At 64.1% G+C, this 55,992-nt stretch carries 53 protein-coding genes and 1 pseudogene (2 of these 54 only partly in view); 33 read left to right on the forward strand and 21 right to left on the reverse strand.

The window, feature by feature from the left end; genetic code table 11:
• From ACVMIM_RS14870 to betI, 3 genes and pseudogenes are all read right to left on the reverse strand, one after another.
• Positions 1-489, reverse strand: a pseudogene (locus ACVMIM_RS14870) (threonine/serine dehydratase); it reaches 517 nt to the left of the window's first position.
• A complete protein-coding gene (gene betC, locus ACVMIM_RS14875) occupies positions 486-2,015 on the reverse strand; it encodes a choline-sulfatase (protein ID WP_476112817.1) in 1,530 nt (509 codons plus the stop codon). The pseudogene ACVMIM_RS14870 and the gene betC overlap by 4 nt, the downstream one beginning before the upstream one ends.
• Positions 2,012-2,602 carry a transcriptional regulator BetI gene (gene betI / locus ACVMIM_RS14880; protein ID WP_476112819.1) on the reverse strand — a complete coding sequence of 197 codons (591 nt, stop codon included), beginning with the start codon at positions 2,600-2,602 and terminating at the stop codon, positions 2,012-2,014. Before betI ends, betC begins: the two co-directional genes overlap by 4 nt.
• 189 nt (positions 2,603-2,791) lie before the next feature.
• On the opposite strand from betI, the gene ACVMIM_RS14885 reads away from it, so the two are divergent.
• Positions 2,792-3,958 (forward strand): acetyl-CoA acetyltransferase, encoded by a 1,167-nt coding sequence (locus tag ACVMIM_RS14885; RefSeq protein ID WP_476112821.1) that lies wholly within the window; start codon positions 2,792-2,794, stop codon positions 3,956-3,958.
• 52 nt (positions 3,959-4,010) lie between these two features.
• A complete protein-coding gene (locus tag ACVMIM_RS14890; RefSeq protein ID WP_476112823.1) occupies positions 4,011-5,015 on the forward strand; it encodes an asparaginase in 1,005 nt (334 codons plus the stop codon).
• On the opposite strand, the gene ACVMIM_RS14895 is transcribed toward ACVMIM_RS14890, so the two are convergent.
• The gene (locus tag ACVMIM_RS14895) at positions 5,012-6,388 is read right to left on the reverse strand and encodes a TIGR03808 family TAT-translocated repetitive protein (RefSeq protein ID WP_476112824.1); all 1,377 of its coding nucleotides are present in this window, start codon (positions 6,386-6,388) and stop codon (positions 5,012-5,014) included. The two genes, ACVMIM_RS14890 and ACVMIM_RS14895, sit on opposite strands and share 4 nt — an antisense overlap.
• 106 nt (positions 6,389-6,494) lie before the next feature.
• Between ACVMIM_RS14895 and greA the strand changes: the two genes are divergently transcribed.
• Entirely contained in the window at positions 6,495-6,977 is a 483-nt protein-coding gene (greA, locus tag ACVMIM_RS14900) for a transcription elongation factor GreA (RefSeq protein WP_041002259.1), read from the forward strand.
• An 8-nt stretch (positions 6,978-6,985) separates the two neighbouring features.
• On the opposite strand, the gene ACVMIM_RS14905 is transcribed toward greA, so the two are convergent.
• From ACVMIM_RS14905 to ACVMIM_RS14915, 3 genes are all read right to left on the reverse strand, one after another.
• Positions 6,986-7,171, reverse strand: coding sequence for an AbrB/MazE/SpoVT family DNA-binding domain-containing protein (locus tag ACVMIM_RS14905; protein ID WP_476112826.1), 186 nt, complete (start codon positions 7,169-7,171; stop codon positions 6,986-6,988).
• Between the two features lie 99 nt (positions 7,172-7,270).
• A complete protein-coding gene (gene scpA, locus ACVMIM_RS14910; RefSeq protein ID WP_476112828.1) occupies positions 7,271-9,394 on the reverse strand; it encodes a methylmalonyl-CoA mutase in 2,124 nt (707 codons plus the stop codon).
• The gene (locus ACVMIM_RS14915; RefSeq protein WP_476112830.1) at positions 9,391-10,833 is read right to left on the reverse strand and encodes a methylmalonyl-CoA mutase subunit beta; all 1,443 of its coding nucleotides are present in this window, start codon (positions 10,831-10,833) and stop codon (positions 9,391-9,393) included. The genes scpA and ACVMIM_RS14915 overlap by 4 nt, the downstream gene beginning before the upstream one ends.
• Before the next feature lie 251 nt (positions 10,834-11,084).
• On the opposite strand from ACVMIM_RS14915, the gene ACVMIM_RS14920 reads away from it, so the two are divergent.
• The 8 genes from ACVMIM_RS14920 to ACVMIM_RS14955 all read left to right on the forward strand — a co-directional run bounded on the left by ACVMIM_RS14920 (position 11,085) and on the right by ACVMIM_RS14955 (position 20,236).
• Positions 11,085-12,608 carry a helicase HerA-like C-terminal domain-containing protein gene (locus tag ACVMIM_RS14920; RefSeq protein WP_476112831.1) on the forward strand — a complete coding sequence of 508 codons (1,524 nt, stop codon included), beginning with the start codon at positions 11,085-11,087 and terminating at the stop codon, positions 12,606-12,608.
• A gap of 419 nt (positions 12,609-13,027) precedes the next feature.
• The gene (locus ACVMIM_RS14925) at positions 13,028-13,450 is read left to right on the forward strand and encodes a helix-turn-helix domain-containing protein (RefSeq protein ID WP_476112833.1); all 423 of its coding nucleotides are present in this window, start codon (positions 13,028-13,030) and stop codon (positions 13,448-13,450) included.
• A 206-nt stretch (positions 13,451-13,656) separates the two neighbouring features.
• Entirely contained in the window at positions 13,657-14,112 is a 456-nt protein-coding gene (locus tag ACVMIM_RS14930) for a hypothetical protein (protein WP_476112835.1), read from the forward strand.
• Positions 14,109-15,617, forward strand: coding sequence for a hypothetical protein (locus ACVMIM_RS14935; protein WP_476112837.1), 1,509 nt, complete (start codon positions 14,109-14,111; stop codon positions 15,615-15,617). The genes ACVMIM_RS14930 and ACVMIM_RS14935 overlap by 4 nt, the downstream gene beginning before the upstream one ends.
• Entirely contained in the window at positions 15,562-18,390 is a 2,829-nt protein-coding gene (locus ACVMIM_RS14940; protein WP_476112838.1) for a YadA-like family protein, read from the forward strand. Before ACVMIM_RS14935 ends, ACVMIM_RS14940 begins: the two co-directional genes overlap by 56 nt.
• 8 nt (positions 18,391-18,398) lie before the next feature.
• Positions 18,399-18,974, forward strand: coding sequence for an invasion associated locus B family protein (locus tag ACVMIM_RS14945; protein WP_476112840.1), 576 nt, complete (start codon positions 18,399-18,401; stop codon positions 18,972-18,974).
• 12 nt (positions 18,975-18,986) lie between these two features.
• On the forward strand, positions 18,987-19,712 hold the full coding sequence (locus tag ACVMIM_RS14950) for a hypothetical protein (RefSeq protein ID WP_476112841.1): 726 nt from the start codon (positions 18,987-18,989) through the stop codon (positions 19,710-19,712).
• A gap of 50 nt (positions 19,713-19,762) precedes the next feature.
• Positions 19,763-20,236, forward strand: coding sequence for a DUF4189 domain-containing protein (locus tag ACVMIM_RS14955; RefSeq protein WP_041002241.1), 474 nt, complete (start codon positions 19,763-19,765; stop codon positions 20,234-20,236).
• Positions 20,237-20,297: 61 nt separating this feature from the next.
• Here the strand turns inward: ACVMIM_RS14955 and ACVMIM_RS14960 are convergent, their stop codons facing one another.
• Positions 20,298-20,948, reverse strand: a complete 651-nt coding sequence (locus ACVMIM_RS14960) for a LysE family translocator (protein ID WP_476112843.1) — start codon at positions 20,946-20,948, stop codon at positions 20,298-20,300.
• 56 nt (positions 20,949-21,004) lie between these two features.
• A complete protein-coding gene (locus ACVMIM_RS14965; protein WP_476112845.1) occupies positions 21,005-21,628 on the reverse strand; it encodes an FMN-binding negative transcriptional regulator in 624 nt (207 codons plus the stop codon).
• A gap of 75 nt (positions 21,629-21,703) precedes the next feature.
• Between ACVMIM_RS14965 and pdxR the strand changes: the two genes are divergently transcribed.
• Positions 21,704-23,131: a MocR-like pyridoxine biosynthesis transcription factor PdxR gene (pdxR, locus tag ACVMIM_RS14970; protein WP_476112847.1), complete on the forward strand. Its 1,428-nt coding sequence runs from the start codon at positions 21,704-21,706 to the stop codon at positions 23,129-23,131.
• A 12-nt stretch (positions 23,132-23,143) separates the two neighbouring features.
• On the opposite strand, the gene ACVMIM_RS14975 is transcribed toward pdxR, so the two are convergent.
• Together ACVMIM_RS14975 and ACVMIM_RS14980 are read right to left on the reverse strand one after the other, a co-directional pair.
• Positions 23,144-23,965, reverse strand: coding sequence for a L,D-transpeptidase (locus ACVMIM_RS14975; RefSeq protein ID WP_278049605.1), 822 nt, complete (start codon positions 23,963-23,965; stop codon positions 23,144-23,146).
• A gap of 172 nt (positions 23,966-24,137) precedes the next feature.
• Positions 24,138-24,800: a haloacid dehalogenase type II gene (locus ACVMIM_RS14980; protein ID WP_476112849.1), complete on the reverse strand. Its 663-nt coding sequence runs from the start codon at positions 24,798-24,800 to the stop codon at positions 24,138-24,140.
• Between the two features lie 313 nt (positions 24,801-25,113).
• Between ACVMIM_RS14980 and ACVMIM_RS14985 the strand changes: the two genes are divergently transcribed.
• The 5 genes from ACVMIM_RS14985 to ACVMIM_RS15005 all read left to right on the forward strand — a co-directional run bounded on the left by ACVMIM_RS14985 (position 25,114) and on the right by ACVMIM_RS15005 (position 31,086).
• Positions 25,114-25,992 (forward strand): branched-chain amino acid aminotransferase, encoded by an 879-nt coding sequence (locus ACVMIM_RS14985; RefSeq protein ID WP_041002839.1) that lies wholly within the window; start codon positions 25,114-25,116, stop codon positions 25,990-25,992.
• Positions 25,993-26,198: 206 nt separating this feature from the next.
• Entirely contained in the window at positions 26,199-26,801 is a 603-nt protein-coding gene (locus ACVMIM_RS14990; protein ID WP_071035608.1) for a superoxide dismutase, read from the forward strand.
• Positions 26,802-26,964: 163 nt separating this feature from the next.
• Complete coding sequence (locus ACVMIM_RS14995; protein ID WP_476112852.1) at positions 26,965-27,402, forward strand: c-type cytochrome; 438 nt, start codon at positions 26,965-26,967, stop codon at positions 27,400-27,402.
• 10 nt (positions 27,403-27,412) lie between these two features.
• Positions 27,413-28,357 (forward strand): cytochrome c, encoded by a 945-nt coding sequence (locus tag ACVMIM_RS15000; protein ID WP_476112854.1) that lies wholly within the window; start codon positions 27,413-27,415, stop codon positions 28,355-28,357.
• Between the two features lie 131 nt (positions 28,358-28,488).
• Positions 28,489-31,086, forward strand: a complete 2,598-nt coding sequence (locus ACVMIM_RS15005; protein ID WP_476112856.1) for an AMP-binding protein — start codon at positions 28,489-28,491, stop codon at positions 31,084-31,086.
• Positions 31,087-31,110: 24 nt separating this feature from the next.
• Here ACVMIM_RS15005 and ACVMIM_RS15010 read toward each other — a convergent pair whose 3' ends face one another.
• Complete coding sequence (locus tag ACVMIM_RS15010) at positions 31,111-31,500, reverse strand: SET domain-containing protein (protein WP_476112857.1); 390 nt, start codon at positions 31,498-31,500, stop codon at positions 31,111-31,113.
• A gap of 112 nt (positions 31,501-31,612) precedes the next feature.
• The gene (locus ACVMIM_RS15015) at positions 31,613-33,724 is read right to left on the reverse strand and encodes a S9 family peptidase (RefSeq protein WP_476112859.1); all 2,112 of its coding nucleotides are present in this window, start codon (positions 33,722-33,724) and stop codon (positions 31,613-31,615) included.
• A 107-nt stretch (positions 33,725-33,831) separates the two neighbouring features.
• On the opposite strand from ACVMIM_RS15015, the gene ACVMIM_RS15020 reads away from it, so the two are divergent.
• Both ACVMIM_RS15020 and ACVMIM_RS15025 read left to right on the forward strand, forming a co-directional pair.
• On the forward strand, positions 33,832-34,200 hold the full coding sequence (locus tag ACVMIM_RS15020) for an SH3 domain-containing protein (protein WP_476117237.1): 369 nt from the start codon (positions 33,832-33,834) through the stop codon (positions 34,198-34,200).
• 418 nt (positions 34,201-34,618) lie between these two features.
• A complete protein-coding gene (locus tag ACVMIM_RS15025; RefSeq protein WP_027164827.1) occupies positions 34,619-35,044 on the forward strand; it encodes a Ros/MucR family transcriptional regulator in 426 nt (141 codons plus the stop codon).
• 75 nt (positions 35,045-35,119) lie between these two features.
• Here the strand turns inward: ACVMIM_RS15025 and ACVMIM_RS15030 are convergent, their stop codons facing one another.
• Both ACVMIM_RS15030 and ACVMIM_RS15035 read right to left on the reverse strand, forming a co-directional pair.
• Positions 35,120-35,548, reverse strand: coding sequence for a SufE family protein (locus ACVMIM_RS15030; RefSeq protein WP_041002215.1), 429 nt, complete (start codon positions 35,546-35,548; stop codon positions 35,120-35,122).
• A gap of 259 nt (positions 35,549-35,807) precedes the next feature.
• Positions 35,808-36,200, reverse strand: coding sequence for a DUF5330 domain-containing protein (locus ACVMIM_RS15035; RefSeq protein ID WP_476112862.1), 393 nt, complete (start codon positions 36,198-36,200; stop codon positions 35,808-35,810).
• Between the two features lie 556 nt (positions 36,201-36,756).
• Here ACVMIM_RS15035 and ACVMIM_RS15040 point away from each other — a divergent pair.
• The 3 genes from ACVMIM_RS15040 (at position 36,757) to ACVMIM_RS15050 (ending at position 39,675) form a co-directional block, all read left to right on the forward strand.
• The gene (locus tag ACVMIM_RS15040) at positions 36,757-38,493 is read left to right on the forward strand and encodes a sensor histidine kinase (RefSeq protein WP_476112864.1); all 1,737 of its coding nucleotides are present in this window, start codon (positions 36,757-36,759) and stop codon (positions 38,491-38,493) included.
• Complete coding sequence (locus ACVMIM_RS15045) at positions 38,468-39,256, forward strand: peptidoglycan-binding domain-containing protein (protein WP_476112866.1); 789 nt, start codon at positions 38,468-38,470, stop codon at positions 39,254-39,256. Before ACVMIM_RS15040 ends, ACVMIM_RS15045 begins: the two co-directional genes overlap by 26 nt.
• A gap of 71 nt (positions 39,257-39,327) precedes the next feature.
• Positions 39,328-39,675, forward strand: a complete 348-nt coding sequence (locus tag ACVMIM_RS15050) for a DUF1491 family protein (protein ID WP_476112868.1) — start codon at positions 39,328-39,330, stop codon at positions 39,673-39,675.
• 6 nt (positions 39,676-39,681) lie between these two features.
• On the opposite strand, the gene ACVMIM_RS15055 is transcribed toward ACVMIM_RS15050, so the two are convergent.
• The 5 genes from ACVMIM_RS15055 to ACVMIM_RS15075 form a co-directional block, all read right to left on the reverse strand.
• Positions 39,682-40,683 (reverse strand): DUF2336 domain-containing protein, encoded by a 1,002-nt coding sequence (locus tag ACVMIM_RS15055; RefSeq protein WP_476112870.1) that lies wholly within the window; start codon positions 40,681-40,683, stop codon positions 39,682-39,684.
• 393 nt (positions 40,684-41,076) lie between these two features.
• Positions 41,077-41,625 carry a DUF1254 domain-containing protein gene (locus ACVMIM_RS15060; protein ID WP_476112872.1) on the reverse strand — a complete coding sequence of 183 codons (549 nt, stop codon included), beginning with the start codon at positions 41,623-41,625 and terminating at the stop codon, positions 41,077-41,079.
• The gene (locus ACVMIM_RS15065; protein WP_476112874.1) at positions 41,618-42,202 is read right to left on the reverse strand and encodes a DUF1214 domain-containing protein; all 585 of its coding nucleotides are present in this window, start codon (positions 42,200-42,202) and stop codon (positions 41,618-41,620) included. Before ACVMIM_RS15065 ends, ACVMIM_RS15060 begins: the two co-directional genes overlap by 8 nt.
• 80 nt (positions 42,203-42,282) lie before the next feature.
• Positions 42,283-44,439 carry a transglycosylase domain-containing protein gene (locus ACVMIM_RS15070; RefSeq protein WP_476112876.1) on the reverse strand — a complete coding sequence of 719 codons (2,157 nt, stop codon included), beginning with the start codon at positions 44,437-44,439 and terminating at the stop codon, positions 42,283-42,285.
• 170 nt (positions 44,440-44,609) lie between these two features.
• Positions 44,610-45,242, reverse strand: coding sequence for a TetR/AcrR family transcriptional regulator (locus tag ACVMIM_RS15075; protein WP_278049586.1), 633 nt, complete (start codon positions 45,240-45,242; stop codon positions 44,610-44,612).
• A gap of 111 nt (positions 45,243-45,353) precedes the next feature.
• On the opposite strand from ACVMIM_RS15075, the gene ACVMIM_RS15080 reads away from it, so the two are divergent.
• The 3 genes from ACVMIM_RS15080 (at position 45,354) to ACVMIM_RS15090 (ending at position 49,987) form a co-directional block, all read left to right on the forward strand.
• The gene (locus ACVMIM_RS15080; protein ID WP_476112878.1) at positions 45,354-47,765 is read left to right on the forward strand and encodes a GcvT family protein; all 2,412 of its coding nucleotides are present in this window, start codon (positions 45,354-45,356) and stop codon (positions 47,763-47,765) included.
• A 118-nt stretch (positions 47,766-47,883) separates the two neighbouring features.
• Positions 47,884-49,437, forward strand: coding sequence for a trimethylamine methyltransferase family protein (locus ACVMIM_RS15085; RefSeq protein WP_476112880.1), 1,554 nt, complete (start codon positions 47,884-47,886; stop codon positions 49,435-49,437).
• A 163-nt stretch (positions 49,438-49,600) separates the two neighbouring features.
• Positions 49,601-49,987, forward strand: coding sequence for a DUF3168 domain-containing protein (locus tag ACVMIM_RS15090; protein WP_476112882.1), 387 nt, complete (start codon positions 49,601-49,603; stop codon positions 49,985-49,987).
• Between the two features lie 13 nt (positions 49,988-50,000).
• Here ACVMIM_RS15090 and ACVMIM_RS15095 read toward each other — a convergent pair whose 3' ends face one another.
• Positions 50,001-50,387: an ester cyclase gene (locus ACVMIM_RS15095; RefSeq protein WP_476112884.1), complete on the reverse strand. Its 387-nt coding sequence runs from the start codon at positions 50,385-50,387 to the stop codon at positions 50,001-50,003.
• 218 nt (positions 50,388-50,605) lie between these two features.
• On the opposite strand from ACVMIM_RS15095, the gene ACVMIM_RS15100 reads away from it, so the two are divergent.
• From ACVMIM_RS15100 to ACVMIM_RS15135, 8 genes are all read left to right on the forward strand, one after another.
• Complete coding sequence (locus ACVMIM_RS15100; protein WP_041002190.1) at positions 50,606-50,905, forward strand: hypothetical protein; 300 nt, start codon at positions 50,606-50,608, stop codon at positions 50,903-50,905.
• 63 nt (positions 50,906-50,968) lie between these two features.
• The gene (locus ACVMIM_RS15105; protein WP_041002188.1) at positions 50,969-51,634 is read left to right on the forward strand and encodes a response regulator transcription factor; all 666 of its coding nucleotides are present in this window, start codon (positions 50,969-50,971) and stop codon (positions 51,632-51,634) included.
• Positions 51,635-51,656: 22 nt separating this feature from the next.
• Entirely contained in the window at positions 51,657-53,045 is a 1,389-nt protein-coding gene (locus ACVMIM_RS15110; protein WP_476112885.1) for an ATP-binding protein, read from the forward strand.
• Positions 53,045-53,185, forward strand: a complete 141-nt coding sequence (locus ACVMIM_RS15115; RefSeq protein ID WP_476112886.1) for a hypothetical protein — start codon at positions 53,045-53,047, stop codon at positions 53,183-53,185. Before ACVMIM_RS15110 ends, ACVMIM_RS15115 begins: the two co-directional genes overlap by 1 nt.
• Positions 53,182-53,619, forward strand: a complete 438-nt coding sequence (locus tag ACVMIM_RS15120; RefSeq protein ID WP_476112888.1) for a hypothetical protein — start codon at positions 53,182-53,184, stop codon at positions 53,617-53,619. Before ACVMIM_RS15115 ends, ACVMIM_RS15120 begins: the two co-directional genes overlap by 4 nt.
• A 130-nt stretch (positions 53,620-53,749) precedes the next feature.
• On the forward strand, positions 53,750-54,886 hold the full coding sequence (ccmI, locus tag ACVMIM_RS15125) for a c-type cytochrome biogenesis protein CcmI (RefSeq protein ID WP_476112890.1): 1,137 nt from the start codon (positions 53,750-53,752) through the stop codon (positions 54,884-54,886).
• A gap of 4 nt (positions 54,887-54,890) precedes the next feature.
• A complete protein-coding gene (gene ccmE, locus ACVMIM_RS15130; RefSeq protein ID WP_476112891.1) occupies positions 54,891-55,334 on the forward strand; it encodes a cytochrome c maturation protein CcmE in 444 nt (147 codons plus the stop codon).
• A protein-coding gene (locus ACVMIM_RS15135) for a heme lyase CcmF/NrfE family subunit (protein ID WP_476112893.1) crosses the window boundary here: on the forward strand, positions 55,334-55,992 show its start. 1,327 nt of this gene lie beyond the right edge of the window; only the first 659 of its 1,986 coding nucleotides appear in the window; its start codon is at positions 55,334-55,336; its stop codon lies off the right edge, out of view. Before ccmE ends, ACVMIM_RS15135 begins: the two co-directional genes overlap by 1 nt.

Raw genomic sequence — 55,992 nt, forward strand, 5'->3', positions numbered from 1 at the left:
ACGATCTCCGGATCGTCGAAGGGGTGGAGAAGGGTGAGGTGCTCGGTCTCGGCGATCTCGCGCGCCTTGGCGGCGGCGACCTCCTCGCGGGCGCCGGTCGCCATGATCAGTCAGCACCACCCGCGCGCCATAGCCGGCCGTCGCGTCACGCTTGGCGGCGGGCGCATCGATCGGCATGACGATGGTGACAGGAATGCCGAGCGCCTGGCCGGCGGCCGCCAGTCCTTGCGCAAAATTGCCGGAAGAATAGGCCACCACGCCCTTTTTCGCCTCATCCGGCGACAGCCGGTTCAGCCGCCAATAGGCGCCGCGCACCTTGAAGGAACCGGCCCATTGCAGCGACTCCGGCTTGACGAAGACGCGCGCGGCGCCGGTCTCCTTGGCCAAAGCCGCCGACTCCAGGAGCGGCGTCACCTGCGTCGCCGTCGAGGTGACGGCATAGGCCCGCTTCAGATGATCAAGCGTAGGGACGAGAATGTCTGCCATCATTCGCCCCTCGGATACCTTTTGCTCTCTTCGAGATTGTCGAGGTTCATGTGGTTGCGCATGTAGCGTTCCGACGCCTTCTGCAGCGGTTGGAACTCCCATGGGTAGTAGGCGCCGTTGCGCAACGCCGGATAGACGACCCAGCGGCGCGCCTGGCTTTCGCGCACGGCGGCGTCGAAGCTCGCCATATTCCAGCGCGCGCGGACCTTTTCCATGAAGGCCGAGACCAGATCGGCGTTAGCCGGGTCGGCGGCGAGATTGTCGAGCTCGCGCGGATCGGCATCGAGGTCGAAAAGCTGCGGCGGGTCGAGCTCGCAATGGACGAATTTGTATTTGCCCTCGCGGATCGCCACCATCGGCGCGTAGGAGCCTTCGGCCGCATATTCCATCAGCACCGGCGCCGAGCGCTCCATGCCGCCGGCGAGCGGCAGCAGCGATTGGCCGTCCGTCCATGGCGAAATCCCGCTCATATCGATGCCGGCGAGGTCGCAGAGCGTCGGCGCCACGTCGAGATTGGAGACGGGCACGCCGATCAGGCCTGCCTCGATGCCCTTGCCGGCCATCATCAAAGGCACGCGTGCCGCGCCTTCATAAAAGCACATCTTGAACCACAGGCCGCGCTCGCCCAGCATGTCGCCATGGTCGGAGCAGAACAGCACGATCGTGTCGTTAGCCATGCGCGTGCGCTCCAGCACCGACAGCAATTCGCCGACCTTGTCGTCGAGATAGGAGATGTTGGCGAAGTAGCCGCGCCGTGAGCGGCGCACCTGCTCCGGCGTGATATCGAAACTGTCGTAGTCGGATGCCTTGTAGAGCCGCTTCGAATGCGGATCCTGGCTGTCATACGGGATGAAGCCGACCTCCGGCTCCAGCGCCGGGCAGTCCTCGTAAAGGTCCCAATATTTGCGCCGCGCGACATAGGGGTCATGCGGATGGGTGAAGGAGACGGTGAGGCACCAAGGGCGCCGGTCTGCGTCATCTGATACGCGCGCAAACTCATAAAGCTTTTGCGTCGCGTGGAAGGCGACCTCGTCGTCATATTCCATCTGGTTGGTGATTTCTGCGACGCCGGCGCCGGTGACCGAACCCAGATTGTGGTACCACCAGTCGATGCGCTCGCCCGGCTTCCGGTAGTCCGGCGTCCAGCCGAAATCGGCGGGGTAGATGTCGGTGGTGAGCCGCTCCTCGAAGCCGTGCAACTGGTCGGGACCGACGAAATGCATCTTGCCGGAAAGCACCGTGTGGTAGCCGGCGCTGCGCAGATGATGGGCGTAGGTCGGGATCGAGGAGGCGAACTCGGCGGCGTTGTCATAGACTTGGGTGCGCGAGGGCAGTTGTCCGCTCATGAACGAGGCGCGGCCCGGCGCGCAGAGCGGCGAGGCGGTGTAGTTGTTGGCGAAGCGCGCCGAGCGCGCTGCAAGCGCCTTAAGATGCGGCGCATGCAGGAATTCGGCCGGCCCGTCCGGGAAGAGCGTGCCGTTGAGCTGATCGACCATGACGATCAGGAAATTGGGTCGCCGGGTGGTCAAGGCAGGCTCCGTCTGTTGAGCTTGGTTTCGAGATAGTCTTCGATGAGCGCGATGGCGCTCTGCGCGTTGGGGGTGCCGTCCTTCAGCGCGCGGCGGATATAGAGCCCGTCGATCAGCGCCGCGGTCGCTTCGGCCACGCGGTCGGCCTCGGTCCGAGGCAGAATGCCGGTCAGCCCGCTCATCAGGTTCGAATGCAGCCGCCGCGCATAGACGCGCAGCAGCCGCCGCAGCTCGGTCGATTTCTGTGCCTCGACATAGAAGGCGAGCCAGGCAGCGATGATCTGGGGCTGGAACTGCTCGTCGGAAAAGCTGACGGCGACGACGGCCGAGACGCGCTGGCGCGGTGTGGCGGCAAGGGCGAACGCACGCCTTGTATCGGTGTTGAGCTCGGCCAGGATGTGCCGCATCGTCGCGAACAGCAGCTCGTCCTTGGCGCCGAAATAATGATGCGCCAGCGCCGACGACACGCCGGCGCGCCCGGCGATCTCCGACATGGTCACGTCCAGCGATCCGCGCTCGCCGATCGCCGAGATCGTCGCGTCGATCAGCGCCTTGCGGCGTAGGGGCTCCATTCCGATTTTCGGCATCCTGGGGGTCCGGTTCGGGCCAAGACTATTTTTTATTGACGCGTCAATCAATAAAAAATCGACACCGGGATCAACCGATCGTGTCGTTCTGGCCCATGGCGTGGGTCTGGAAAACGGTTCATCATTGAACAATATTGAATCACGTGCCGCCAAGGATCGTGCTAGGCTGCGGCGCAAATGGAGGTTGCCATGACCGCATGCATCGTCGGCTGGGCGCATTCGCGCTTCGGCAAGCTCGAAGGCGAAACGCTGGAAGGCCTGATCACCAAGGTTGCGGCCGAAGCGCTCGACCATGCCGGCATCGGTCCGGACGATGTCGACGAGATCGTGCTTGGCCACTTCAACGCCGGCTTTTCGCCGCAGGATTTCACCGCGAGCCTCGTGCTGCAGACCGATGACCGGCTGCGCTTCAAGCCGGCGACGCGCGTCGAGAATGCCTGCGCCACCGGTTCGGCCGCCGTCCGTCAGGGCATCCGCGCCATCGACGCCAATGCCGCCCGCATCGTGCTGGTGGTCGGGGCGGAGCAGATGACGACCACGCCCGGGCCGGAGATCGGTAAGAACCTGCTCAAGGCTTCCTATTTGCCGGAAGACGGCGACACGCCGGCAGGCTTTGCCGGCGTCTTCGGCAAGATCGCGCAGGCCTATTTCCAGCGCTATGGCGACCAGTCCGATGCGCTGGCCATGATCGCGGCCAAGAACCACCGGAATGGCGTCGACAATCCTTATGCGCAGATGCGCAAGGATTTCGGCTATGAGTTCTGCCGCCAGGAAAGCGAGAAGAACCCGTTCGTGGCTGGCCCGCTGAAGCGCACCGACTGCTCGCTGGTCTCGGACGGCGCCGCGGCGCTTGTGCTGACCGACACCGCGACAGCATTGAAGATGCGCCGTGCCGTGACCTTCCGCGCCAATGAGCATGTCCAGGATTTCCTGCCGATGTCGAAGCGCGACATCCTTTCTTTCGAAGGCTGCGAGCGCGCCTGGGAGCAGGCGCTGAAGAAGGCCGGCGTGACGCTGGACGACCTTTCCTTCGTCGAGACGCATGACTGCTTCACTATCGCCGAACTCATCGAGTATGAGGCAATGGGTCTCGCGAAGCCCGGCGAGGGCGCCAAGCTGGCGCTGGATGGCACGACGGCGAAGGACGGCCGCCTGCCGGTCAATCCCTCCGGGGGTCTGAAGGCCAAGGGCCACCCGATCGGCGCCACCGGTGTGTCGATGCATGTGCTGACCGCCATGCAACTGACCGGCGAGGCCGGCGGTATCCAGGTGCCGGGCGCCAAGCTCGGCGGCATCTTCAACATGGGCGGCGCGGCGGTGGCCAATTACGTTTCCATTCTCGACAGGATTCGCTAGAAGCGGCCCGCATTGAAGCGGCGCGCCCCTGGGCGCGCGTGCGGGAGGCGACATGACGAATCCGGTTCTGGTCGAAGTCACGCGCGGCGCGGTGGTCGAAAGCAGGCACCGCGGCGCGGTTTCGGTCTTCGACGCCGACGGCAAGCCCGTTTGGGAGATCGGCGACACGGACCGTCCGGTTTTCCCACGCTCCGCGGTGAAGGCGATCCAGGCATTGCCGTTGGTCGAGTCCGGCGCTGCCGACGCCTATGGCTTCGGCAACCGCGAACTGGCGCTGGCCTGCGCCTCGCATTCGGGCGAGCCGGCCCATGTCGAACTGGCTGCCGCAATGCTCGCCAAGGCGGGCCTCGACAAGACGGCGCTGGAGTGCGGCGCGCATTGGCCTTCGAGCCATGATGCCAGCATTGCGCTCGCTCGCGCCGGCGGCGTACCCAACGCTTTGCACAACAACTGTTCCGGCAAGCACTCCGGCTTCCTCTGCACCTGCGTGCATGCCGGCATCGCGCATGCCGGTTACGTCAAGGCCGGTCATGCGCAGCAGGAGATCGTGCGCGACGCCATGCAAGCCGTGACCGGCGCGGTGCACCGTGTGGACAACAGCGGCATCGACGGCTGCTCGATCCCGACCTATGCCGTGCCGTTGAAGAGTTATGCGCTAGGCTTTGCCCGCATGGCGACGGGCAGGGGCTTTTCGCCCGAGCGCGCCAAGGCTGCAAAGCGGCTGCTCTCGGCCTGCATGGCGGAGCCGTTCCTGGTCGCCGGCACAGGCAAGGCGGACGTCGCGCTGATGCAGGCCGCGCCCGGCCGCATCTTCGTCAAGACCGGCGCCGAAGGCGTCTATTGCGCGGCATTGCCAGAGCTCGGCCTCGGCATCGCCTTGAAATGCGATGACGGCGCCGGCAGGGGAGCGGAGGTGATGATCGCCGCGGTGCTGGCGAAGCTGCTGCGCCCCGATGAAGCGCTAGCGGCAAAGCTCACGGAGCTTGCCCATCCTGCGGTCGAAAGCCGCGTCGGCGCCAAGGTCGGCTTGCTGCGGCCGACGGCGGCTCTGAGCTAGCTCACCTTGTTGCGCTCGACGGTGAGATGCGCGTAGCCGGTATCGGTCGTTTGGGATAGGTCCCCGGTCACCGGATCGGCCCAGCGCTGGCCGATGATGGCGCCGTTCTGCGCGCCGTCGATGACATTCTCAGAGATGACGGCGCTGCCGGAGCCTTCGACGACCGAAACGACGATACCGGTGCCCGCCTTGCGGATGATGTTGCCGGTCGCCGCGACATTGCGCAGATAGGGGCCCCAGCCAAGCTGCATACCGTAGAGCGGCGCATTCTCGACGACATTGCCGGAAACCGTGGTGTCGGCCTCAGCGCTGATGCCGACGCCGAAACCGGGCGGATCGGCAGTGTAGGGACCGGTGGTCGAGAGATTGCGCACGATGTTGTTCGAGCACACCGCCATGCGGCCGCCTTCGTTGAAATTGACGATCGAGATGCCGTTGGCGGCGCCGTCGACAAGGTTGTTGCTGAGGATCGCGCCTTCGAAGGAGAATTCCGAGTAGATCCCGGTCTCGCCGGAGCGCGAGCAGGTGTTGCCGGTGATCTGCAGATTGCTCGCGCTGTTGGCGCGGATCGCGGTAAAGGCGCAGTCGGAGACGACATTGCCCGAAATGATGACGTTGCCGGCGCGGAAGGCGTTGATGCCGTTGCCGTTCTGGCCGGTGCCGCCGCTGCGTGCGCCGATCCTCTGGACGCGGTTGCCGCTGACGATGGTGCCGTCCTCCGCCGCCTGCCAGCGATGCACCAGGATGCCGCCATTGGCGCAATCGGAAACGGTGTTGCCGGAAATCTCCAGCCCGCCGGCCTCGACCGAATAGATGCCGGCATCCGCCGCACCCGAAATATCGGACCGGCCGATGCGGCCGACGGCGTGCTCGAGCGCCAACCCGTTCTTGCCGCTGCCGGTCACCTGGCAGTTGTCGATTGTCAAATGGCCGACGCGGCGCACATCGAGCAGCCCCTGCGTGTAGTCGGCCAGCCAGCGGTTGGCGCCGTCGAGCACCAGCCCGCTGAGCTCGATATGCTCGGCCTGTTCGGCCATCATCAGATGACCGTTGCCGCCATAGACGATGCGCGTCGCGCCGGGTACGCCCGAGAGGCGCACGCGGGCGGGCAGCTTGAGGTTCGAGACGAGATAGGTGCCGGGCGGCAGGAACACCGGCGCATCGCGGTCGCTGGCTTCGGCCAGCATCCTGGCGAAAGCCTTGCTCTGGTCGTCAACCGCGCCCGGCTGCACGCCGATCTCCGTGGCGTTGATCGAGCCTCGCATGGCCGCCATCTCGATGCCAGGCAGCGACTTCGCCGATGCCTTGCCGGCAAAGATGCCGGCGACGGCAAGGCCCGCGGTCCGGGCAAGCAGCGTTCGTCTGTTCAACATCGGCACAGGTCCTGGCGTTTCGCCTTGTGCGTCGCAGGAATCGTGCCAGGGCGGGCTAACCGGCAAACCGCTTGTGCAGTCGCCTCGCCAAGCCTAAGTTCATTTTATGAGCAGAGCTTTCACCCGCGAAGAAGACAGCGAAAACGCCATTGCCGGCGTCGGCGAGCGGCCGATCAGCACGCACCGCAATCTGGTGACGGAGCGCGGCCTGGCGATGATCGAGGACAACCTCGCCGACCTGCGCGACATGTTGGCCAAGGCCGAAAGGAAGGGCGACCGGGAGCGCATCGCAGTCGTGTCGCGCGACCTGCGCTATTGGACTGCCCGGCGCGAGAGCGCGGAGCTTTCCGTGCCGGAGCCGGGCAGCGAAGTCGTGCGCTTCGGCATGGGCGTGACGTTGGAGGGCGACGACGGCAAGAAGGTGCATTGGCGGATCGTCGGCGAAGACGAGGCCGACCCGTCCAAGGGCAGCATTTCCCACGTGTCACCGATGGCCGTGGCCCTGTTCGGCAAGAAGGTCGGCGAGGTCGTGACCGTCAACGGCAGGGAATGGGAAATCGTCAAGCTTTCGGACAGGGCCGAGAATTAGCCGCCGGCTTACTTTGCAAGCTTCCGCAGTGCAGCCTCGTATCCGCCCATGACATCGCGAGCGGCGTTCATTTGCCGTTCGGGGTTGTCGTCGCGGGGGCGGCTTAGAATGAGGCCGCCGTCGGTTTCGATGATCTGGAACTCATCGCCGGCTTGAAGGTCCAAGCTGTCAAGCATTTCGCGTGGCAGCAGCAAGGCTCCTGATCCGTGTGTATGGATGATCGTCTTAAAAATTATCGCGCCTTAGTTGTGTCTCGGAATGTAGAACAATCTTTCAGCCGGTTCAGCAAGCCTTTACTGAGCCGCCAGCAACCGATCCATCAGCCGGTTTGCCGCCTCTGGAATGACTGTTCCCGGGGGGAAGATCTCCGCCGCGCCCGCCGCCAGCACCGCGTCATAGTCCTGCGGCGGGATAACGCCGCCGGCGACGATGAGCATGTCCCCATGGCCGAGCTTCCTCAGCGCGTCCTTGAGCTCGGGGATCAACGTCAGGTGCCCGGCTGCGAGCGATGACGCGCCGATGATGTCGACGTCGTGCTGCACCGCAAGCTTCGCGATCTCGTCCGGCGTCTGGAACATCGGCCCGACGGTCACGTCGAAGCCCAGATCGGCAAAGGCGCTGGCGATCACCTTCTGGCCGCGGTCGTGTCCGTCCTGGCCCATCTTGGCGACCAGGATACGCGGCTTGCCGCCGGATTTGTTCTCGAACGCCTCGATCTTCTCCTGCAACCGCTCAAGCGCCGGGTTGTCGCCGAGCGCGTCGCGATAGACGCCGGAGATCGTCTGCACCGCCGCCGTGTGGCGGCCGAACACTTTTTCCAGCGCCAGCGAGATCTCGCCCACGGTGGCGTTGGCGCGCGCGGCGCGGATCGCGAATTCGAGCAGATTCTCGTCGCCCTCGGCCGCGCGGGAAAGGGCCGCCAGCGCGTTTTCCAGTGCTGCGACGTCGCGGGTGCCTTTGAGCCGCTGCAGCTTCGCCAACTGCCTGGCCTTCACCTCGGCATTGTCGATCTTCAGCACATCGACTTCGATATCCGTTTGCGGCCGGTGCGCGTTGACGCCGACCAGCACCTGTTCGCCGGAATCGATGCGCGCCTGCGTGCGCGCCGCCGCTTCCTCGATGCGCAGCTTCGGAATGCCTTTCTCGATCGCCGCCGCCATGCCGCCGAGGCTTTCGACCTCCTCGATATGGGCGAGCGCGCGCGCCGCCAGATCATGCGTCAGCCGCTCGACATAGGCCGAGCCGCCCCACGGATCGATCATGCGGGTGGTGCCGGATTCCTTTTGCAGAATGAGCTGCGTGTTGCGGGCGATGCGGGCCGAATGGTCGGTCGGCAGCGCCATCGCCTCGTCGAAGGAATTGGTGTGCAGCGATTGCGTATGCCCCTGCGTCGCCGCCATCGCCTCGAGCATCGTGCGCGTGATGTTGTTGTAGGGATCCTGCGCCGTCAGCGACCAGCCAGACGTCTGGCAGTGGGTGCGCAGCGACAGCGAGCGCTCGTCCTTCGGCGCGAAATTCTTCTGCATCAGGTTCGACCAGAGCAGCCTTGCGGCCCTGAGCTTGGCGACCTCCATGAAGAAGTTCATGCCGATCGCCCAGAAGAAGGACAGGCGCGGCGCGAAGCGGTCGATGTCGAGGCCTGCGGCAACGCCGGCGCGCGCATATTCGATGCCGTCGGCAATGGTGTAGGCGAGCTCGAGGTCGGCCGTCGCGCCCGCTTCCTGCATGTGGTAGCCGGAGATCGAGATCGAGTTGAACTTCGGCATGTGCTTGGAGGTGTAGGCAAAAATGTCCGACACGATCCGCATCGAAGGCTTCGGCGGATAGATGTAGGTGTTGCGGACCATGAACTCCTTCAGAATGTCGTTCTGAATGGTTCCGGCGAGATCCTTCTCGGCAACGCCCTGTTCCTCCGCCGCCACGATGTAGAGCGCCATGATCGGCAGCACGGCGCCGTTCATGGTCATCGACACGGTCATCTCGTTCAGCGGAATGCCGTCGAAGAGCTGCCGCATGTCGAGAATGGAATCGATCGCCACGCCCGCCATGCCGACATCGCCGGCGACGCGGGGATGGTCACTGTCATAGCCGCGATGAGTGGCGAGATCGAAGGCGACCGAGAGGCCCTTCTGGCCGGCGGCGAGGTTGCGCCGGTAGAAGGCGTTGGATTCCTCCGCCGTCGAGAACCCGGCATATTGCCGGATTGTCCAGGGCTGCTGGACATACATGGTCGGGTAGGGGCCGCGCACGAAGGGTGGCATACCCGGATAAGTGTCGAGATTGGCAAGTCCTTTGAGGTCGCCTTGCGTGTAGAGGTGTTTGACGGCAATGCCTTCCGGCGTCATCCGCTGGCCTTTGAGCTCGACCGGCGCGTGCCGCGGCGCCGACCAGCCGATCTGGCTGAAATCCGGGATCATGATCCGGCTCCGATCGACTGGTCGATGCGCACCGGAAACAGCGGCTCGCAGGTCGCAACGCCTTCGGTCAGGGCCGGACGCCGCTCCTGCGGCAGGGTCTCGACCGGGCGCTCGCGGCCGACGCGGTAAAGCGTCGTGCCGACAATGCCGCGTTCGCCGGCCCGGTAGGCGCCATTGCGCCTGGCGGCGGCAGTCTGGACGCGATTCTGGATGTAGCCCTGCTGCAGGCTGGCGAGCACGCCGCCCTCGGCCTCGATGCGCTGGAATTCTTCCCAGGCCGCGGTGCAGAGATCGTCGGTCAGCGCTTCGACCGCGCCCGAGCCGTTGGCGGGGTCGGCGACATGGTAGAGATGGCTCTCCTTGGCCATGATGAGCTGGGCGTTGCGGGAGATGCGGCGGGCAAAGCCGGCCGGCAGGCCATGCGCGATCGTATGCGGCAGAATCGAGATCGAATCGGCGCCGCCGGTTGCCGCCGCGAAGGCCGCGATCGCAGTGCGCAGGATGTTGGTCTCCGGGTCGGCCATCGTCATCATGCGGTAGGAGGTCTCGGCATGGATGCTGGCGGTCGAGGCCGGGATCGAGCAAGCTTCCTGGATGCGCGCCCAGAGCTTGCGCAACGCCCGCACCTTGGCCATCGACAGGAACTGGTCCTGATCGACGCTGAGCGCGAAGCCGATATAAGGTGCCGCATAGACCAGCGGCTGGCGCGCCTTCTCGAACATCCTGAGATAGGACACGACGGAGGCCATCATCGTGCCGAGCTCCTGCGCCTCGGTGGCGCCGGCATTATGGAAGACCCGGCCGTCGGCCTCGAGCAGCACACCCGGCACGCCCATCGAGAAGAAATGCGCCAGCGACTGAGGCATCGATTCCTGCAGCGCCTCGATCGAAGTGCGCAACCGCCCGGTTCCGGCGAAGATCGCCGCCGGGTCGATGCCGAAGGAGAGGTTGAGCTTGGCCGGATCGGAGCGGCGTTTGCTCAAGAAAGCGAGCAGCCAGTCGGCGACCGCGCGGCTCCAGGGATGCGCGTCGATGCGCACCTGCACGCGGTTGAGCGGCACGCCGTCGAGCACTCTTTCCAAGGCTTCCGCGGTGCGCGGCAGGCCGTAGCCGAAGGCATTCGGCGCCCCCTCGAAGACAAGCGACAGGCCGGTGGCGCCTTGGGCGATGTCTTCCAGCGCTTGCGCGCTGGCCCGGGCGATGTCCGGATCGTCAACGCGCTGGCTGACGATCCACGGCGCAGTCGGATTTGTGCGGAGCAATGGCTCGGCGGACGTCGAGCGGTGGCTGAGCGGCTCGATGCGGATGCCGTCATCGGTATGGGAGACGAGCTTTTCCTCGAAGGAACCGCCGGCAAGCGCCTTTTCCGCCAAGGCCTGCCAACGCTTGGCGTCCGGGTTCGGAAGGTCGACATCCCTGGTCAAGGCGCCGGCGCCCATCGCTCTCCTCGCTTCTCGGCCGCATCAGCCGGTCCAGCCAATCTAGGGCCGCGAACCAGATATCACAATGCGTCATCCGGCCGGGTTTTTTCCGCGGCCGGCCAATCGATTGCCAAACATGCGCGGAATCCGCAAGCGCCAAAGGCCAAATTCGATGCGCCCTAAATCGACACTGGGCATTGCCGCATGCGATGAGCGTTACTATACCTCGGGTGAGGCCCTTTGAGCGGAACAGATTGCGGAGACCGGATATGGTTGACGAGACCAGCATCTTCATCGGCGCCAGCCGCAAGCCCGACGATTCCTACCAGCGCGCCGAAGCGCTTTTGCTGCGCTACGGCAACCGCCACGGCCTCGTCACCGGGGCCACCGGCACCGGCAAGACGGTCAGCCTGCAGATCCTGGCCGAGGGCTTTTCGAACGCCGGCGTGCCTGTTTTCTGCGCCGACATCAAAGGCGACCTTTCCGGCATATCCATGATGGGCGAAGCCAAGGATTTTTTGGTCAAGCGCGCCGGAGAGGTGAAGCTCGATCCCTATCAGTTCCAGGAATTCCCTGTCATTTTCTGGGACCTGTTCGGCGAGCAGGGCCATCCAATCCGCGCCACGATTTCCGAGATGGGACCGCTGCTTTTGTCGCGGCTGATGAACCTCACGGAAGCTCAGGAAGGCGTCATGAATATCGCCTTCCGCATCGCCGATGAGGAAGGCCTGCTGCTGCTCGATTTGAAGGACTTGCAGGCGCTGCTCGCCAACATTGCAGAGCGAGCCGACGAACTCAGCGCACGGTATGGCAATGTGACCAAGCCCTCCGTCGGCGCCATCCAGCGCACGCTCCTGGTGCTCGATCAGCAGGGTGCCGCGAATTTCTTCGGCGAGCCGGCGTTGCGCGTCGCCGATCTGATGCGCACGACGCGCGACGGCCGCGGCGCGATCAGCGTCCTGGCCGCCGACAAATTGATGATGAATCCCAGGCTCTACGCCACCTTCCTGCTCTGGCTGATGTCGGAACTGTTCGAGGAACTGCCCGAGGTCGGCGATCTCGACCGGCCGAAGCTGGTGTTCTTCTTCGACGAGGCGCATCTCTTGTTCGAGGATGCGCCGAAGGTTCTGATCGACCGCGTCGAGCAGGTGGTGCGGCTAATCCGTTCCAAGGGCGTCGGCGTCTATTTCGTCACCCAGAACCCGCTCGATATCCCGGAAAAGGTGCTGGCCCAACTCGGCAACCGCGTCCAGCACGCGCTGCGCGCCTATACGCCGCGCGAACAGCAGGCGGTGCGCACCGCGGCCGAGACCTTCCGGCCCAATCCCGATTTCGATTGCGCCACCGCCATCACCCAGCTCGCCACCGGCGAGGCGCTGGTTTCGATGTTGGAGGACAAGGGCGTGCCGGCCATGGTCCAGCGCACGCTGATCCGGCCGCCGTCATCCAGGCTTGGGCCGATCACGCCGGACGAGCGCCGCAAGATCATCGCCGAGAGCCCTGTCGCCGGCCAGTACGACGATACCGTCGATCGGGAATCGGCTTTCGAAATCCTGCAGAAGAAGACGAAGGAGGCGCAGGACGCCGAGGCGCAGGCAAAGCAGCAGAACAGCGGCGGCTCGCGCTGGACCATTCCCGGTTTCGACGATGTTTTGGGAACAGGCAATCGCCGGTCTTCCAACCGCCAGACCGTCGCTGAAGCCGCCATCAAGTCGGTGGTGCGCTCGGTCGGCTCCTCCGTCGGCCGTGCCATTGTCCGCGGCATCCTTGGGAGCCTGGCCCGGGGGCGGTAGCGCGCGGGCTAAGCCGTCCGCTTTCCTGGCCCGCCGGATCAAACGGGCGTCTGTCCCGTCGCAGCAAGTGGTTCCGCCTCTAGGGTGTTGGATCTGTCGCTCGCCGCGCCAAGCGAAACTTGCATGGCAGCTGACGCGTCAGAGGCCGCCCTTGTTACCTTGCGACGAAAAAATCTTACTTGAGAACAAGCGGATAGCAGCAGCGGCATCTAAAATTTTCGTGAAAGAAGTTTTTCCCCGCCGAACCGCAATTTCGTGAAATACCGAATGCCTCAAATCATGGCCTTTGCGGGCTGTTGCCGGGGGGCATATTCGATAACGGCGACCACGTGCGATCACGAATTATTGTGGCTAGGAAACCGAAAGCGCCCGCTAAGGTTGGGCCAAGGCTGCGGAGGGCTGAGCATCAGGAGTCGGAGTTGCGGCGCGATGACGATCTGTCGACCTGGCTTTCGGAAATCCCTGCTGAGAGACGATTACCGATTAACGCAAAAGGCGGGCTGACGCCCAGTTGCGCCGGGCTGGTGCAGCAATTCCTGAACGACAACTTTTCCCGCAAGCTTTCTCTCGCTGAGATGGCAGCGGTATGCGAATTGTCTCCCTATCACTTCGCCCGGGGCTTTTCCAAGACGTTCGGAGTGTCGCCGCATCAATACGTCCTTACGCTTCGTCTGGACCTTGCTGAAAAGTTGCTTGCCGACAGCCGCATGTCGATCACGGACATCGCCGATCTGAGCGGGTTCTCGAGTCAGAGCCACCTGACCACCATGATGAAAAAATATCGCAACGCCACCCCACAGCAGGTGCGGGCGAGGCAGGTTCGATCGCGGGCTAGTGAGTAAGGCGACAGCAAATTGCCCAAATTATGGGCAGATTTATTTTTTGGCTCGGCTTATAAAAGAAATTTCTAAAGTAATTCTGTGTTAACCTCCAGAATATGTGCTGTATTTTTTCCGATAAACAGCAATTTGTTGAAATACGGGATTCTGAAAACATGTCCTTCTGGAGCAGGTTCAGCTACGCCGGATTCTGACTAGGCTGAGGGGACATGAGCGACGATACGGCCATCGGCCGCAGCCTTTCCGAGGAGATCGGCTACTGGCTGGAGTCGGCGTCCAGGACGCTTGAGAAACGCTATGGAGATGGCGTGCCCCTGGCCAAGCAGGACATGCTGCTTGCCCATTATCTCTACGGCCTCATCGCCGTGGTTCACGCGGGCGACGCGCCTGCTGCCCATCTGGCGGCCATGCGGTCCTATCTCGGCCGGCTCATTCCGGGCGAACGGGTCACACGAGCCTTGCAGGCCGTGCCGGAGGAGGGGGACTCCTGGCTTGAAAGCACGCTCGATCGCGTCGAGGCGATCGGTGAAAAGCAGGGCCATGCGCTTCTGGCGCGCGGCGCCGATATTGTCATCCCATTTTCGAGCAGACACGCTTCGGCGGCAGGGTCGGCGGAACCTGTCGTGATCGAGCGCGACCGACCAAAGGAGGCACTCTCACAATGAACCTCGGGCAAGCACGAAACACCCGGCGCGCATCGGCGCGTTTCGCAGGGAACTGGGTACTCGGCGCTGCCGACAGCCGCTCGCTGCGCCGCCGCTTGATGGCCGCGCTGCGCAACGCGCATCGCGTGCTCGGCCTGAAGCGCGACCGGTTGGGGCATGGAATGCTCAGCACCGGCGGGGCGACCGGCGCCCTGCTCGCCGTCGCCGGGATCATGATACCGCAAGCGGCGTTCGCGCAGGTTGCCATGGGCAATGGGGTTGTCAGCAATCCCGCAAACTGCACCAATCCCAGTGCTGCGACTGCAGGCAGCACCGCTATCGGCTGCGGCAGTAGCGCCGGCGCCAGCTCAACCGCAATCGGCTCTGGCACCGTTGCCAATGGCCAGAACGCCTTGGCGATAGGCGACGCAAACAGCACAACCGGCGATGGCTCGATCATCATCGGCTATGCTAATTCTGCCAATGGTCTCAATGCGATAGGCATGGGTGTCTTTGCGAACGCCACCGGCACCAATGCCCTTGCGGTCGGCGGAAATGCCCATGCCAATGGGGATGGCTCATCGGCTTTTGGCGTCAATACGGTTGCAAACGGCGCAGGTGCCACCGCTATCGGCAATGGGACGAGCGCTGCGCTGAATGCTTCGGCCCTCGGCCTCGCTGCCGCGGCAAGCGGGCTGCGCGCCACCGCGCTCGGGTATGGGGCGAAAGCGTCGGGAGTGGATTCGTTTGCCCAGGGCAACAACGCCACCGCAAGCAACCAGAACGCCATCGCGATCGGGTTCCAATCGGTCGCTTCACAGATCAACTCCATCAATATCGGCGGGCGCACCGTCGCGGGAACGGGTGCCCTTGCACAGGGCGCCATCGCCCTCGGCACGGATGTGACAGCAAATCAGCAAAACACCGTTGCCATCGGCATTCTGACCAAAGCAACTGGAACGAGCGCCACGGCGATGGGCAACACAGCAAGCGCTTGGGGCAACCAGTCCATCGCCTTGGGTTTGGGCGCGCAGGCAGGCGTTCAGGCCAACACGGCCCTGCCCAATAGCATCGCGATCGGCACCAACTCGCTCTCTTCCGGCGCTTTCGCCGTCGCCATGGGCCCTGCCTCAATTGCAAGCGGCGCTGCAGCCACGGCGATTGGCAACACGGCCGTGGCCAGCGGCCAAAACGCCTCCTCGTTCGGATCTGGCGCAAATGCTACCGGAGACAATTCCCTTGCCGCCGGCGTTAGCGCCAACGCCGGCGGAATCGCCAGTACCGCGCTCGGCATCGGCGCCAATGCATCGGCGGCGAGCGCCATCGCCGTGGGCAACAACGCCAAGGCCGATTCCGTCAATGCGGTCGCCATGGGCACCAACGCGGTGGCGACCGGCGGCCAGGCGGTTTCCATCGGCGCGAACAACACCGCCTATGGCGACGGCGCGGTCTCCATCGGCGATCCGAGTTATGCCAGCGGCACCGGCGCCTTCACCGGCGGCGCCCAACAACATCGCCAATGCTGACGGTACCGCGAGCGCTACCGCCGCCAACCAGGCCGCCGGCGCGGTTGCGATCGGCAACAACAACAAGGCGATCGGGCAGGGTTCCGTGGCGCTGGGTAACGGGTCCACCGCGGGTGCGGCCGGCTTCGTCGGGAATGTCGCGCTGGGCAATGGCGCGACCGCCACGGCAAGCTCCGGTGATGTGGCCCTCGGCTCGGGCTCGGTCACCCAGGCGGCCGTCGGCACCGGTAGCGCCACGATCGGCGGTACGACCTATACCTTCGCCGGAACGACGCCGACCTCGACGGTCAGCATCGGCGCGCCGGGCGCTGAGCGGACCTTGACCAACCTCGCGGCAGGCCGGCTCAGCAACGCCTCGACCGACGCCGTCAACGGCTCGCAGCTGTTCGCGACCAACCAGCAGGTGACGCAGAACACAACCGACATCGCTAGTCTCGGCAATACGGTCACGAACATCAACAGCGGCGCCGGCATCAAGTATTTCCATGCCAACTCGACGCTGCCCGATTCCCAGGCGTTGGGCGCGGACTCCGTCGCGGTCGGCCCGAATGCCGTGGCCAACAATGCCGGCGACGTGGCGATCGGCCTCAATTCCGCATCCAGCACCACGACGGCGGTTGGCGGCACAACGATCGGCGGCGTCAACTACACCTTCGCCGGCACCACGCCGGCCGGCGCATTCTCGGTTGGCTCGGTTGGCGCGGAGCGCCAGATCCAGAACGTCGCGGCAGGCCGGCTGAGCAACTCGTCGACCGATGCCGTCAACGGTTCGCAGCTCTTCGCGACGAACCAGCAGGTGACGCAGAACACAACCGACATCGCCGCCAATACCGCAGACATCACTACCCTCGGCAACACAATCAACAACATCAACGCTGGCGGCGGCATCAAGTACTTCCACGCCAATTCGACGCTCGCCGATTCCCAGGCGCTGGGAACGGATTCCGTCGCGATCGGCCCGAATGCCGTGGCCAACAACGCCGGCGATGTGGCGATCGGCCTCAACTCCGTGTCCGGCACCACGACCGCGGTTGGCGGCGCGACGATCGGCGGTGTGAATTACACTTTTGCCGGAGCCACTCCGGCCGGCGCCTTCTCGGTCGGCTCGGCGGGTGCCGAGCGCCAGATCCAGAATGTCGCGGCCGGGCAGTTGAGCGGCTCCTCTACCGATGCGGTCAACGGCTCGCAGCTCTTCGCCACTAACCAGCAGGTGACGCAGAACACGACGGATATCGCCGCCAACACCGCCGACATCACCACGCTCGGCAACACGATCAATAATTTTGCCGGCGACACATCGACCGCTTACACCGACGCCAATGGCGTAGGCATTCGCTATGTCCGCACCAATGACAGCACGCTCCCGGTCACCGATGCCTTCGCGCAAGGGGTAGGCTCTTCCGCGCTCGGTTACCAGGCCACCGCGTCCGCCGGCGACTCGCTGGCCCTCGGCCGCGGCACCCAGGCAACTGTCACCGGCGGCGTAGCGCTCGGCTCCGGCTCGGTTTCAGATCGTGCGGTGGCGCCGACATCGGGATCGATCCTCTCCGGCACTGGCCTCATCCCCTACAACACTGCGGACATGAGTCTGCTCGGCGCCGTCTCGGTGGGCACCTCCACATCCTATCGTCAGATCATCAACGTTGCCGACGCCACGGAGGACCAGGACGCGGTGACGCTGCGCCAGTTGAAGGGCGCGCTGAGCTCTTTCGCGGTGACGGGTTCCATGTACTTCCATGCCAATTCGACGGCGTCGGACTCGCTTGCGGCCGGCGTCGATTCGGTCGCGATCGGTCCGCGCACCACCGTAAACGGCAACAACGGCATAGGCATGGGCAACGGCGCCATCGTGCAGTCGACTGCGCCGGGCGGCATCGCGATCGGCCAGACCTCGACGGTCAATGCGGCAGACAGCATCGCGCTAGGGACGAACTCGACCGCCAACGGTGCGCAGTCGATGGCGCTCGGCGCCGGCGCCACGGCCAATGAGCCGGGCAGCGTCGCGCTCGGCGCGGGCTCGACGACGGCGGCGGCGGTCGCCACGACGGGCACGACGATCAACGGTGTCGCCTACACCTTCGCCGGAACCGCTCCGACGAGCACGGTCAGCGTCGGCAGCGTCGGCAACGAGCGCACCGTCACCAACGTGGCGGCGGGCCGGATCAGTTCCACCTCCACGGACGCCATCAACGGCAGTCAGCTCTACGCGACCAATCAGGCCGTCGAAGCGGTGCAGGGGAGCGTCGGCAATCTCAACGAGTTCGCAGTCCAGTATGACAAGAACCCGGATGGCACCAAGTCGAACTCGCTGACGCTCGCCGGCGGCGACGCGAATGCGCCTGTCGTCATCCACAATGTCGGCGCCGGCACCGCCGACACCGATGCAGTCAACGTGCAGCAACTCAATCTTGGGCTGGCGACCACGCTCGACAACTCCAAGACCTACACCAATCAGGTGGCGGCCACCACGCTGCAGCAGGCCAATGCCTACACCGACTCCAAGCTCAGCCAGCTCAACATGGATATGGGCGAAGCGCGCGGCGAGGCACGCCAGGCGGCCGCGATCGGCCTGGCCGCCGCTTCGCTGCGCTATGACGACCGTCCGGGCAAGGTCAGCGTGGCGGCTGGCGGCGGCTATTGGCGCGGCGAGGGAGCGGTCGCGTTCGGCGCCGGCTACACCAGCGAGGATGGGCGCGCGAGAGCGAACCTCTCGGGCACGACGGCCGGCGGGCACTGGGGTGTCGGCGCGGGCGTCAGCTTCACGTTGAACTGAGCCTCTCCATGCCCCGGCACGCGGTCGCTGCTGTCGCATTCTCCATAGCTTGCCTGCTCCTGTCCGGCCCGCGCGCGGTCGGACAGGAGGTGGCGCCGTCCGCCTATCGGATAAAGCCTTCGGATGTCGCGGTGCCTCCGGACGTCAAGCTCGGCCAGTATCAGCGAACCACGCGTCCTTTCGAGAACTGGACGCTGATCTGCGACGAGAATCTCCAGGCCAGGAAGAGGGTTTGCAACATCAGCCAGTCCTTCATCGATCAGAGCCAGGCACCGGTCTTCAGCTGGTCGCTGGCAGCCGACGAGAAGGGCAAGCCTTTCATGATACTGCGGGCCCCCAGCCAGGCCGGCACGGGAAGCAAGCTTTCGCTCAAATTTGCCGGCCGCAAGCAGCCGGTGGATGTTGAGCTGCAGGCCTGTGACGCGTCGGTTTGCGTTGGCTATCTCCCCGTGGGTCCGGTGCTTCGCGAACAGATCGGCAAAGAAACCACCGTCCAGGTTTCCTATTCCCTGCCGTCAGGAGCGACCGTCAGCCTCGACGCCCCCTTCAAGGGGCTCAAGGCCGCGCTGTCGGCCATCAACTAGAAAGAGCTTGAGATGACACGCCAATCCATAGAGGACAGAATTCTGACGCGCTCCGAGTCCGTTGCGCTGCCGGAGCCGCCGGCCGGCTCGCCGCCGGCGCGTTTGTCGGCCTGGCGGCTGTTGCGGAACACCGCGCTGCTCGGCGCGTTCGCCGTCCTGGTCGCGGCGGCGGTCATCCTGTCGTTTCGTTTCTTCCCCACGCTTGGGACACTTGTCGCCGGCACCGCTTCCGCGCAAGCACAGGCGCCCGTGCAGGCAGAGTCGACGCAAGCCGCCCCGGCGCCGGCAGACAGCTCGGCGAACAAGAATCCGTTTCAGGCGCATGTCGCTCAGGCGGGCGTTCGCACCTGCGCCAATCTCTTTGCCACGCTCGGGCAGGCTCTGACTGCGGGATCGACCTATGCCGTCCAGACACAATGGGACAAAACCTCGCCCGACACGCACGCCGTGCAGGCGCTCGCCGGGATGAGCTACAATCTGCCGGACTATAAGACCGAGGCCGCCGGTATCGTCTATGCCTCGCCTCTCGGGCAGACCTGCGAGGGCGGCTTCGTGCGCGTGGCGCCGTTCCAGCGCTCTTGTCAGGAGGTCGCCGGCACGCTGCCGAAGGGCAGCCTTTTGGCGGACAACCTTTCGAACACGATGCTTTTCAACCTGGCCAACAATGGCGGCCAGGCGCTGCTGGTCCCAACCGGAAACACCTGCATCGTCGTCTCGGTCGCACGCATGGGCGGATAGCGGCCGGGCACAATCACCGATCTTGAACAGCTGCATTGGGAGCTACGAACATGCTGATCGACCGTCGCCTCTCATTCCCGCTGCTGGCGGCGCTGGCCGGGCTTACGATAGCCAGCCATGCAGCCGACCTGGTGTCTCCGCCGCCGGCTGAGACGGGCGAGGAAAAGGGCATCTGGGGCGCGATCGCCTATTCGCCCGGCGACGGCCGTCACGGCTTCTTCTGGGGCGCCGACAAGCGTCAGGAAGCGGAAGACATCGCGCTCAAGCACTGTGAGAATGCGGACGGCAAGGGCTGCCGGGTGGTCGAAGTGTTCCGCAACCATCGCCATTGGGACGATGATGACGGCACCGGCTTTCCCTATGAGCACTGCGCGGCTCTTTCGGTTGGCAAGAGCCGTGGCGCGGCGACGCCGTTCTGGGGCGCAGCATCGGCCACGACCCGCCGTGAAGCCGAGGACAAGGCGACGGCCCAGTGCGGAGGCGAGGGGAAGGAGTGCAAGATCCGCGAGTGGGTTTGCACCTGACGGGAGCAGCCGCTGGATATTCGTCGCGTCCCGATGTCGGCGAGCCGAGCGTGGCCGGCAATCAGAGAGGAGGGCGCTTGGCTATGGCGAGACCAATGCCAAGCGCGATCATGGCGCCGCCGGATGCCTCCCGCAGCCGGCGGATCACACCAATACGCCCAGCGGCGCCTTGCCGGATGCGGCTTGCCGCAAAGGCGACCACGACATCGGCAAGGGTGTTGAGCGCCACCGATATGAAGCCGAGGCCCATGAACTGCAGGGCGATGTGGCCGGCGCCCAGATTCACGAATTGCGGAATGAAGGCCAGGAAGAAGGCCGCCGTCTTCGGGTTCAAGGCCTCGACCAGCACGCCTTCGCGAAACGCCCGGCCGGCGCCGACGGCAGGCGTCGGCGTCCCGCCGTCCAGCATCGTCTTTGCCTCGCGGCGAGCGGACTGGAAGGTGCGGAAGCCAAGCCAGACGAGGTAGACGGCGCCGATCAGCTTCAGCGCCGTGAACAGCTCCGCGCTGGCGAGCACGATGGCCGAAACGCCCAGGCTGCCGGCCGCCACGTGGACCATGCCGCCCAGCCCCGTCCCGAAACTTGAGGCGATACCTTCGGCGCGGCCGCCGGCCAGCGTGCGCGCGGCGACATAGAAGATGCCGGGCCCCGGCGTGATGGCGAGCAGGAAAGCCGCGGCGAAATACAGCGCGAACTGGGTCAGGACCGGCATGACGGGCTCGTTAACGGATAGTGTCTCACAGCGGCCAGTCTTCACACCGGCCAGTCTTACACTGGGATAAGCGGTGCGACCTCGCGGTCGGACGGACGGTCGCTCGATGACAGGCCGGACGCCACGCCGGCGCGGTCGGCCGCGTTGCGGTTCTGGCTCATCTTGCGCTTGCCTTCGAGCTTCATGATGGGCATGCGCAAACCCACGATACCCTTCAATTGCGACTGGATGAAATCCGCCGGTGCGTCCGACACGGCCCACGGCGCTGAGCGTCCGCCCTCATGCAGGTTGGTCAGGCGGGTCACCACCTCGAGCAGCCTGTCGGCGTCCTCGAAGAATTCGATCGGCCCATGGGCATGGACGGCGATATAGTTCCAGGTCGGCACGACCTTCCCGGTCTCCTGCTTGGTCTGATACCAGGCCGGTGTCACATAGGCGTCCGGCCCCATGAACATCGCAAGGGCGTCACCCACCGCCGGCACGCGCCATTGCGGGTTTGCCTTCGCGACATGGCCGTAGATCACGCCATGCTCGCCCTCGTTCTCATCCAGCAGAAGCGGCAACGGCGTCGCCAGCGGGCCCTCGGCCGTGGCGGTAACCAGGACTGCCAGTCGCGCCGCGCGGATCGTGGCCTTGAGGCTTTCATGATCGTCGTCGCGAAAGGCGGGCGGGATGTACATGACAAACTCCTTGCGTTGCAAGAAAGGATGCCGGATGTCTGGCTTGCTTGGAACATCCAGTTTTGAAGGTTTTGTGTGGTCCAGTTCGAGCAGGATGGCGTCGCGCGCCGGATCATCGCGGCGATCAAGGAGCAGATCCACAGCGGCGCCTATCGGCCGGGCGATCGCCTGCCGTCGACGCGGGCCTTTGCCGCCGAATGGGGCGCTTCGCGAACCACGGTGACGGCTGCCTACAATCAGCTCGACGCCGAAGGCTATCTGATCATCCGGCAGGGGGCGCGTGCGATCGTGGCCGCGGGACTGGAGAGGGCGTCAGGAGAGGCGCCCCTCGCAACCGCCTCGCCACCGCACCTGTCGGCATTCGCGGGGCGGTTGCTGGCTCTGCCTCCGCCGGCATTGGCGGAGCCGGCCAACATTGCGGATTTCCGCTATGGCGACCTATCCGGCGCGGACTTCCCGGTGCTGGCCTGGCGGCGGGCGTCGAACAAGGCGATCCTGCGGCGCCCCGCGCGGCTGCGCTACGGCCATCCCCAGGGATGTTCCGTCCTGCGCAACGCGCTCCAGGCCTATCTCTGGCGCGCTCGCGGCATCACTTGCGCACGGGACCAGATCGTCATCGTCAACGGCTCGCAGCAGGGGCTCGACCTCTGCGCGCGGCTGCTGCTCGATCCCGGCGATCCATTCGTGATCGAGAACCCCGGATATGCGCTGGCTCGCCACGCCTTCGTGGCGGCGGGAGGCATAGCCATGCCCGTTCCTGTCGACGCGGATGGGCTAAGGACGGACACGCTGCCGCCGGCCCGTCTCGCTTATGTGACGCCGTCGCATCAGTTTCCGCTCGGCGGCGTGCTTTCGGCGGCACGCCGGCGTTCGCTGCTGGCCTGGGCCGCCGGCGCGGGGGCCTATGTGGTGGAGGACGATTATGACGGTGAATACCGTCACGACATCAGCCCCATTCCGCCGCTCCAAGCGCTCGACGCGGACACCGTCATCTATGTCGGCACGCTGTCCAAGACGCTCTCGCCCACCCTGAGGCTCGGCTACCTCGTCGTCCCCGTCAGCCTGCGCCGGGCGTTCAGCGAGGCGAAGCGCCTGACCGATCGGCATGCGCCGATGCTGGAGCAGGATGTGCTGGCCGAGTTGCTGGCGAGCGGCGCTTACGAGCGCCATGTGCGCAGCATCCGGAGAAAAAACGCCGAGCGCCGGGATATCCTGCTCAAGGCGTTGATCGATCGACTGGGGTCAAGGGTCACCATCGCCGGGGCGGAGACGGGCCTGCATATCATCGCCTGGATGAACGGCATCGATGCCGAGCGCGAACCGGGGATCATCGCGGCCGCGCGAGACGCCGGGATCGGCCTCTATCCTGTGTCGCCGCTTTATGATCCGAGCGGCCCCAGGCCGGAAACGGCCGGGTTTATCCTGGGTTACGCCGGGCTCGAGGCGGAAGCATTGCGCCGCGGCGTCGCGGTGCTGGCCACTATCTTGGCCGAACACCGCTGACTTATCGACGCTTTAGAAGATCTCGTTGGTGAGCTGCTTCACCGGACCGAGCAGGATCGAACCCGTCGGCACGCCATTGTCGATCGGGATCGCCTTGCGCTCCGGCATGTCCTCTTCGGGCGCACCGATATTGGCCGTCACGATGACCGGGGTCTTGGTCGGCACGCGGTCGTAGAGGTCGATGATGTCCTGGTTGATCAGGCGCACGCAGCCCGACGATACCGACTTGCCGATCGACCACCATTCGGGCGAGCCGTGCAGGCGGTAGAGCGTGTCCTGGTTGCCCTGGAAGAGATAGAGCGCACGCGCCCCCAGCGGGTTCTTCAGGCCACCGGGCATGCCGCCATTCTTGGCGCTGTACTGCGTCAGCTCCGGCTGGCGCGCGACCATCTCGTCCGGCGGCGTCCATTTCGGCCATTTCTGCTTCCACTGCACGACCGCGTCGCCCGACCATTCGAAGCCGGCGCGGCCAAGGCCGACGCCGTATCGGATCGCCTGGCCGCCCTCGCGCACCAGATAGAGGAAGTGGCCGGTGGTATCGACGACGATGGTGCCCGGGCGCTGTCCGGTCGGATCGGGAACGATCTGGCGCAAGAATCTGTGATCGATCTTGTTGACCGGAATGGCCGGCAGGTCGAAGCCATTGTCCGACATCGGGCCATACATCGTCTCGTAATCGCCGAGCGGCGGCTCGACATAGGTGGGCGGTGGCGGCTGGATGGGAGCAGGGGCCGGACCGGTGGTGGTGCAGGCGGAAACGGCCGCCGAAGCAGCGCCAAGGGCTGTGAAATTGAGGAAGCCGCGGCGGCTGATGCGGAAGGAAGCGTCTGACATGGTTGCCTTTTCTAGGTCTTAATTCGCAAGAAAGCATGAATGTGCGGGCACGTCACAGGCGGCATTCATAACAGTCGGCGGCGATAGGCGGTTCCAATTCTGGCTTGAGGGTGGACAGAAAAAGGCGAAGCTGTGACCGTGCCGCCGCTGTTGCGCTGCAGCAACAGAGACATCAGATACCCGCCAGCAGGCCATCGAGCGAGGGTAGAATGAGCCCCGGCGGCAAGTCGCGATATTCGTCCGGTTGATTGGTCCGGTTGATCCAGACCGTGCGGAAACCGAATTTCGTCGCGCCGGCGACGTCCCAGCGGTTCGACGACTGGAAAGACACCGCGCCCGGATAGAGCCGCCAGTTGGTGATCACCATGTCGTAGACCGACGGGTCGGTCTTGAAGCGTTTGACCTGGTCGACCGAAAACACGTCCTCGAGGATCTGGTCGAGCGCCGCCGATTTGACCGCCGCGCCGAGCATTTCCGGCGAGCCGTTGGAGAGGATCGCGAGCTTCGCGCCCGACGCCTTGAGCGCCTTCAGCACGGCGGGCACTTCCGGGTAGCAATCGAGCCGCCAATAGGCTTCGAGCAGTTTCGGCCGCAGCGCCGGATCGGCAGAGGGGACCTTGCGCAAAGCGAAATCCAGCGCCTGCTCGGTCAATTCCCAGAAATCGGCATATGAGCCCATCAGCGTCCTGACCCAGGAATATTCCAGCTGCTTGGCGCGCCAGATTTCCGACAGCAACTGGCCGTCCGGGCCGATCTCGCCGGCATGGCGGCGCACGGCCGCGTGCACGTCGAACAACGTGCCATAGGCGTCGAAGACATAGGCCGCATGATGCATGACAAGAGTTTTGAGACGAGGACGCGCCCCATGCAAGCGCTGATTGCGCTTAAACGCATGTCGCCCAAAAGTGTGCCGCGGTTTTGGGAAGACCGACATGCATCAAACAAAACGCATGTCGCCCAAAAGTGCGGCGCGGTTTTGGGAAGACCGACATGCATCAAAAAAAGGACTTGCAGAGCGTTGCCCGTTCCATATCGGGCAACGCTCCGTAAGTGCTGCTGGCCTCAACGATTTTCGGCCATGTCGGTTGACGCCGGCCCTCAAAGCATCGTCCTATGCCGACCCGAAACCGCTCATTTGGACGGCAAACATGACACTGGCGGCAGCGGCGCAAACCGCGACATGGACCTATGTGGACGGCGACTGGTACGAGGGCAATGTCGCGGTGCTGGGGCCGCGCAGCCATGCCATGTGGCTCGGCACCAGCGTCTTCGACGGCGGCCGCTGGTTCGAAGGCGTCGCGCCCGACCTCGAGCTTCACTCCGCTCGCGTCAACGCTTCGGCGACCGCGCTTGGCTTGAAGCCTTCGATGGCGACGGAAGAGATCGTCGGCCTGACCTGGGACGGCTTGAAGAAATTCGACGGCAAGACGGCGGTCTATATCAGGCCGATGTATTGGGCCGAGCATGGCGGCTATATGGGCGTGCCGGCCGACCCGGACTCGACCCGCTTCTGCCTGTGCCTCTACGAAGCACCGATGATCCCGCCTTCCGGCTTTTCGATCGGCGTCTCGCCGTTCCGGCGCCCGACCATCGAGACCATGCCCACCAACGCCAAGGCGGGTTGCCTCTACCCGAACAATGGCCGCGCCATCCTGGAAGCCAAGAATCGCGGCTTCGACAACGCACTGGTGCTCGACATGCTGGGCAATGTCGCCGAGACCGGAACCTCCAACATCTTCCTGGTCAAGGACGGCCATGTGATGACGCCGGCGCCGAACGGCACGTTCCTGTCTGGCATTACCCGCTCGCGCACCATCAACCTGCTCGGCGACTACGGCTTCAGGACCACCGAGAAGACACTGTCGGTTCGCGATTTCCTCGAAGCCGACGAGATCTTCTCGACCGGTAACCACTCCAAGGTCGTGCCGATCACTCGCATCGAGAACCGCGACCTGCAGCCCGGACCCGTGGCCAAGAAAGCGCGCGAGCTCTATTGGGAATGGGCGCATTCGGCGTCCGCCGCCTGAGCCGCCGGAGCGTTTCTCCGTTTCGCCGAACGGCGAACCGCTCCCTCTCTTTTTTGCGCAATTCCGAGCGGAAACCGTTTCACACTTTTCCCGGAATTGCTCTAAAAAGTCGCTCGGCGCCCCATTCCGGAGTTGCCGCGACCCATTCCAGACCTATCTTAGCTCGGTAATACCACCGGACTTTTTTCCTTGAGGGAGTACCATCCATGGCTTTTGAGTTGCCCGCTTTGCCTTATGACTATGAGGCCTTGCAGCCTTACATGTCGAAGGAGACGCTGGAGTATCATCACGACAAGCACCACAAGGCCTATGTCGATAACGGCAACAAGCTGGCCGCCGAGGCCGGAATGGGCGACCTGTCGGTCGAAGAGGTTGTGAAGCAGTCCTTCGGCAAGAATGCCGGGCTCTTCAACAACGCCGCCCAGCACTACAACCACATCCACTTCTGGAAGTGGATGAAGAAGGGCGGCGGCGGCAACAAGCTGCCGGGCGCGCTGCAGAAGGCTTTCGACAGCGATCTCGGCGGCTACGACAAATTCAAGGCGGATTTCATCGCCGCCGGCACCACCCAGTTCGGCTCCGGCTGGGCCTGGGTCTCGGTCAAGAATGGCAAGCTCGAGATCTCCAAGACCCCGAACGGCGAGAACCCGCTGGTCCATGGCGGCTCGCCGATCCTCGGCGTCGACGTGTGGGAGCACTCCTATTACATCGACTACCGCAACGCGCGGCCGAAATATCTCGAGGCCTTCGTCGACAGCCTGATCAACTGGGACTACGTCCTGGAGCTGTATGAAAAGGCTAAAGGCTAACGATTTCTAGCGAAAAGCCCCGGCATGCCGGGGCTTTTCTTTTTCGGGCAGTGGAAACGGCAAGCCGGCCGGCAAAATCGTCACGGCGAAGGGGAATAATCCCGTTGTGACGTCCGTTAACGTTCAGTCGCGTACCCTCTTTCCTCATCACGGAGCCAATTGAATGAGAAAGCTTGTTCTCGCCATCTCTATGCTCGCTTTTGCCGGTTCGGTCGCCTTTGCCGATCCGATAAAGGATCGCCAGGCCTTGATGAAGGAGCGCGGCAAGCTGGCCGGTCAATTGTCTAAAGTCGTCAAGGGGGAGGAGGATTTCGACGCCGCCGCTGTGCTGACGACGCTGAAGGCCCTGCAGGCAAATGCCGAGAAGTTCGATGCCGAGAAGCTTTTCCCGGCCGGCAGCGACAAGGGCGACACCACGGCGGCGCCGAAGATCTGGGAAGACAAGGCCGGCTTCAACGCGGCAGAAGACAAGCTGCTGGCCGATGTCAAGGCCGCGGTGGCTTCGCCTCCGGCCGACGTCGACGCGCTGAAGGCGCAACTCAACACGATCGGCGGCGATTGCGGCACCTGCCACCAGACCTACCGGATCAAGAAGAGCTGATTGCCCGGCGATGGCCTGGCTGAGGAAGCTTGTCGGCGCCGCCGTCCTGCTTGGCGGCGCCGCGGCCGCTGCCGGCTGGGTCCTCTCGGCGCCCGCCAGGCTGGACGCCGGCACCGTCGCGCAACTCGGCCCCGGTGACGCCGCCAAAGGCAAGCGCATCTTCTATGCGGGGGGCTGCACCTCCTGCCACGCCAAACCGGGCGCGCAGGGCGACGCCCGGCTGCAATTGGTCGGCGGTTTGGAACTCAAGACGCCGTTCGGCACATTCGTTCCGCCCAACATCTCGCAGGACCGGAAGGACGGCATCGGCGGCTGGAGCGAGGAGGACTTCGCCAACGCCATGCTCAAGGGCGTTTCGCCTTCAGGCGAGCATTTCTACCCGGCCTTTCCCTATGCCTCCTATGCGCGCATGAAGCCGGCCGACATCGCCGACCTCTACGCTTTCATGAAGACGCTGCCGGCGGTTGCCGGCAAGGCGCCGGACCACAAGCTGTCCTTCCCCTTCACCATCCGCCGCGGCATCGGCCTGTGGAAGCTTCTCTATCTCAGCTCAGAGCCGGTGATTGCACTGCCCGACGGCACGCCGGACAAGGTTCTCGCCGGCCGATATCTGGTCGAGGGGCCCGGCCATTGCGGCGAATGCCACACGCCGCGCGATTTCGCCGGCGGCGTCAAAAAGGGCCAGTGGCTGGCGGGCGCCGTGGCTGCCGAAGGCTCGGGCGTCGTGCCCAACATCACCCCGCAGGGCGCCACCAAGGATTGGTCCGAGGCCGACATCGCCAATTACCTCGAAACCGGCTTCACGCCGGATTTCGATTCCGTCGGCGGCGCCATGGTCGACGTGCAGCGCAACATGGCGCAACTGACCGCCGACGACCGCGCCGCGATTGCTGCCTATCTCAAGGCGATCCCGCCGCATCCGAATGGCTACCCGGCGCGCAAGCCGGCGAGCTGAACCGTCATCATGTCTTCTTTGCGTGACACCAGCGATGCGATGAGCTTGTGGTGTCTCAGCCATATTAGTTGACTTTAAAACTCATGTATCATAGGCGCTTCGGCCAGTTTTCTGGCTAACCGAAGCTTGCCATGCCCTCGATCGATCTTTTGTCCGGAGCCGCCCATCGCGGACAGCGTGCGGCGCTCCTCTTCGCCGGCAGCCGGACGCTTTCCTGCGCGGAGCTCGACGGGCTTGTGCAGCAGTTCGCCGCGAGGCTGGGGCAAGGAGAAAAGCAGCTGGTAGCCATCTCGGCGGACGCTTCCGAGCAGGCGGTCGTCGCGTATCTTGCAGCCCTGCGGGCGGGCCATGCGGTGGCCATGCTGCCGCCTTGCGACAGCCGGCTCTGGGAAGATTTCCTGGCGGCCTTCCAGCCGGATTTCACCTACCGGCCACTCGATGGCCGTTGGCGTCTCGTCAAGGAGGCCCGGCGCGTAGGAGACGCTGAGCCGCTGCACCCTGATCTCGCGCTGCTGCTGATGACATCCGGCAGTTCGGGCACCGCCAAGGCGGTCAGGCTTTCCCACGGCAATATCGAGGCCAATGCGCGCTCGATTGCGGCCTATCTGGAACTCTCTTCGAACGATCGGGCCGCTCTCGTGCTGCCGCTCCACTATTCCTACGGGCTATCGGTCCTCAACTCGCATCTGATTGCCGGCGCCAGCGTCCTCTTCCCCGGCACCTCGGTCATGGACAGCGATTTTCTCAGGATAATCGCTGACGGCGGCTGCACGAATCTGTCCGGCGTCCCTTATTCCTATGAACTCTTGGAAAGGGCGCGTTTTCGCGACGCTGAACTCAGCACATTGCGCATGATGACCGTGGCCGGCGGACAGCTCCGTCCCGACCTTATTCGTCTCTACAGGGATCACATGCGTGCGCGTGGCGGCCGGTTCTTCGTCATGTATGGTCAGACCGAGGCGACGGCGCGCATCGCTTTCGTGCCGCCTGAGAGCCTTTCCGACAGGGAAGAGCGGATCGGTGTGGCGATTCCCGGCGGCAGTCTTGGCATCGTCGATGCTGAAGGAGAACCGATCACGCGATCGGGCATTTCGGGAGAACTCGTCTATCGCGGTCCCAACGTAATGATGGGTTATGCCACGGGGCGTTCCGATCTGGCGCGCGGGGCTGAGGTCGAGATCCTGAATACCGGCGATATTGCCGTTCGGGACGAGCACGGTTTCTTCCGTATCGTCGGGCGCAAGAGCCGCTTTGCCAAGATTGCCGGCCTCAGGATCGGCTTCGACATTATGGAGCAGGCGCTGGAGCGGGCGGGCATTGCCGCGGCGGTGGTCGGCGACGATCGAGGGTTGCAGGCCTATGTGATCGGCGCCGGCTCGGCGGAGAGGGCACAGCGTATCCTTGCCGAAGCCAGCCGCTTGCCAGCCAATCTGATTCGAGTTGCCACGCGCGGCGACTTTCCCAGGCTTGCCTCGGGCAAGATCGACTATAACTGCCTCCAGCGCGAGATGTTGCAAGAGCGGGCGGAAGTCCGCTTCGAAAGTGGTGGCGTGGCTGGTGCCTATGCCCGCGTCTTCTATCCGCTCCCCGTTGGCCGCAATGACAGCTTTGTCTCCCTCGGCGGAGATTCCCTTCGCTTCCTGCAACTGGCCCTTGAACTCGAACGACTGGGTTTGGAGCTACCGGACGGGTGGGAACGCCTAAGCGTCGCGGAGCTAGCGGATCTTCGTCCGGCGAAGCGGCCTCTCATGCGCGGGCAGGCAAGCGGGCTGCCTGTCGATTTGGTGCTAAGGACCATCGCCATCCTTCTGGTCGTCGTGCATCACGAGACGTTATGGCCTATCCCCGGCGGCTCCGGCGTCATGATGCTGCTGGTCGGCTACAGCCTTGCTCGTTTCCAGTCGGCCCATTTCCTTGCCGGTCGAATCGGGCACGCGCTGAAACCTGCGATTGGCGTGCTGATCCCTTATTTCTTCATTGTCGTCGCTTACGCCGTCGCTTGGCAGGCGGCGCCCTGGGCCTCGATGACCCTTACCGGCAACTTTGGCTACGCCGAACCGGAACGTCACGAGATGATCCCGTATCTCTACTGGTTCATCGAGGCCTATCCGCAGACACTTCTGGTCTTCGCTCTCATCTTTGCCGTTCCGCCACTACGCAAGCTTGCCCGGGCCCGTCCCTTCGTTTTCTCGCTGGGTCTTTTGGGGTTTGCCGCTGCCGCGCGCTTTTCGCTGCCTTTGTTCGTCGATCTCGGCAACCGCCAGATCTTCACGATCTATTGGGTCTTCCATCTGGCCGTATTCGGTTGGTGCGCCGGTCTTGCCGACACTCCGGCGAGAAAGCTGGCTCTGACTGCCCTTGCAGCCGCCATGCTGGGTTATTTGGCCTTCTGGGAGTCGGTCTGGTTAGGGACGACGGTCAAGTACCTAATGATCTTCGCGGCGCTTTTGGTTCTTCTTTATCTACCGCGTGTTCGCCTGCCGGCCGGGGTAGGGCGGGCGGTTGCGCAGGTCGCCGTCGCGGCGTTTCCGATCTACCTTTTCCACCGTTTCGTCCCGGAAATATTGATGGCCCCCGTCGCAGGCGTGCTGCCGGCTCCCATCTTCCAGCTGCTGGCGATTGCCGGCGGGATCGCTTTAGGTATCGTTGCCGGCAAGGCCTTGGCAGGCATTCGAAACCTGCGTGGCAGATTGGCGATAGGACGTCAGCCGGAATTGCTCTCCGTCTGAGGCACCTGATCTATGCTCATGCCGCTAGGGGTGGCGGTCGCCCAGGAAGTCGAAGCCGTTTTCGAAGAAGTGATTGTAGTTGCAGGTCAGTTCCTCGCCAGGCGCGATGTCGCGCAGCGCGTAAGTCTCCTCGGGTGAGGAGACGTCGCAGTTCGGATCGTCGTCGTGGTTCATGTAGCGCGCGTCGTCGGCTTCGAACACGATGTAGCTCGGATCGTGCCGGTCCGGATAGGAATAGCGGTCGAGATAGGATTTCACCGGTCCCGTCTGGCTCTCATAGGTGTCGACGGGAATGCGCCGGTCGAACTGCGGGTCGAGCTTCCAGATCAGCGTTCCCTTCGGAATGCGATGCCTGGCGAAGACGCCGATTCCCTGGATGGACGATTTGTCGAGATAGGTGTCGACGAGAAGCATGACGAACCTTGTTGAACAGAGACTGGCCGGCCCGAACGCGGCATCCAAATGACCGCGCCCGGGACGACCGTGCATTGCGTAACGCGCGGTCTTGCGGATTGCGAGCGGAAAATCAGGCTTTGCCTGTCACTTTCAAGGCAAAGGCGTAAATATAGGCGATCTCCTCCAGCCGGGAGAACCGGCCGGAGGCGCCGGCATGCCCGGACTCCATATTAATCTTGAACAGGACGGGATTGCTGCCGGCCTTGCGTTCACGCAACCTCGCCACCCATTTCGCCGGCTCCCAATAGGTGACGCGCGGATCGGTGAGGCCAGCCAGCGCCAAGATCGGCGGGTAGTCGAGCGCCGCCACATTGTCATAGGGCGAATAGGCTGCGATCGTCTCGTAATCGGGGGCGGAGGCGATCGGGTTACCCCATTCCGGCCACTCCGGCGGCGTCAGCGGCAGGGTGGCGTCAAGCATGGTGCTGAGCACGTCGACGAACGGCACCTCGGCGACGATGCCGCCGAAATCCACCGGCGCCATGTTGGCGATCGCCCCCATCAGCATGCCGCCGGCGGAGCCGCCCTGCGCCACGATGCGGTCGTGCTGCGTGTAGCGCTCGGCGACGAGATGGCGGGCGCAGGCGATGAAATCGGTGAAGGTGTTCATCTTCTTTGCCCGCTTGCCGTCGTCATACCAGCCATAACCCTTGTCATTGCCGCCGCGCACATGCGCGATGGCATAGACGAAGCCGCGGTCGACCAGCGACAGGCAGTTGGTGTTGAAGGCGGAAGGCACCGTGATGCCGTAGGAGCCGTAGCCGTAAAGAAGGCATGGCGCGGAACCGTCGAGCGGCGTGTCGTGGCGGTATAGCAGCGAGATCGGCACCAGCTCGCCATCGGTTGCCGGCGCCATCAGCCTGCGCGTCACATAGTGCTCCGGATCGTGGCCGGAGGGCACTTCCTGCGTCTTCAAGAGCACGCGTTCGCGGCTGCGCATGTTATAATCGAACACCTGCGCCGGTGTCGTCATCGACGAATAGGTGAACCGCATCACTTCGGTGTCGTATTCATAGGAGCCGGAGAGGCCGAGCGAGAAAGCTTCCTCGTCGAAGGAGATGAAATGCTCCTCACCGCTGGCGCGCTCGCGCACCACGATGCGCGGCAGGCCGTCCTTGCGCTCGAGCCTGACCATATGATTTTTGAAGCCGAGCACGGAGAGGATCAGCCGGCCGGGCTCGTGCGGCACCAGTTCCTGCCAGTTGGCGCGCACCGGATTGTCGGCCGGCGCAGTCATGATCTTGAAATCCTTGGCGCCGTCGGCATTGGTGAGGATGAAGAAGATGTCGCCGCCTTCTTCCAGATCGTATTGCAGTCCGGTCTCGCGCACTGCCACCAGCTTCGGCTCGGCGGATGGATCATTGGCCGGCAGCAGGCGGTATTCCGAAGTCTCATGATCGTTGATGCCGATCATGATCCAGTCATTGGCGCGCGTGCCGCTGACATCCATGAAGTAGCCCGGGTCGGTTTCCTCATAAATCAGCCGGTCGTTCTCTGACTTGTCACCGAGCGCGTGGAAGAACACTTTCGACGGGCGATGGTTGTCGTCGAGACGGGTATAGAAGAAGCCATCGTCGCCGGCCTTCCAGACCCCCCCACCGCCCGTATCCGGAATCTGGTCGGCGAGGTCCTTGCCGCTCGCGAGATCGCGCACGCGCAGCGTGAAGAATTCCGAGCCCTTGTCGTCGAAGGCCCACAGCAGCTTCCTGTGGTCGCACGAATGGTCGACGCCGCCGAGCCTGAAGTAGGTCTTGCCCTCGGCCTCCTTGTCGCCGTCGAGCAGGATCTCCTCGACGCCGCCGTCGCGCGGCGTGCGGAAATAGCGCGGCTGCTCGCCGCCCTGCCGGAAGGAAGAGCCATAAGCATAGGGCCCGTCCTTCATCGGCACCGTCGAATCGTCTTCCTTGATGCGCCCCTTCATCTCGGCAAACAGCTTGCCGCGCAGATCCGCCGTGTCGGCCATCAGCGCCGCCTGATAGGCGTTTTCAGCCTCGAGATGAGCGCGGATGCGGCCGTCGAGCAGGGAAGGGTCGCGGAACACAGCCTGCCAGTTCTCGGCCCGCATCCAGGCATAGTCGTCGCTGCGGGTGATGCCGTGATGCGTGTCGGAAACCGGATGTTTCTCAGGGGCCGGCGGGCTGGCGGCCGGGAAAGCGGAAGTCAAGGCGGAAGCTCTGGTCATTACGTCTCGCTGCGGGATTTGCTTGAATGCCGAATGAACGCGCCGCTCAGCGGCGGTTCAAGGGGTGCGGTCCAGTTGGTCTTCAGAAGCTAGTTGAAGGGGGAAAGATGAAATCCTGTGTTCCTATCGCCATAGCAGTTGCCGTCGCTACATCGGGTCTGGCTTTTTCCAGCCAGTCTCATGCAACCGTCTTTGCCGCCTGGCAAGTGGCGGGCGTGCCGTTCGGCGACACGCTCAATGCACGGAAATATCCGTCCAACGGATCGCAAAAACAGGCCGCCTATCCGAACGGCACCGTGCTGCAGATGACCGGCCGCTGCACCGGTGGCGCAAACCTGCTCGATATCGCCCGGCAGCCGCAATGGAAGCAGCGCCAGGCGATCCGCTATCGCTGGTGTGAGGTCTGGCACGATCCGGCCCAGAACGGTCATTTCGTCACCGGCTGGGTCTACGGCAAATATATTGCGCCTTACTGATGGATCCTATTGGGCCGCCTTGTCGGCTCAGCCGCCAAGGCGGCGTCATTGCGCTTCGTTGCGCCGCAGGATTCGTTATGCGGGCGCAACAGGTGCCCAAGCATTGACCAAGCATTGAACGTCCTGTCCAGGCACGATCGGATGTCTAACACATGGATGACCCAACGTCATGGCATGCTGGTCTGACCAGAAAAATCTCGCGAAGTTTCACGCCGCACGAATTTTTGAAGCTGAATCGGCAATATTTGATGAATATCGGCTAATATAAGTCAATATGCGAATTGACTTACTTGCAATACGGCGCCATTAAGATAACGCGACGCGAATCGCAGGCTTTCCTGGACGAAATTCGCGCGATGCCCGATCTCAGAAAAAAGGGCGCAGTTTTAGAAACAACTCTCGTTGGGGCCTTAGCACTATGGAAATCGTCGAAACACCTTCGAAAAACGGTGATGCGCTGATCGAGCTGACCGCCGATGTCGTCGCCGCCTATGTCAGCAACAACCCGGTGCCGGTCGGGGAACTGCCGAACCTTATTGCCGACGTCCATGCCGCGTTGGGCCGCGTCGGCGGCTCGCCGGAGCAGCCGTCGGCCGAGAAGCAGAAGCCGGCCGTCAACCCGAAGCGCTCCGTCCATGACGACTACATCGTCTGTCTCGAGGACGGAAAGAAGTTCAAGTCGCTGAAGCGGCATTTGATGACCCACTACAATCTCACGCCGGAAGAGTACCGTGAGAAATGGGGCCTGGACGCCAATTACCCGATGGTCGCCCCCAATTATGCTGCCGCCCGCTCGCAGCTTGCCAAGAAAATGGGCCTTGGCCGCAAGCGCAAGGGCCGCTGACAGGCTTCAGTCCTTCAGCAGTTGGACGGCGCCCTCGCGGCGTTTTGCTTTTAAAGCGAAGCGATATGGGCCGGATCAGGCCGTCTGCTTCAACGCCGCTTCCGCGTCACGCTTGATGCGCTTGACCATCGAGCGCAGTCCGTTGGCGCGCTGGGGCGAAAGATGCTCGTCGAGGCCGAGTTCCTTTAGCGTTGCTTCGGCATCCGTGTTCTGGATTTCGCTTGCATGCCGGCCTGAAAACAGCGCCAGCATGATGGCGACGAGGCCGCGCACGATATGAGCGTCGGAATCGCCCTGGAAGCGGATCACCGGATCGGCGCCGGCGCCCTGCTCGGTGGTGAGCCACACCTGGCTCACACATCCAGGCACCTTGTTAGCGGCCGTGCGTTCCGCCTCGGGAAAGGGGGGCAGGCCTTCGCCAAGCTCGATCACATAGCGATAGCGGTCCTCCCACTCGTCGAGCAGGGAAAAGTCGTCGCGGATGGTCTGGATCGGGGTCGTCATTGCCCGCATATAGTGACCCGGCATTGCCGCGTCACGGAAAAAGAAAAACGCCGCGGGCGTCGAGAGGTCGGACGGGCCCGCGGCGGAGAGCAATTCCAGGAAAAGTGCGTAGCGGTTTTCCGTCCGGAATTGCCCCAAAATCAAAGAAAAAGAGCAATTCCAGGAAAACTGCGTAGCGTTTGGGCTCGGCGACTTCGCCGTAGCCTTCCGTCCGGACTTGCGCCAAATCAAAGAAAAAGAGCGAACGGCTGGAAAGAATTCAGTTCTTCGCCGTCAACATCACCGGAATGTTGACCTTGGCAGGCAGCACGATGTCCTCGGCGACGCTGCCGGTGGTCGTGACGGAGCCGTCCGCGATCTTCGTCTCGGGCGTGCCTGCCTGCCCGGACTGCTTGTCGTCGATCATGGCCGCGGCGATCTTGGCGGTTTCCTTGGCGCGAACGGTGATGGTGTACATGGCCGACTTGCCGGTTTCGCAGACGTCGGGCTTGCGCTCGCAGAGCCCGGCAATGTCGCCGACCGCCTCGCGCGCCGCAAACAACGCCTGGATCGGCCCGACGCTCTGCTGGCCGTCCTCGCCCGGGCCGACGCCGAGCGGCAGCGCCAGCAGAACCAGCGAGAACCAGAAAGCCATCCTGATCAGAAAGCCCATCTTACCTACCTCTCATCCAGGATGGATGACGCATCCATCCGTGACGGATCATGCATCCGTTGGCATGACCTCTTTTATCGGCAGCATAGTGGCATAGTCACGCAAAAGACGGCTTGCATCGAAGCCGCGAATTTTCCTCAAATTTTAGGCAAATTCGAAAGGAATTGGTTTTGAAACGGACTTGTCTCGAATCTCGTCGTCTGCGTTAACTTTACAATAACCATACATCCCATTGTTTTTAAAGGATTTTGTATCCATAAGCGGTTAGCCGGATCAAGTTGAGGCCCGTTTTGGCACAGGCCTCGCGGCTAACCCGCCGTTTACCATGGTGCCAACTCGGCGCGCTTTGTAAGGCCGGCATCACAATATTTGCCTCGGGCCGGTCGCCGGTCCCCGCCAGCCTTATCCATTCCTTAAACGCTGGATGCGAGTTTCAAGTCATTGATGAGTCACCCTGCCGGGCAGGGCATTTTTACGACCGGGTTCGCGTGCGTTGAGTTCGATTTCAGCCAGATACGTTCAATTGCCCGGCGCGGTTTCAGCCGGCTGCGAACGCATGGTTCACCCGACCGTGACGGGTGAGGCCGAACGCTTGCGCCAGCGCCGCTTCATCGGCGTCATGCTCGCCGCTCCGTTTCTTGCCGCGGGCGCCGCGGTCACGCTCGTCACGTCCAGCCTCGGCGCGGCCGTCACGATGGCCGCGATCTTTACCGCTTTCGGCCTGTGCTGGTTCGCCGCGCTTCTGGTGGCGGCCACCGGCCATATGGCGCTCGCCGGCCGCATGGCTGTCGCGCTGGGCGGCCTTGCCCTTGCCGGCGCCATTGCCGCGGCGGGTGGACTGGCTTCGCCGGTGGCTCTGCTTGCCGTCGCTCTGCCGGTCGAGACCTGGTGGGTCTCGGGGTCGCGGCGCGCCGCGCTGTCGGGGGTCTTGGCGGCCCTTGCCGCCATCGTGCTGCAGTCCTTTGCCGGCCATGTCCTGCCGTCGGGCGAAATCGCCGCCTGGCATTGGCTGTTGCCGTTCGCCTGGGCGCTGACGCTGTTGCCGCGAGCTGCCGCCTTCGCCAACCCGGCAGGCTCGCGACTGATGGAGCCTGTGGGCGATCGTCTCGAGGACGTCATCGACGCCGTCGTCCTGCGCCTCGGGCGCCAGGGCGACGTGCTCGACGCCTCCGCCAAGGCGCGTTCGATTCTGAAATTGGCGCCGGAGCTCCTGCTCGGCACCGGCCTTTTCGACCGTATCCATCTTTCCGACCGCGTCGCCTATCTCACCGCTTTGGCCGACATGCGGGATGGCGCTCCGAAGCGCCGGCTCGACCTGCGCATCCGCCTGCCGCGCGAGGGCTCGAGCGCCGCCGACAATTTCCGCCCCTTCAGCCTCGAGCTGCTGCGCGGCGAGGCCGACCGTGACGTCTTCACCCTGGTCCTGCAGGAAAACGACGATGTCACGGCATTGCGCGAGGAGCTGGCGGAAGCGAGAGAGGCGGCCGCGACCGCCGAAGTGGCCAAGGGCCGCTTCCTTGCGGTGGTCAGCCACGAGTTGCGCACGCCGCTCAACGCCATCATCGGCTTTTCCGACATGCTGCTCCATGAGATGTTCGGTGCCTTCAAGGATCCGCGCCAGAAGGAATATGTCGGCCTGGTCAGGGAGTCCGGCCAGCATCTTCTGTCCGTCGTCACCTCGATCCTGGACGTCTCGCGCATCGAAGCGGGCGCCTATGCGACCGAGCTGGAGCCGTTCCGCTTCGTCGAGGCAGTCGACATGTGCCGCTCGATGATGCGGCCGCTGGCCGACGCCAAGGGCATCGTTGTTGCCACGCAGATCGCGCCGGACGCGGGCGAGATCTATGCCGACCGCCGCGCCGTGCAGCAGATCCTGATCAATCTCGCCTCGAACGCCGTCAAGTTCACCCCCGATGGTGGCAGCGTGGTGATCGGCGCCAAGCGCGTCGGCTCGCTTCTGCATTTCTGGGTGAGCGACACCGGCATCGGCATCGCCGAGGAGGATATGGCCAATCTCGGCAAGCCGTTCATGCAGATCCAGAACGACTATACGCGCCGCTTCGAGGGAACCGGGCTCGGCCTGTCGCTGGTCAAGGGCCTGGTGGCTCTGCACGACGGGACGATGTCCATCGAGAGCGCGCCGGGTGAGGGCACCACGGTGACGATCGGCCTGCCGGTGAACGGGCCGAAGCGGCATTCCGGTGCGCCTTCAGGCGTGCTGGCCATGCCGGCGGCGAGGCCGAAGGGGGATAGAGATGGGGAGAGAAATGGCTCGCTCCGCAAAACGGCCTAAGGTGGTCGAACCCGAGCGCGGCGTCCTTGCCGAGGGCGCGGTCGCGGTCGGTCAGCTGATCGCAAGCAACCCGGTCCTGGTCGGCGGTTCGACAGCCTTCCTGGTGACGCTGTTCTATGTCTCGGCCAATGCGCTCTGGTATCAGCCTTTTCCGCATACCGGCGCCTTCTTCGCCACCCGCAGCATCGAGAATTTCCCGCACACCGTCTCGAACGAGCCGGAAACCACCATCAACATCGTGCGCCAGCCACCGCCGCAGCCGGCGGCCAAGCCGGACCCGGTCGTCCAGCAGGTGCAGGGCATTCTCAAGGATCTCAACTTCTACGACGGCACGGTCGATGGCCTTACCGGCCCGGCGACCCGCAAGGCCATCCAGGCCTACCAGCTGAAAGTCGGGCTGCCCGGCTCGGGCGATATCGACGGGGCGCTGCTCGACCAGCTTGGCGCCCGTCAGACGACGGCGGCCATTCCCCACCCGGCGCCGCGGCCGGCCGAGGGCGTGGCCGTTCCGGCCGCCAAGCCGCCCGTGATCCCGGTCTCCGCCCCGGCCGATGGCGCCACGCAATCGCCCGATGCCCGCATTATCAAGATCCAGGCTGGCCTGAAGGCCTTCGGTAACAACGACATGCAGCTCGACGGCAAGGTCGGCGCCCGCACCAAGGCCGCGATCAAGGAATTCCAGGCCTTGTTCGGCCTGCCCGAGACCGGCGAGCCGGACGAGGCGGTCTACGTCAAGATGCGCGAGATCGGCCTGACGAATTGAGCGACGGTGAGGTCGTTTCGGGTCCTTCATCCTTGCTGTAAGAAACCGCGCATGACATCCGGAAGCTTTTCATGCGCGTAACCACCGATCTCTGGGTCTCGGCGCTTCTGCGCCGCGTCTTCGGCGCCGGCGGTTTTGCTGCCGTGGTCAAGCGCGGCGCGACCGAGGCGGGGGCCGTCTTCGTGTTGTCGCGCGGACGTCTGGGGGAGGTGGCCCTCTATGGGCCGGCGCCGCAGACGAGCTACGATTCGGCCAAGCCCGACGAGCGCTTCTTCACCCTGCTCGATTCAAGCGACGACAGCTCGGCCTTCGATGCGCGGCTGGAGCGGGAGAAGAAATTCGATCCCGACATCTGGGTGGTCGAGATCGAGGCAGGTACCGTTCCGGTCGAAGAGCTTCTTTCGGTGAAGACGGAATAGGCCGGATCAGGAAGCCTTGAGGCCGGCGGTCGCCTCGTCGCTGTTCGACACGTCGAGGCGCTCGGGTGCATCGGCAGCATCGGCGCGGATCGCCCGCGAAAGGGTCTCCGCCTTCCAGGCGCGTACCTTGTCGAGCGCCGCCTCGCGGTGCAGCAGCCGATAGCGGTCGAGGAAGAGCCGGATCGCCTGCGGATGCGGGAACTCGCCGGGATAGACCGCGACCGCGATCAGGAAAGCCCTGTCTTCGCTAAGGTCGAGGGCGCGCAGCGCCGCAAGCAATGCGGCATAGCTCGATTGCCCGGTCACCGAGCGGGCCGTCGCGAAGTCGATTCCCAGCGCATCGGCAAGGGCGGTCTGGAAGAAGGCCGCGTTGCCGGTCAGCGCCGTCTCGCGCAGTTTCACATAGGCCGGCTGGCCGAGGAAGGTGTTGACGTCGGCGGTGTCGCCGGTCGGGCGCATCATCGACCGCAGGCGGCGCCGCGCGTTCTCCGCTGTCTGGCCGGGCGCCGGGCGGTCGGCATCCGCCTCGACTGCGGCCTCCGGTTTCGGCGCGAGCCTGGTAATCGTCTCGGGTGGCCGCGTTTTGACCAGCGTCGGTCTTTCCAGCGCGCGGATCAGGTCGGCGATCGTCGGGTTGAGCTCCTTGCGCCGCGCGATGGCGCGCGCGTGCGGCAGCCCGTGTCGGCCGATCAGCGCGATGAGGTCGATGTCGCTCAGCGCGTTGGAGCGGGTGAGCAGCGGTGCTGCGATCTCGACCGGCTGCTCGGACAGCCGCCGCACCAGGGCTGTCGGCGCGTAGTCGCATTCGGAAAGGGCGGCGGCGACATAGCGGCGCGATTCGACCGAGACCTGGTCGAACAGCGGCAGCGTCAGGTCTTCGAGCTGGGCGATTTCGCGGCGTGAGGGGCGTGTCAGCGAGCAGAAAGCCGACACGGCGGCGCGGAATAGCCTTTCGGCCTTTCCCGCTTCGGTCCGGATAGCGATTTGCCTGAAATCCGAAGATGACACGGAGGATACGCCCGACACTCGACACAATCCCGAACCGCGCAATCCGGCCGGGCCGGTTTCGCGTCTTCAGGAAAAACAAACATCAAATTAGCCGTGATCCGTTAGCGCTCCGTTAACCCTCTACGCCCTTAATCGACTTTGGAGGCGTTGCGTTGTGCTCCGGTCAAACCGAGAGGAATGCGCGAACCATGGGCATGGTCCTGCCTTTTGTGCCGCGTACGGCACCTGTAAATCGAGCAAGTCACGACACCACGGCGGCGGCGGTCATCATTTTCCCCGGCGTCCGCTATGAGTTGCGTCCGCAGGCCGAAGAGGCCCGGCCGGGCGACAGCGGCTCCGACAGGCCAGGCTCTCCGCCGCCTGCCAAGCCGCATCACTGACCTGGTCGTTTTCTCAGTAGTCCTGCAATTCGCAGGCGCTCTGCTCGAGGAAGCGCGATACGATCGGCTTCCAGCTCTCGTCCGGCACGAAGGCGCGGACGACAAAGATGCCTTTCTCGATCGGCGCCTCGACGAAGATCGCACCCTGCAGATCCTCCGGAAGGTCGCGTCGCACATCGATCATCTGCGCCGGCGTCAGCACCACCGCATCGAGCTTCTCGCCATTGGCGTTGTGGTCGTTGAAGGAATAGATGTTGTGGCCGCTTCGATCATAGACCGAAGCCGACCAGAACGGCACGTCGCCCGGCGCTCTGATCCTGACCAGCCCGTCCGAGAGATCGAAGCGACAGGCGGCCGCGTAAAACAGCGGATCGACCGATTTCACCACCGGCGCGCCGCCGGCTTCGGCGTCGAGCCGCGTCATCTTGTAGAGGTCGGATGCCATCGCCAGCCGCGACCAGGCATCGCGTTCGGAAAATTCCGGCACCAGGAACAGCACGACGATATGCACGATGCCGGCGCCGAGCAGGCCGAGGATCAGGGCATGCAGCAGGCTACGCATTGCAGCCCGCCTTCAGGATGCGCGGCAGCGTGACGTCCGAGAGGCCGGTGCTCGAGGCGATCGGCGTGTCGTAGAAGGTCAGCACGAAATACATCTTGCCGGAGCCGCCGGTCAGCAGCCAGTTGCCGGGCGCCGGTCGGCTGCCGACGGAAATGACGACGGAATTGTCGGGCCGGCGCAGCACTTCGTAGGATTGCAATGCCGACTGCCTCGGCTTGCCAGTGTCGATCACGCCAAGCGACCGGTCGGCGGCATAGAGCGTCCAGAAGCGGGCGGTGGGATAACCGCCTTCGATCGTGTAGGTGCATTCTCGTTTCAGCAGCTCGCCCGCATCGTCGCGCTCGGCGACGAAGGCAAGCCCTTCGGCCTGGCCGAGCGCCAGCACGCCCTCGCGTGCCACGCGCGCCTTGGAATAGGGGTCGGCGTTGAGCGTTCCGACTTCGGGGAAAGCAGTCCATTGGCCGATGCGGATCGCGCCGACGCCGTCTTGCGCATTGAGCGCATACCAGACGCTGTAGCCGCCAAGCCCGATGGCTATTGCAAGCGAAAGCAGCGTCAGGATGGCGTTCTTGAGCATGAGGGCCGCAAACAGAGGAGATTGCCCGGGATATCGCGGCGCGGGGTGCCGTGGCAAGCCGGCTTCACGCGCCGGCCACCCTAAAGCGCCGAAAGCGTCTCCGGCAAAGCGGGGGCGCTGAGCACGGGCGCAGCGTGGAAAGCCTTGGTCATGTCCCTGAGCGTCTGGCTGGTGCGGCCGGAAAGCACCGGCGGGCGCTCGGCCTCGGCTTGCGCCGCCGCCGCGTCGGCTTCCTTCTTCGCCGCTTCCTCGGCCTTGGCCGCGACCTCCGGATCGACCCAGGGGTGATCGAGACCGGGGATCGGCTTCAGGTCGATGTTCTGGTGCGCATAGACCATCAGCCGCTGCCAGACCATCGCCGGGAGCGTGCCGCCGGTCATCTTGTTGGTCGGCGTGAAGTCGTCATTGCCGAGCCAGACCGCGGCCGTGTAATTGCCCGTGAAACCGACGAACCAGGCGTCGCGATAGGACTGCGTGGTGCCGGTCTTGCCGGCGACGACGATGTTGGGCAGTTGGGCCCGCCGCGCCGTGCCGATGGCCGGCACCGCCGCCAGCATCGTGTTCATGTATTTCAGCGCTTTTTCCGACAGGACGCGGTGCGGCGGCGGCGCATCCTTGGCCCAGTCATAGACCACCTCGCCGGTGCGGGTGACGAGCTGGGTGATGCCATGGCGGGAGCCGACGAAACCGTTCTGGGCAAAGACGCTGTAGCCGGTCGCCTGGTCCATCACGGTCATGCCGGATGTGCCGAGCACCATGGTCTTGTGCGATTCCAGCGGCGATTCGACACCCATCGATTCCGCCATCGCCTTGATCGGACCGATGCCCAGATAATCCTTGGCAAGCCGCACCGGCACGGTGTTGATCGACTTGGCGATCGCCGTGAGCAGCGTGACATTGCCGGCCGAGCCGCCATTGTAATTGTGCGGCGACCAGCCGCCCCAGCTGATCGCGCCGCCCGAAACGACCGAATCCGGCGTGAAGCCGTGTTCCATGGCGGTGGCATACACATAGGGCTTGAAGGAGGAACCGGTCTGGCGCAGCGCCTTGGTGGCGCGGTTGAACTGGCTGGTGCCATAGTCGCGGCCGCCGACGATGGCGCGAACCGCGCCGTTGGTCTCGATCACCACCACCGCGCCTTCGGTGACGTTGTATTCCTTGCCGAACTGCCGGAGATGGAACTCGACCGACTCTTCCGCGGCCTTCTGAATGTTGGCGTCGAAAGTGGTGTGGGCGACCAGCGAATGCTGGCCGGGCTTGGCGATCTTCTTCACCTCGTCGAAAGCCCAGTCGAGGAAATAATCCGGGCTCTTCTGCTCGCCGCGGTCGACGACGTCGGCCGGATGCAGCCGCGCCTGCAGCACCTGGCCCTCGGTCATGAAGCCGGCATCGACCAGGTTTGACAGCACGACGTTGGCGCGGGCACGGGCCGCCGGCAGGTTGATATGCGGGGCGTATTTGGTGGGCGCCTTGAACAGGCCGGCCAGCATCGCCGCTTCGGCAAGGCTCAGATCCTTGACGCTCTTGCCGAAATAGAAATCCGCCGCCGCCTCGATGCCGAACGTGCCGCCGCCCATATAGGCGCGGTCGAGATAGAGCTGCAGGATCTCCTTCTTGGACAGGTTCGCTTCCAGCCACAGCGACAGGAAAGCTTCCTTGATCTTGCGCTCCAATGTGCGCTCGTTGGACAGGAAAAGGTTCTTGGCGAGCTGCTGCGTGATGCTGGAGCCGCCCTGGACCACCGAATTGGCGCGCATATTCTCGAAGAGCGCGCGCGACAGGCCGAGGATGTCGATGCCGTAATGGTCGAAGAAACGCCGGTCTTCGGTCGCCAGCACCGCCTTGATGACGATGTCCGGCATCTCGTCGACCGGCACGGAATCGCGCTGGATGATGCCGCGCTGGCCGATCTCGTTGCCGTACCGGTCCAGGAAGGTGACGGCGAAGTCGCCTTGATTGCGCCAGTCGCCGGCGGTGATGTCGAAGGCCGGCATGGCGAGCGCCAACAGCACCACGAAGCCGCCGGCGCCCATGGTGAAGCCTTCGCTCAGCACCTCGATGATGGCGCGGCGCCAGCCGCGCACGCGGAAACGGCGGGAAAAGATGGTCGCCGCTTCCCAGAATTCGCGCGCTTTGAAGCTGATCTCATAGAGAGAGGAATCGAGCCAGGCGTCGACAGCAAGAGCCGCCGAGGCGATCCGGCCTCTTCTCCTGCGTGGTTTCGAAGGACTTCCCATTCCAGACTTCCGCCCCAATGCGCTTTCGCCCGAAAACAGCATGCGGGCAGTTTCAGGGTGGCGCCCCTGTCAAACTATTCGATCATTTTATCACCGCCCACAAGGGCAGCGAAGCCACAGCACAAGCTTTGTTGATTGGAAATACGCGGGCCGTTAACGACCGATCGGTATCACCGCGCCGCGATGAAGCGCATGAAATGCGCCACATCCGCCTCGGTCGGCTCCTGGCCGGTGAAGGAGCGCAGATAGGCGGCAAGATGGCTGACGCGCGCCTCTACCGGCTCCTTGAGGTCGAGCACGTAATAGCCGATCTGCATGTAATAGAGGACGCGGGCGCGGATGAAGGCATCCTCGCTCTCATAGCCGTGCCGGCGGTACATGTCGCGTATGGCAAGCAGCCGCTCCTCGTCGGCCCGATCGATCATGCGCCGCACATCGTCCGAGCGCCTTGCCCACTCGCGGACAGCGAAGTCGAGCCGCGGGTCGAACAGGCGCTCGTCGGCCCAGCATTCGAAGACGTTCATCACACCCATGATGATGGTGTCCGCCGGCCGGCGGGCACGCTCGACGATCGCGGTGGTGTTGGTCTCGTGCCAATGCTTGAGCAGCTGGTCGAGCAGGTCCTGCCGGCTTTCGAAATACCAGTAGAAGCTCGAGCGCGAGACGCCGAGCTTCTGTCCCAAAGTCAGCACCCGCACGCTCTCGATGCCGTCGGAAATCAGCGTTTCCAGCGCAAGGTTGATCCAGTCCGCGCGGGTCACCTTGATATTGCCGGGCGCCGGCTCGGGAGCGGTCATGGTCATGGCCGAACAAGTGGCACGGCGCACGGCGGCGCGCAAGCTCTGGACAGAAGTGTCTAGACACAAATGTCCAGAGTGTATATCGTAAGGGCCTCCAACGAGAGGGAGAGGCTCGTGAAATCGCATTATCGGGCAGTGGTCATCGGAGGAGGCGTGGTCGGCGCCTCGGTGCTCTATCACTTGACGCGATTTGGCTGGAGCGATGTCGCGCTGATCGAGCGCGCCGAGCTGACGGCCGGCTCAACCTGGCATGCGGCGGCCGGGTTCCACGCGCTCAACGCCGATCCCAATGTGGCGGCGCTGCAGGACTACACGATCAAGCTCTATCGCGAGATCGAGGCCGAGTCCGGCCAGAATGCCGGGCTGCACATGACCGGCGGCGTCAACATGGCGAGCGACCCGCAGCGTTGGGAATGGCTGAAATCGGCCTGGGCGGTGTTCCAGTCGGTCGGCATCGAGACGGCTCGGCTGGTGACGCCCGAGGAAATCAAGGAGATCTGCCCGATCGTCGATGTGAATGGCGTGCTCGGCGGCCTTTATGATTCCAACGAGGGCCATCTCGATCCCTATGGCACCACGCACGCCTATGCCGGCGCCGCGAAGAAGCGTGGTGCGGACGTCATCCTGCGCAACCGCGTCGTCGAATTGAAGCAACGCGCCGATAGCGGCTGGGACGTCGTCACCGAAAAAGGCACGATCGTCGCCGAGCACGTCGTCAATGCCGGCGGCCTTTGGGCCAAGCAGGTCGGGCTGATGGCCGGCGTCGACCTGCCGGTCACGCCGATGGAGCATCATTATTTCGTCACCGAGGAAATCCCCGAGGTAGCGGCGCTCGACAAGGAACTCGGCCTGGCCGTCGATCTCGACGGCTTCTCCTATCTGCGGCAGGAGCGGAAGGGCGTGCTGCTCGGCGTTTACGAGCAGAACCCGAAACACTGGAACATGGACGGCGCGCCTTGGGATTACGGCATCGAGCTGATCCCGGAGGATATCGATCGCATCAGTCTCGAGCTTGCCAAGGCCTATCAGCGCTTTCCCTGCCTGGCTAACGCCGGTATCCGCAAATGGGTCAACGGCGCCTTCACCTTCACGCCGGACGGCAATCCGCTGGTCGGCCCGGTCAGGGGGTTGAGAAACTACTGGGTCGCCTGCGGCGTCATGGCCGGCTTCAGCCAGGGCGGGGGCGTCGGCAAGTCGCTGGCCGAGTGGATGATTTACGGCGAGCCGGAAGCCGACATCTTCGGCATGGACATCGCCCGCTACGGCGCCTTCGCAGCCAACCGGGAGTATCTCAGGCAGACGACCGGCCAGTTCTACGCCCGCCGCTTCGTCATGACCTTCCCCAACGAGCGCCTGCCTGCAGGCCGGCCGCTGAAGCGCCCAGGCGCCTATGACAGAATGAGCGCCGCCGGAGCCGAATGGACGGCGTCCTGGGGCCTGGAGATCCCGGCCTATTTCGCGCCGATGGGGTTCCGGGAGGAGACGACGCTGAAGCGCTCCAACGCTTTCGAGATCGTCGGCGACGAGGTGCTGCAGGTCCGTCGTGCTGCCGGCCTCGTCGATACTACGGCCTTCTCGCGCTATGCCGTGTCAGGCCCCAGCGCAGAGGCCTGGCTCGACCGGCTGCTCGCCTGCCGGCTGCCGAAGCCCGGCCGCGCGAAGCTTGCCCCGATGCTTGGGCCCGACGGCCGGCTGAAGGGCGATCTCACCGTGCTCAACTGGGGCGGCGGCGAATACTGGATCATGGGTTCTTACTATTTGCGCGAATTCCACATGCGCTGGTTCGAGGCGCATATCGCCGAAGGCGTCTCCGTCACCGACATCTCGGACGCCACATCCGGTTTCCTCGTCACCGGTCCGAACGCACGACGGATCGTCGAACGCATCACGCATCAGGACGTCTCCGCGGCAGCCTTGCCGTTCATGGCGTGCGGCGAGTTCGACATCGGCATGGTGCGTGCCCGGGTGGCAAGGCTATCCATTGCCGGCGAGCTCGGTTTCGAGATAAACTGCCCGGCCACCCTGCATTCGACCCTGCGCGAGACGCTGCTTGCCGCCGGCGAAGACCTCGGCCTCGCCGAGATCGGCTATTACGCGCTGAATTCGCTCAGGCTGGAAAAGAGTTTCGGCATCTGGTCGCGCGAATTCACGCAAGGCTACACGCCCGGCCAGACCGGGCTTGACCGCTTCATCGCTTTCGACAAGAGCGATTTCATCGGCCGCGAGGCGGCGCTGAAAGAGCGCGAGGACGGCGTCTCTCGGCGGATCGTGACGCTGGAGGTCGACGCTGTCGACGCGGATGCCAGCGGCTTCGAGCCGGTCTGGCATAAGGGCCGGCGCGTCGGCTTCGTCACTTCCGGCGGCTATGGCTATACCCTCGGCAAGAGCGTCGCCCTGGCGTTGCTCGATGACGATTTCGCCGGGGAGGGGACAGAACTTTCCGTACACATTGTCGGAGTCGAACGGCCGGCGCGCGTCATCGCGGCATCGCCCTACGACCCTGAAGGCAAGGCGATGCGGCGATAGAGCATGATCCTGAAAAGTGGGAACCGGTTTTCGGAAAAGATCATGCTCAAACAAGAGGACAAGATGGAACGGGATGACGTTTCGAAGGAAAGTCATCCTGTTCCAAGGAGGAACCGCCATGATCGATGAGGCCGCACGGGATCTAAGGCGCGAGCGCCGGCGGGGGCGCACTGGCGAGGCGGGCAGCGAGTCTAGCCGGCACCCGAACTACCGGTCGCTGAAGAACCCCTTCCTGCCGCAGCCGATCTTTTCCGACGACCAGGTCGCGGCCATCCACGCTACCGCGCTGCGCGTGCTGGAGGAGCTCGGCATCAAGGTGCTGCTGCCCGAGGCCCGCGCCATCTATGCCAAGGCCGGCGCTTTGGTCGACGAAGACATCCAGATGGTCAGGATCGGCCCCGACATGGTCGAGGCAGCACTTGCCTCGGCTCCGCGCTCCATTCTGGCACTCGCCGGCGACCGCTCGCGCGATCTCACGCTCGAGCTCGGCTCGATGGCCTTCCTGGCCGGCTCCGGCGCGCCCAACGTCACCGATCTCGAGCGCGGCCGCCGGCCGGGAACGCTCGCCGCCTTCGAGGAATTCACCAAGCTGATCCAGCATTTCGACGTGCTGCACATGCTTGGGCCCTGCGTCGAGCCGCAGGATATCGACAACCGCTTCCGCCACTATGCCGTCAACCGGGCGCAACTGACGCTCTCGGACAAATTCCCCTTCATCTTCGCCCGCGGCACGCCTCAGGTCGAAGACAGCTTCGAGATGATCCGCCTTGCGCGTGGCCTATCTCAGGACGAATTCCGCGCCGGCGCCCATTGCTATACCGTCATCAACACCAACTCGCCGCGTCAGCTGGATATCCCGATGGCGCAAGGCATCATAGACTTCGCCAAGGCCGGCCAGGTCCTGGTCATCACGCCTTTCTGCCTGGCCGGCGCGATGGCGCCGATCACCGTCGCCGGCGCGCTGACCTTGCAGCATGCCGAGGCGCTGGCCGGTTTGACGCTGGCCCAGATCGTGCGGCCCGGAGCGCCGGTGGTCTATGGTTCCTTCTCCTCCAATGTCGACATGAAGTCCGGCGCGCCGGCCTTCGGCACGCCGGAACACATCAAGGCGACGCTTGGGGCTGGGCAACTCGCCCGCTACACCGGCCTGCCTTGGCGCTCCGGCGGCGGCAGCGCCGCCAACGTCTCCGATGCGCAGGCAGCGCACGAGACGCAGTTTGCACTATGGGGCTCGGTGCTGGCCGGCGCCACCGTCTGCATCCACGCTGCTGGCTGGCTGGAAGGTGGTCTCAGCGTCTCCCTGGAAAAGCTGATCACCGACATCGAGGCGCTGCAGACGGTCGCCGAACTTTGCGCCACGACGCCGGGCGACGCCGACGCCGTCGGCTTCGAGGCCATCGCCGAAGTTCAGCCCGGCGGCCATTTCTTCTCGGCCGCGCACACAATGGCGCGCTACCGCACCGCTTTCTACGAGCCGCTGGTCGCCGACTGGTCGAATTTCGGCAACTGGACGCAATCCGGTTCGAAGACGGCGACGGAGCGCGCGACCGGCATCTGGAAGCGGATACTTTCCGATTTCCAGCCGCCGGCCTTCGCTGCCGCTACCGCCGGCGTGCTCGACGAGTTCATTGCCAAGCGCACCGAGGAAGGCGGCGCAGCACCGGTCTCGTGATTTGACGAAAACGTAATAAATTCGAGACCTTCGCCCTCACGCTATAGTCAAACCGATTCGCGGTCTGGCATCCGATCGCGAGCGCGGCTACTTTGCCGAGGTTGGCCGCGGTGCGGAGACATGTGTTGGCGATGGACGGTAGATGACGGCGCCTGGCGATTTGATGCAGGCTTTATTCCTGAGGCTGAAGACCGATGCGTCGCTGTCGGCGCTGCTCGGCGGCGCCGGCCTGCTCGAGCGCGCCGACGCCAAGGCCGCCTATCCGCACGTCACCTACGGCCGCACCAGCGCCTTCGATCTCGAGACCGGAGCCGACAACGACAATGACCAGTTGATCACTTTGCACATCTGGTCGAAGGCTCAAGGAGAAGCCGAGACGCGGCTCATCATGGACAGCATCAAGGCGCGCCTCGATGGCGCGGCACTTTCCATCGGTCCGCGCGGCCAGACTTGCTTGTCGCTGGAATTCGCCGATGCGCGTTACGACGAGGACCTTGCGGTCCATCATGGATTGCTGCGTTTCCGCGCCTTGACGCAGGAAGCTATCTGAGCGGCTGCGGGTTTCAGAGCTGTGCCTGGATGGCCGCCTTGTCGATGACCGACCAGACCTCCCTTATGCGGCTGTCGTGGAATTCGTAGAAGACGTTCTCGGCGAAGCTGACGCGCTTGCCATAGACCGGCAATCCGAACAGCACACCCTTGGGGCGGCAGTCGAAATGCAGGCGCGCCGCGACGCGCGGCGGCTCCGAGATCAGAAGCTCGATGTTGAAACGAAGGTCGGGAATCGCCTCGAAATCGCCCTCCAGCATGCGGCGATAGCCCGAAAGCCCGATCGTCTCGCCATTATACTGCACCTCCTCGCCGACGAAGCGGCCGAGATTGTCCCAATCCTGGTCATTCAGGCAGGCGATGTAGCCCCGGTAAAGATCGGCAATATCCTCGCGCGTCATCGCATCCTCCATGGCCGTCCGGCGTTTCTACACCAGTTAACGCAAGGCGCGGAATCGGCGGGCCAAAAAGCGTAGCGGATCGACTGTTTTTCCGGCTATGAATTCAAAGCCGGCTTGAGGGAGCCTTGGCATCGGCGCGCGCAGGGGGTGGCGGGCATGAATATTCGATCGTTCACCGTTCATTTCACGTTCAGCCCATATGCGTTAGAACCGTGATCATGAAAAATCTTGGCTCTCACCTCCGCAAAGCAGTGCTGACGCTTGCCGCAACCAGCCTCTTTGCGTCGCAGACGACGGCAATGCCGGTCATCGACCCGTCGGTCGATCAGCCGGTGGTGCTTGCGGCCAACGACTGCTACGCCATCGGCCAGCAAGTCGCCGCGCAGAACGGCGGCACATTGGCCAAGGCCTCGCAGGCGACGCGGGGCGGCCAGCAGGTTTGCGTCATCGTGGTGCTCGTTCCCGGCAAAGATGGACAGCGTCCGCGCCGCTCGGAAATCGTCGTCCCGATGGACTGACCCTCTCGTTTCCCTGGCTGGCGGAATCGGCCTATACGTCTATTCAACAACAGGCTTCAACCCATGCGCGTGCTCGTCGTCGAGGATGACAAGGATCTCAACCGGCAACTGGCCGATGCGCTGGTCGATGCCGGCTATGTGGTCGACCGTGCCTATGACGGCGAGGAGGGGCATTTCCTGGGCGACACCGAACCTTACGATGCCGTCGTCCTCGACATCGGCCTGCCGCAGATGGATGGCATCAGTGTCGTCGAGCGCTGGCGCCGCGGCGGGCGCAAGATGCCGGTGCTGATCCTCACCGCGCGCGACCGCTGGAGCGACAAGGTGGCCGGCATCGACGCCGGCGCCGATGACTATGTGACAAAGCCTTTCCATATCGAAGAGGTGCTGGCCCGGGTGCGGGCGCTGATCCGCCGCGCGGCGGGCCATGCCTCGTCAGAGCTTACCTGCGGGCCGTTGCGGCTGGACACCAAGGCTTCCAAGGCCGACGTGAATGGCGTGCCGCTGAAGCTCACCTCGCACGAGTTTAGGCTGCTCGCCTATCTGATGCATCATATGGGCGAGGTGGTGTCGCGTACCGAACTGGTCGAGCATCTCTACGACCAGGATTTCGACCGCGATTCCAACACCATCGAGGTATTTGTCGGCAGGCTTCGCAAGAAGATGGGCATCGACATGATCGAAACCGTGCGTGGCATGGGCTATCGCATGCGTGAGCCGGAGGCGTGACGCGGAACCGCTGAAGCCAACGATGAGAACGTGGCTTTCAAGGCTGCGGCTCTGGCCGCGCTCGTTGACCTTTCGCGTCATCGCCTTTTCGACCATCTGGGCGATCCTGACGCTGGTCGTCATCTTCACCCTTATCACCACACTTTACCGCCAGGCCAGCGAACGCGGCTTCGACAGCCTGCTTTCCGCGCATCTGTTCAACCTGATCGGCTCCGTCGGCATTTCCGACAACGGCGCGCTGACCGGCTCGCCCGACCTCGGCGACTTGCGCTTTTCCGAGCCGAATTCCGGCTGGTACTGGTCGGTGGAGCCCGCCTCCGAAGGCGTGCATGGCGAAATCCATTCCTCCTCGATGACGACCTCGCTCCTGTCGCCGAGCGTCGCGGAGGTCCCGTTCAACTCGAATTTCCAGCGCAGCTACTCGATGGAAGGCATCAAGGGCGAGCAGCTTGAAGTGTTCGAGAGCGAGTTCGTTCTCGACGCCAAGAACCGCGCGGCCCGCTTCCGCGTCATGGGCAACCACAGCGAGTTGGAGCAGGAGATCGCAAGCTTCCAGCGCCGCCTGCTCACCTATCTCTCGCTGTTCGGCGTCGGCATGATCGCCATCAACGCCATCGCCATTCTCTTGGGTCTCCAGCCCTTGCGCCGGGTCCGCAATGCGCTGGCCATGGTGCGCGAAGGCACCGCACAGAAGCTCGATGGCAGCTTCCCGGCCGAGATCGAGCCGCTGGCCAATGAGACCAACGCGCTGATCGAGAACAACCGGCGTATCGTCGAGCGCTCGCGCACCCAGGTCGGCAACCTTGCCCATTCGCTGAAGACGCCTTTGGCCGTGCTGATCAATGAGGGCCGAGCCCTCGGCGGGACCAAGGGCCAGTTGATCGCCGAGCAGGTGGCCTCCATGCAGAAACAGGTCGATCACTATCTGCAGCGCGCGCGCGTCGCCGCGCAGCGCGACAGCGTCGTCTTCCGCACGCCGGTTGTGCCGCTGGTCGAGCGCATGGTGCGCGTGCTGCGCAAGCTCAACCCGCAAACGAGGCTGCAGTTGTCCCTGCCGATGGACGAGATCGTCTTTGCCGGCGAGCGCGAGGATCTCGAGGAGCTGCTCGGCAATCTGCTCGACAATGCGATGAAATGGGCAAAGACCGCCGTCGCCGTGACGGTCGCCACTATCTCGGGAAGCGGCAACCTGTTTGAAATCGTTATAGAGGATGACGGCCCGGGCATTCCCGAGGACAGCGCGCGAGAGGTATTGAAGCGTGGCAAGAGACTGGACGAGACGAAGCCGGGAACAGGGCTTGGCCTTGCCATTGTCGCCGACCTCGTCAACGAGTATGGAGGCTCGCTGGCGCTGGAACGGTCCGGCATGGGCGGCTTGCGGGTGGTGGTGAAATTGCGGAGCCTTCAGTGATGTTCCTTATCGATTTACGCGCGGCCGCCAACGGCCAAATTTCCGACAAATATCAACACTATGGCGATGAAAACCTCCTGATGGCGCGCCCCCAGTCCATCCAGTTCCATCCCGCTGAAGAGAACCGGTTGTCGGCATGAAGATTCGCGTCGCGCTCGTTTCCGCCCTGCTCGCCGTTTCCGGCTGCACGACGTTGGGCAGGGGTGGTCCGACCTCTCCTGTTACGCCTGTTTCCACGCCGCCGACCGGCGGCAAGGTCTCGACCGGCATCGTTTCGGCCATGAATGGCGGGCTTATCGGCGGATCGATCGGTTCGGGCCTCAGCGATGCCGAAAAGCGCAAGGGCCTGGAAGCGGAGTACAAGGCGCTGGAATACAACACCAGCGGCCAGAAGGTGACGTGGAAGAGCGACAACTCCTCGCATTATGGCGAGGTCGTCGCCGCCCAGCCTTACCGGGTCGGCTCCCAGGATTGCCGCCAGTACACCCACACCGTCTATACCGGCGGCGCGGGCGTCACCGCGCGCGGCACTGCCTGCCGCAACGCCGACGGCAGCTGGACGCCGCTGACCTAGAAGACAAGTCGGGCGCGCCTAATTATTCGCTCAGGTTGACCTCGATCAAGGCCGAGCGGCGCGCCCGCCGTCAAAGCGTCGCACGATGGTCGTGTTGGCAGGGCAGGGCTCTGCCGTTATTGGAATAGGCATGCTGTTCTGGGTCATAGCCGCAATCCTCACGCTGGGTGCCAGCCTGGCGGTGCTGTTGCCGCTTACCGGCGGCATGAAGGACGCGTCGCCGGCCGGCGATCACGATCTCGAAGTCTATCGCGACCAGCTTTCCGAGCTCGACCGCGACATGGCGCGCGGCCTGATCCAGCCGGGGGAGGCCGAGGAGGCGCGTGCCGAGATCGGCCGGCGCATCCTGCGTCTGGCCGCGGCTATGCAGCCGGGCGCGGCAACGCCCAAGCCTGCGCGCAGTGCCAAATGGGTCGCCAGCATGGCCGTGCTTGCCGTTCCGCTGCTGAGCTGGGGGCTTTACGGCATGCTCGGCTCTCCCGATCTGCCTTCCCAGCCACTGGCCGAACGTCTGGCCAAGAACCCGGCCGACTCCTCGGTCGACGAGCTGGTCGCCCGCGCCGAAGCCCATCTCGCCGCCAATCCGTCCGATGGCAAGGGCTGGGACGTGCTGGCGCCGATCTATCTTCGGCTGCAGCGCTTTCCCGACGCCGTGACCGCCTACCGCAACGCCATCCGCCTCGACGGCGACAGCGCCGTGCGCCAGTCGGGCCTTGGCGAGGCGATCGCCAGCGCTGCCGGTGGCATCGTTTCGGCGGACGCCCAAAATGCTTTCGAAGCGGCCCTGAAGCTCGACCCGGCCAACGCCAAGGCGAATTTCTACCTGGCGGTCGGCCTGGCACAGGAAGGCAGGAAGGCCGAGGCTGTCGCCGCCTGGCAAAAGATGCTCGGCCAGCTCGCGCCGGATTCACCTTGGCGCAGCGCCGTCCAGCAGGCGCTTGGCGAAGCGGGCGGCCCCGCTGTCGCCGATGCCACGCCAGCCAACGGCCCAGACGCGCAGCAGGTGGAAGCCGCGCAACAGATGTCGCTGCAGGACCGGCAGGCGATGATCGAGACCATGGTCGCCGGACTCGACGACAAATTGAAGCAGAACCCTCGGGACGAGGAAGGATGGATGCGGCTCATCCGTTCCTATGTCGTGCTTGGCAAGGCCGAAAAGGCGCGCGACGCGCTCGGCCGCGCTGTCGCCGCCTTTGGCGCCGACAGTGAACAGGCCAAGAAATTCACCGCCTTCGCCGCCTCGCTCGGCGTGACAGCGACGGAGTAAGGCAATGACGCGCAAGCAGAAGCGTATGTCGGTGATCCTGGCGGGGCTGGCTTTCCTCGGTGCCGCTGCGGGGCTCACCTTTTATGCGCTGGGACAGAAGGCCTCCTATTTCTACATGCCCGCCGATCTCGCCACGGCGAGCGTGCCCCCCGGCCAGCGCATCCGGCTCGGCGGTCTCGTCGAGAAGGGTACCATCGTGCGCGGACAGGGCGCCACCGTCGCCTTCTCGGTCACCGACAAGCAGAAATCGGTCAAGGTCACCTATACCGGCATCCTGCCGGACCTCTTTCGCGAAGAGCAGGGCGTCATCACCGAGGGCGCTTTCGGCCCGGATGGCGTCTTCGTCGCCGACAGCGTCTTGGCCAAGCATGACGAGCGTTACATGCCCAAGGAAGTCGCGGACCGCCTGAAGGCCAAAGGCGTTTGGCAGGAAAGCAAGACTCAATAATGGTAGAGACCGGACATTTCGCCCTCGTCCTGGCCTTCGCGCTCTCGCTGGTGCAGATGCTGGTGCCGCTGGTCGGCGCCCGCACCGGCAACCAGCGGCTGATGGCGGTCGGCGGTCCGGTCACGGTTACCGGCTTCGCCTTGACCGCGCTCTCCTTCGCGGCCCTCGCGAGCGCCTATGCCGGCTCGGACTTCTCGGTGGCGAGCGTGTGGGAGAACTCCCACTCGCTGCAGCCGATGATCTACAAGATCACCGGCACCTGGGGAAACCATGAAGGCTCGATGCTGCTCTGGGTGCTGATCCTGACCTTCTTCGGCGCGCTGGTCGCGGTTTTCGGCAACAATTTGCCGGCGACGCTCAAGGCCAATGTGCTGGCCGTGCAGGGCATGATCGGCGCCGCTTTCTTCCTGTTCATCCTGGCGACATCCAATCCGTTCATCCGCCTCAATCCGGCGCCGATCGAGGGCCGCGACCTCAACCCTATCCTGCAGGATCTCGGCCTCGCGATCCACCCGCCGATGCTTTATCTCGGCTATGTCGGCTTCTCGATCTGCTTCTCCTTCTCGGTCGCGGCGCTGATCGAGGGTCGCATCGACGCCTCCTGGGCGCGCTGGGTGCGACCCTGGACGCTGGTCGCCTGGATGTTTTTGACCGGCGG

The sequence above is a fragment of the Mesorhizobium sp. USDA 4413 genome (assembly GCF_056280365.1).

Excerpts from the sequence above, each read along its gene's own strand:
- ACVMIM_RS15120 (WP_476112888.1), top strand. The coding sequence starts at position 53,182 with ATGAAGATTCGCGTCGCGCTCGTTTCCGCCCTGCTCGCCGTTTCCGGC.
- ACVMIM_RS14995 (WP_476112852.1), top strand. The coding sequence starts at position 26,965 with ATGAGAAAGCTTGTTCTCGCCATCTCTATGCTCGCTTTTGCCGGTTCG.
- ACVMIM_RS15045 (WP_476112866.1), top strand. The coding sequence starts at position 38,468 with ATGGCTCGCTCCGCAAAACGGCCTAAGGTGGTCGAACCCGAGCGCGGC.
- ACVMIM_RS15050 (WP_476112868.1), top strand. The coding sequence starts at position 39,328 with ATGCGCGTAACCACCGATCTCTGGGTCTCGGCGCTTCTGCGCCGCGTC.
- ACVMIM_RS15030 (WP_041002215.1), bottom strand. The coding sequence starts at position 35,548 with ATGACGACCCCGATCCAGACCATCCGCGACGACTTTTCCCTGCTCGAC.
- ACVMIM_RS14985 (WP_041002839.1), top strand. The coding sequence starts at position 25,114 with ATGACACTGGCGGCAGCGGCGCAAACCGCGACATGGACCTATGTGGAC.
- ACVMIM_RS15015 (WP_476112859.1), bottom strand. The coding sequence starts at position 33,724 with ATGACCAGAGCTTCCGCCTTGACTTCCGCTTTCCCGGCCGCCAGCCCG.
- ACVMIM_RS15090 (WP_476112882.1), top strand. The coding sequence starts at position 49,601 with ATGCAGGCTTTATTCCTGAGGCTGAAGACCGATGCGTCGCTGTCGGCG.
- ACVMIM_RS15085 (WP_476112880.1), top strand. The coding sequence starts at position 47,884 with ATGATCGATGAGGCCGCACGGGATCTAAGGCGCGAGCGCCGGCGGGGG.
- ACVMIM_RS15010 (WP_476112857.1), bottom strand. The coding sequence starts at position 31,500 with ATGCTTCTCGTCGACACCTATCTCGACAAATCGTCCATCCAGGGAATC.
- greA (WP_041002259.1), top strand. The coding sequence starts at position 6,495 with ATGAGCAGAGCTTTCACCCGCGAAGAAGACAGCGAAAACGCCATTGCC.
- ACVMIM_RS15070 (WP_476112876.1), bottom strand. The coding sequence starts at position 44,439 with ATGGGAAGTCCTTCGAAACCACGCAGGAGAAGAGGCCGGATCGCCTCG.
- ACVMIM_RS15020 (WP_476117237.1), top strand. The coding sequence starts at position 33,832 with ATGAAATCCTGTGTTCCTATCGCCATAGCAGTTGCCGTCGCTACATCG.
- ACVMIM_RS14975 (WP_278049605.1), bottom strand. The coding sequence starts at position 23,965 with ATGTCAGACGCTTCCTTCCGCATCAGCCGCCGCGGCTTCCTCAATTTC.
- scpA (WP_476112828.1), bottom strand. The coding sequence starts at position 9,394 with ATGATCCCGGATTTCAGCCAGATCGGCTGGTCGGCGCCGCGGCACGCG.
- ACVMIM_RS15075 (WP_278049586.1), bottom strand. The coding sequence starts at position 45,242 with ATGACCATGACCGCTCCCGAGCCGGCGCCCGGCAATATCAAGGTGACC.
- ACVMIM_RS15005 (WP_476112856.1), top strand. The coding sequence starts at position 28,489 with ATGCCCTCGATCGATCTTTTGTCCGGAGCCGCCCATCGCGGACAGCGT.
- ACVMIM_RS14930 (WP_476112835.1), top strand. The coding sequence starts at position 13,657 with ATGAGCGACGATACGGCCATCGGCCGCAGCCTTTCCGAGGAGATCGGC.
- ACVMIM_RS14960 (WP_476112843.1), bottom strand. The coding sequence starts at position 20,948 with ATGCCGGTCCTGACCCAGTTCGCGCTGTATTTCGCCGCGGCTTTCCTG.
- ACVMIM_RS15025 (WP_027164827.1), top strand. The coding sequence starts at position 34,619 with ATGGAAATCGTCGAAACACCTTCGAAAAACGGTGATGCGCTGATCGAG.
- ACVMIM_RS15035 (WP_476112862.1), bottom strand. The coding sequence starts at position 36,200 with ATGGGCTTTCTGATCAGGATGGCTTTCTGGTTCTCGCTGGTTCTGCTG.
- ACVMIM_RS14890 (WP_476112823.1), top strand. The coding sequence starts at position 4,011 with ATGACGAATCCGGTTCTGGTCGAAGTCACGCGCGGCGCGGTGGTCGAA.
- ACVMIM_RS14965 (WP_476112845.1), bottom strand. The coding sequence starts at position 21,628 with ATGTACATCCCGCCCGCCTTTCGCGACGACGATCATGAAAGCCTCAAG.
- ACVMIM_RS14920 (WP_476112831.1), top strand. The coding sequence starts at position 11,085 with ATGGTTGACGAGACCAGCATCTTCATCGGCGCCAGCCGCAAGCCCGAC.
- ACVMIM_RS15095 (WP_476112884.1), bottom strand. The coding sequence starts at position 50,387 with ATGACGCGCGAGGATATTGCCGATCTTTACCGGGGCTACATCGCCTGC.
- ccmI (WP_476112890.1), top strand. The coding sequence starts at position 53,750 with ATGCTGTTCTGGGTCATAGCCGCAATCCTCACGCTGGGTGCCAGCCTG.
- ACVMIM_RS14980 (WP_476112849.1), bottom strand. The coding sequence starts at position 24,800 with ATGCATCATGCGGCCTATGTCTTCGACGCCTATGGCACGTTGTTCGAC.
- ACVMIM_RS15110 (WP_476112885.1), top strand. The coding sequence starts at position 51,657 with ATGAGAACGTGGCTTTCAAGGCTGCGGCTCTGGCCGCGCTCGTTGACC.
- ACVMIM_RS14945 (WP_476112840.1), top strand. The coding sequence starts at position 18,399 with ATGCCCCGGCACGCGGTCGCTGCTGTCGCATTCTCCATAGCTTGCCTG.
- ACVMIM_RS15100 (WP_041002190.1), top strand. The coding sequence starts at position 50,606 with ATGAAAAATCTTGGCTCTCACCTCCGCAAAGCAGTGCTGACGCTTGCC.
- ACVMIM_RS14885 (WP_476112821.1), top strand. The coding sequence starts at position 2,792 with ATGACCGCATGCATCGTCGGCTGGGCGCATTCGCGCTTCGGCAAGCTC.
- ACVMIM_RS15065 (WP_476112874.1), bottom strand. The coding sequence starts at position 42,202 with ATGCTCAAGAACGCCATCCTGACGCTGCTTTCGCTTGCAATAGCCATC.
- ccmE (WP_476112891.1), top strand. The coding sequence starts at position 54,891 with ATGACGCGCAAGCAGAAGCGTATGTCGGTGATCCTGGCGGGGCTGGCT.
- ACVMIM_RS15115 (WP_476112886.1), top strand. The coding sequence starts at position 53,045 with ATGTTCCTTATCGATTTACGCGCGGCCGCCAACGGCCAAATTTCCGAC.
- ACVMIM_RS15000 (WP_476112854.1), top strand. The coding sequence starts at position 27,413 with ATGGCCTGGCTGAGGAAGCTTGTCGGCGCCGCCGTCCTGCTTGGCGGC.
- ACVMIM_RS14955 (WP_041002241.1), top strand. The coding sequence starts at position 19,763 with ATGCTGATCGACCGTCGCCTCTCATTCCCGCTGCTGGCGGCGCTGGCC.
- ACVMIM_RS15060 (WP_476112872.1), bottom strand. The coding sequence starts at position 41,625 with ATGCGTAGCCTGCTGCATGCCCTGATCCTCGGCCTGCTCGGCGCCGGC.
- ACVMIM_RS14990 (WP_071035608.1), top strand. The coding sequence starts at position 26,199 with ATGGCTTTTGAGTTGCCCGCTTTGCCTTATGACTATGAGGCCTTGCAG.
- betI (WP_476112819.1), bottom strand. The coding sequence starts at position 2,602 with ATGCCGAAAATCGGAATGGAGCCCCTACGCCGCAAGGCGCTGATCGAC.
- ACVMIM_RS14940 (WP_476112838.1), top strand. The coding sequence starts at position 15,562 with ATGCCAGCGGCACCGGCGCCTTCACCGGCGGCGCCCAACAACATCGCC.
- ACVMIM_RS14935 (WP_476112837.1), top strand. The coding sequence starts at position 14,109 with ATGAACCTCGGGCAAGCACGAAACACCCGGCGCGCATCGGCGCGTTTC.
- ACVMIM_RS14895 (WP_476112824.1), bottom strand. The coding sequence starts at position 6,388 with ATGTTGAACAGACGAACGCTGCTTGCCCGGACCGCGGGCCTTGCCGTC.
- ACVMIM_RS14915 (WP_476112830.1), bottom strand. The coding sequence starts at position 10,833 with ATGGGCGCCGGCGCCTTGACCAGGGATGTCGACCTTCCGAACCCGGAC.
- ACVMIM_RS15105 (WP_041002188.1), top strand. The coding sequence starts at position 50,969 with ATGCGCGTGCTCGTCGTCGAGGATGACAAGGATCTCAACCGGCAACTG.
- ACVMIM_RS14950 (WP_476112841.1), top strand. The coding sequence starts at position 18,987 with ATGACACGCCAATCCATAGAGGACAGAATTCTGACGCGCTCCGAGTCC.
- ACVMIM_RS15040 (WP_476112864.1), top strand. The coding sequence starts at position 36,757 with ATGGTTCACCCGACCGTGACGGGTGAGGCCGAACGCTTGCGCCAGCGC.